Below are 56026 nucleotides of genomic sequence, written 5' to 3'. Positions count from 1 at the left end.
CCGACGACCTCGTCGCGCACCGGGTCGACCGGGCCGACGTAGTAGATCGTGCGGTTGGTGAAGTCCACCGGCAGCGGCTCGCCCTTGGCCAGCATGTCCTGGATGCGCTTGTGCGCGGCGTCGCGGCCGGTCAGCATCTTGCCGTTCAGCAGCAGCGTGTCGCCGGCCTTCCAGCTGGCGATCTCTTCCTTGCTCAGGGTGTCGAGGTTGACACGGCGGCTCTTCTTCGTGTCGGCGGTCCATGCCACCTGGGGCCACAGGTCCAGGCTGGGCGGATCCAGGTACACCGGGCCGGAGCCGTCCAGCACGAAATGCGCGTGGCGCGTGGCCGCGCAGTTGGGGATCATCGCCACCGGCTTGCCCGCCGCGTGCGTCGCGTACATCTTGATCTTGACGTCCAGCACCGTGGTCAGGCCGCCCAGGCCTTGCGCGCCGATGCCCAGGGCATTGACCTTCTCGTACAGCTCCAGGCGCAGCTCCTCGACCTTCGACAGCTTCTCGCCGCGGGCCGACTTGCCCTGCAGCTCGTACATGTCGATGTCCTCCATCAGCGACTCCTTGGCGAGCAGGGCAGCCTTCTCCATGGTGCCGCCGATGCCGATGCCCAGCATGCCGGGCGGGCACCAGCCCGCGCCCATGGTCGGCACGGTCTTGAGCACCCAGTCGACGATGGAGTCGCTCGGGTTGAGCATCACCAGCTTGCTCTTGTTCTCGCTGCCGCCGCCCTTGGCGGCCACGGCCACGTCCACCGTGTTGCCCGGTACCAGCTGCACGTTGACGACGGCCGGGGTGTTGTCCTTGGTGTTCTTGCGATCGAACTGCGGATCGGCGACCACCGAGGCGCGCAGGGTGTTGTCCGGGTGCAGGTAGCCGCGGCGCACGCCCTCGTTCACGGCGTCTTCCAGGCTGCCCGTGAAGCCTTCCAGCTTGCAGTCCATGCCGATCTTGAGGAAGACGTTGACGATGCCGGTGTCCTGGCAGATCGGGCGGTGGCCCGTCGCGCTCATCTTGCTGTTGGTCAGGATCTGCGCAATCGCGTCCTTGGCCGCCGGGCTCTGCTCGCGCTCGTAGGCGCGGGCCAGATGCGAGATGTAGTCGGCCGGGTGGTAGTAGCTGATGTACTGCAGTGCACCAGCGATGGATTCGATCAGGTCAGCGGCTTTGATGGTCGTGGGCATGGGCGATGGGACTGTGATGCGGGAAAACCCCCGCAATTATCCCATCCGCCTGCGGCCGACCTCAGACCCGCGGCATCCGCTGCTGCATGTGCCGAACTTCCAGTTGCAGGACGCGGTCCCAGGTGGTGGCACATTGCCGCAACTGCTGCGCCAGGAAGACGAGCTCGGGCCTGGTGCTGCCGGAGTAGGAAAGTTCATAGGCCGTGGCGGTCGCGTCCGAATTCGCCCATCGCACCAGCAGCTCGCAGTAGCTCATGCATTGGATTGGAACCGCTGCGGACGTGTAACTCTGTGACGGACGTCACGGGAGATCGAAAGCTGCTACCTTCGGCGGACAGGTCAATCCCGGAGGACACATGAAGACGCGGCAAGAACGCGACACTTTCGGTCCGATCGAGGTGCCGGCAGACCGCTTGTGGGGCGCCCAGACCCAGCGATCGCTGCAGAACTTCGATATTTCCGGCGAGCGGCAGCCGGCGGAAATCATCCGTGCCCTGGTTCAGGTCAAGCGCGCCTGCGCGGTCGTCAACCAGCGCCTGGGCCTGCTTGCGCCGGACAAGGCCACGGCGATCGTGGCTGCGGCCGACGAAGTGCTGGCGGGGCGGCACGGCGAGGAGTTCCCGCTGGTGGTCTGGCAGACCGGCTCCGGCACCCAGACCAACATGAACGTCAACGAGGTGCTGGCCAACCGTGCCAGCGAGCTGATGGGCGGTGCGCGCGGCGAAGGCCGCCTGGTGCATCCCAACGACGACGTGAACCGGAGCCAGTCGTCCAACGACGTGTTTCCCACGGCCATGCACCTGGCTGCGGTGGAGGCCATCGAACGCCGCCTGCTGCCTTCGCTGGCGACCTTGAAAGGCACGCTGGCGACGAAGGCCGGGGCGTTCCGGGACATCGTCAAGATCGGGCGCACGCACCTGCAGGACGCGACGCCGCTGACACTGGGCCAGGAGTTCTCCGGCTATGCGGCGCAACTGGAACAGGCCGAGCGGCACCTGCGGGACGCCTTGCCGCACCTGTGCGAGCTGGCCCTGGGCGGGACGGCGGTGGGCACGGGGCTGAACGCGCCGCCCGGCTTCGCGCAGGAGGTGGCTGCGGAACTGGCCCGCTTGACCGGCCTGCCGCTGGTCAGCGCCGCCAACAAGTTCGAGGTGATGGCGGCCGCCGATGCCCTGGTGCACGCGCACGGCGCGCTCAAGACCCTGGCCGCGGCCCTCATGAAGATCGCCAACGACATCCGCTGGATGGCCAGCGGCCCGCGCAGCGGCATCGGCGAGATCGCGATTCCCGAGAATGAGCCGGGCTCCTCGATCATGCCCGGCAAGGTGAACCCGACGCAGAGCGAGGCGCTGACCATGCTGTGCTGCCAGGTGTTCGGCAACGACGTCGCCATCAACCTCGGCGGCGCCTCCGGCAACTTCGAGCTGAATGTGTTCCGGCCGATGATCGCGCACAACTTTCAGCAAAGCGCGCGGCTGCTGGCCGACGGCATGCGCAGCTTCAACGAACACTGCGCGGTGGGCATAGCTCCGAACCGCGAGCGCATCGCCGAACTGGTGGAGCGCTCGCTGATGCTGGTGACGGCGCTCAACCCGCACATCGGTTACGACAAGGCCGCGCAGATCGCCAAGAAGGCGCACGGCGAAGGCAGCAGCCTGCGCGAGGCGGCCATCGCCACGGGCTTCGTCACCGCCGAACAGTTCGACGAGTGGGTGAGGCCCGAGCGAATGGTCTGACGTGAACAGGCCCTAGTGCCGTTGCGGAGCGGGGGTGCTCATGAGGCGGTCGGTGTAGGCGATCGCCATGGCCGACAGCAGGAAGGTGATGTGGATCGCGGTCTGCGCGATCAGCACCTTGTCGGAGTAGTTGTCGGCGTTGATGAAGGTCTTGAGCAGGTGGATCGACGAGATGCCGATGATGGCGGTGGCCAGCTTCACTTTGAGCACCGAGGCATTCACATGGCTCAGCCATTCGGGCTGGTCGGGGTGGGTCTCCAGCTTCATGCGGCTGACGAAGGTCTCGTAGCCGCCCACGATCACCATGATCAGCAGGTTGGAGATCATGACCACGTCGATCAGGGCCAGCACGACCAGCATGATGATGGTCTCGTTCAGCGCGCCGACGTTCGCCTGCTGCTTGTAGCCGATGCTGGTGACCAGCTGCTGCAACGCGTCCTGGCTGCCGAACGCCGCCTCCAGCAGGTGGACCAGTTCGACCCAGAAGTGGAAGACGTACACCGCCTGCGCAGCAATCAGCCCGAGGTAAAGCGGCAGCTGAAGCCAGCGGCTGGCGAATATCAGGCTGGGGAGGGGGCGCAGCGCGTTGGGCGGGATCTGGCCCGTGTTCGGGTTTTTCATGGAGGGAAAGGGGAAAGGGGAAAGGGGAAAGGCGGGTTTGTCCGGATGGGGTGGCATTGTAGGTTTGCCGTCAGCTTGGCCCGATGGGAGTAGATTTGGCAGACTGGCCGTGGCGGCAGCGTCAGTGGCATGTAAGTGGTCCGGCTGACAGTACGCCGCAATCCAACCATCCGCAGCGGAGACAAGTCGCATGAGCAACATCGAATCTGTCCTGGTCGAGAACCGCGTCTTTCCCCCGAGCGAGGCCACCGTCAAGGCGGCGCGCATCTCGGGCATGCCGGCGTACGAGGCGATGTGCCACGAAGCGGAACGCGACCTCGAAGGGTTCTGGGCGCGGCTGGCCAAGGACAACGTGGTCTGGACCAAGCCCTTCACGACAACGCTGAACGAGTCGAATGCCCCCTTCTACAAGTGGTTCGAGGATGGCGAGCTGAACGCCTCGGCCAACTGCCTGGACAAGCACGTTGGCACGCCCGTCGAGAACAAGACGGCCATCATCTTCGAGGCCGATGACGGCGCGGTGACGCGCGTCACGTACAAGGAGATGCTGGCCCGCGTCGGCCAGTTCGCCAACGCGCTCAAGGCCCAGGGCATCAAAAAGGGCGACCGCGTGATCATTTACATGCCCATGGGCGTCGAAGGCGTGGTGGCCATGCAGGCCTGCGCGCGCATCGGCGCCACCCACAGCGTGGTGTTCGGCGGTTTCTCGGCCAAGGCGCTGAACGAGCGCATCATCGACGCTGGCGCGGTGGCGGTGGTCACCGCCAACTACCAGATGCGCGGCGGCAAGGAGCTGCCGCTCAAGTCGATCGTCGACGAGGGCATCGGCATGGGCGGCTGCGACACGCTCAAGACGGTGCTGGTGTACATGCGCACGGCCACCGCCTGCAACATGGTGGCGGGCCGCGACAAAACCTTCGCGGAGGTGCTCGAGGGGCAGGGCAGCGACTGCCCGCCGGTCGCCGTCAACGCGGAGCATCCGCTGTTCGTGCTGTACACCTCGGGCTCCACCGGCAAGCCCAAGGGCGTGCAGCATTCCACCGGCGGCTACCTGCTGTGGGCCAAGCTCACGATGGACTGGACCTTCGACATCCGGCCGGACGACGTGTTCTGGTGCACGGCCGACATCGGCTGGATCACGGGCCACACCTACGTGGCCTACGGCCCGCTCGCCGCCGGCGCCACCCAGGTCATCTTCGAAGGCATCCCGACGTTTCCGCATGCCGGCCGCTTCTGGCAGATGATCGAGAAGCACAAGGCGACGGTGTTCTACACGGCGCCCACCGCGATCCGCTCGCTGATCAAGGCGGCCGAGACCGACGAGAAGGTGCATCCGAAGAACTGGGACCTGTCCTCGCTGCGCATCCTGGGCACGGTCGGCGAGCCGATCAACCCGGAAGCCTGGATGTGGTACTACCGGAACGTGGGTGGCGAGCGCTGCCCGGTCGTGGACACCTTCTGGCAGACCGAGACCGGCGGCCACATGATCACGCCGCTGCCCGGCGCCACGCCGCTGGTGCCGGGCTCCTGCACGCTGCCGCTGCCCGGCATCATGGCCGCCATCGTCGACGAGACCGGCAAGGACGTTCCCAACGGCGCCGGCGGCATGCTGGTGGTCAAGCGTCCCTGGCCCTCGATGATCCGCACCATCTGGGGCGACCCGGAGCGGTTCAAGAAGAGCTACTTCCCCGAGGAGATGGGCGGCAAGCTCTACCTGGCCGGCGACGGCGCGGTGCGCGATGCAAAGCGCGGCTACTTCCGCATCACCGGCCGCATCGACGACGTGCTCAACGTGTCGGGCCACCGCCTGGGCACCATGGAGATCGAGTCGGCGCTCGTCGCCAAGACCGACCTGGTCGCGGAAGCGGCCGTGGTTGGCCGCCCCGACGACCTGACCGGCGAGGCGATCTGCGCCTTCGTGGTCCTCAAGCGCGCGCGGCCCTCGGGCGAGGAAGCCAAGCAGATCGCCGCCGACCTGCGCAACTGGGTCGCCAAAGAGATCGGCCCCATCGCCAAGCCCAAGGACATCCGCTTCGGCGACAACCTGCCCAAGACCCGCAGCGGCAAGATCATGCGCCGCCTGCTGCGCTCCATCGCCAAGGGCGAGGCCATCACGCAGGACGTATCGACGCTGGAAAACCCCGCCATCCTCGAGCAGTTGGCGCAGACCAACTGACCGAGCTTGCTCCCTCCCCTTCCGGGGGAGGGCTGGGGTGGGCTCATCGTCACCTGGAAAACAGGCGATGGCAAAACAAAAGGCCCGCAGTTGCGGGCCTTTTTGCGTTCGGCGGTGAGCCGCTTACTTCTGCGACAGCACCCAAGCCGCCAGCTTCTTGGCTTCGGCGTCGTTGACCTGCGTGTTGGCGGGCATGGGGACCGGACCCCAGACGCCCGATCCGCCCTTCTGGATCTTGGCGGCCAGCTTGTCGCCCGCGGTCTTGTCGCTGGCGTACTTGGCGGCCACGTCCTTGAAAGAGGGCCCCACCAGCTTCTTGTCGACCGCATGGCAGGTCATGCAGTTCTTGGCGCTGGCCAGCGCCTGGTCTGCCATCGCCGGTGCGACAGCCGCCGCGGCAACGAGAGCGAGCAACACGCGTTTCACTTCGAGTTTCATTCCAGGGCTCCAGTCGAGTTTGAGGTACATTGAAACAATTCAACGTTATTGTAGTGATGGCCGTTGACGCCCCGCGCCGCGCGCCAATGGAGGAGAAGCATGTACCTGTTGGGTCTCGGAATCATCCTGCTGGCCATGAAGTACCTGGAGATCGGACCCGTGGCGGCCTGGGATTGGTGGTGGGTGCTGTCGCCCTTTGGCGCTGCCGCCGTCTGGTGGACCTGGGCTGACTGGTCGGGCTACACCAAGCGCAAGGCCGTCGAGGCCGAGAACAGGAAGAAGCAGGCGCGCATCGACAAGAGCAAGGAAGCCCTCGGCATCAAGCCCCGCCGCCGCTGAGGGTCAGTGCGGCCGCGGTCGCGGCCGGACTGATCGATATCAACAAATGGCTCAGTAGTTGTCCAGCACCGCGCCCTTGCTGGCACTGGAGGCGCTGAAGGCGAACTTGGCCTGCACACCGCGCGTGTAGCGCGGCGCCGGCGCCTTCCACCCGCTCTTGCGCTTCGCGATCTCCTCGTCCGGCACATTCAGCTGCAGCAGCAGCTGGTGCGCATCGATGGTGATGGAGTCGCCTTCCCTGATGAAGGCGATGGTCCCGCCGGCCGCCGCTTCCGGCGCGACGTGGCCGACCACCATGCCCCAGGTGCCGCCGGAGAAGCGCCCGTCCGTGATCAGGCCGACGCTTTCACCGAGGCCGGCGCCGATCAGCGCCCCGGTGGGCGCGAGCATCTCGGGCATGCCCGGACCGCCCTTGGGGCCGAGGTAGCGCAGCACCATCACGTCGCCCGCCTTGATCTTGCCGTCGAGGATCGCCTGCAGCGCCGACTGCTCGTCGTCGAACACGCGGGCCGGGCCGGTGATCACCGGGTTCTTCAGGCCGGTGATCTTGGCCACCGCGCCTTCGGGCGACAGGTTGCCCTTGAGGATCGCCAGGTGGCCTTCCTTGTACATGGGCTTGTCGATCGGGCGGATCACGTCCTGGTCGGCGCGCGGCTGGTCGGGCACGTCCTTCAGCGTCTCGGCGATGGTCTGGCCGGTGATCGTCAGGCAGTCGCCGTGCAGCAGGCCGGCATTGAGCAGGACCTTCATCACCTGCGGGATGCCGCCGGCGCGGTGCAGGTCCACCGCCAGGTAGCGGCCCGAGGGCTTGAGATCGCACAGCACGGGCGTGCGGCGGCGCACCCGCTCGAAGTCGTCGATGGTCCATTCCACTTCCGCGGCATGCGCGATCGCCAGGAAGTGCAGCACGGCGTTGGTCGAGCCGCCCGTGGCCATGATCACCGCCACCGCGTTCTCGATGGACTTGCGGGTGACGATGTCGCGCGGCTTGATGTCCTTCCTGATCGCTTCGATCAGCACCTTGGCCGATTCCTTGGCCGAGTTCTGCTTCTCGTCGTGCGGATTGGCCATGGTGGACGAGTAGGGCAGCGACATGCCCAGCGCCTCGAAGGCCGAGGACATGGTGTTGGCGGTGTACATGCCGCCGCAGGAACCAGTGCCGGGGATGGCGCGCGTCTCGATCTCGTGCAGGTCCGCGTCGCTGAGATTGCCGGCGGCATTCTGGCCCACGGCCTCGAACACGCTGACGATGTTGAGGTCCTGGCCCTTCCACTTGCCGGGCAGGATGGTGCCGCCGTAGACATAGATGGCCGGCACGTTGGCGCGCAGCATGCCCATCATGCCGCCCGGCATGTTCTTGTCGCAGCCGCCGACCACCACCACGCCGTCCATCCACTGGCCCTGCACGCAGGTCTCGATGCAGTCGGAGATCACCTCGCGGCTGACCAGCGAGTACTTCATGCCCTCGGTGCCCATGGCCATGCCGTCGGAGATGGTGGGCACGCCGAACACCTGCGCGTTGCCGCCGGCCTCCTCGATGCCGGCCACCGCCGCGTCGGCCAGCTTCTGCAGGCCGCTGTTGCAGGGCGTGATGGTGCTGTGGCCGTTGGCCACGCCCACCATGGGCTTCTTGAAGTCGCCCTCCTGGTAGCCCATGGCGTAGTACATGGAGCGGTTGGGCGCGCGCGACTTGCCCTCGGTGATGTTCTTGCTGCGGCGGTTGATCTGGATCGGTTTGCTGTCCATGGCTGTGCCTGTGCGGCGTGGGAGACGGAAGGCGCACAGTATGCGCCGGGGCGCTGATTGGTTCCAATCCATTTTGGCGTGTGGATTAATATGCGGCACATATGAGTCCGTACCCATGAGCGAAGCCGCCATCGAGCTGCGGGTCTGGCGCCAGTTCACGGTGCTGGCCGAGGAACTTCACTTCGGGCGCGCCGCCGCGCGCCTGCACATGACGCAGCCGCCGCTGACGCAGGCGATCGCCAACCTGGAGCAGCGGCTGGACGTGCGCCTGTTCGAGCGCAGCAAGCGCAGCGTGCGGCTGACCGCGGCGGGTGCGGCGCTGCTGCCGCAGGCGCGCGACCTGCTGGCGCGCGCGCAGTCGCTGCCGGCGCAAGCGCGCGCGGCGGCCCACGGCGAGGTCGGACGGCTGCGCCTGGCTTTCGTCTCCACCGTGGGCTTCGGGCTGCTGCCCGGGTGGGTGCGGGCCTTCCGCGCGCAGCATCCGCAGGTCGAATGCGAACTGATCGAAGCGACCGCCGACGTGCAGTCGCAGGCGCTGGAGCGCGGCGAGGTGGACGCCGGCTTCATGCTGCATTCGCCCGGCTTCGCGCCGGCCGGCTGGCAGCACCTGCGCGTCTCGCGCGAGCGGCTGGTGCTGGCGCTGCCCCAGCAGCACCGGCTGGCGCAGGCACGCGCGCTGGCGCTCGGCGCCGTGCTGGAGGAGCCCCTGGTCATGTTCCCGCGGCGCATCCTGCCCTCACTGCACGACGCGGTGTTTGGCCTGTACCACCGGCATGGCCGCATGCCTGAGGTCGTGCAGGAAGCGATCCAGATGCAGACCATCGTGAACCTGGTGTCGGCCGGCCTCGGGGTCGCCTGGGTGCCCGACAGCGTGCGCGAATTCCAGCGCTCGGGCGTGCTCTACCGTCCGCTGGGCGGGCTGCAGGCGCAGCAGGTGCCGCAATGCGAGACCAGCCTGGTCTGGACCGGCGTCGAGGTCGCGCCCACTCTGCAGCGCTTCATCGATTTCGCGCGCCGCCAGCTGCGCCCGGCCACGCGCGGTTGAGCTGGCTTTTCGAAGACGGGCGATCCAAGGCCCAGTTCGAGCCCCCGCGCCTGGGCCTTGCCGCAAAATAGGCTGCATGACATTGACGTTTCCGCATATCAACCCGGTGGCGATCCAGCTGGGGCCGGTGGCAATCCACTGGTACGGGCTGACCTACCTGGCCGCGTTTGCGCTGTTCATGCTGCTGGCCTTGCGCCGGCTGCATCACCAGCCTTATGCGTCGGTACAGGGGCCGGGCGCCTGGTCGCGCCGGGACGTGGAGGACATGCTGTTCCTGGGCGTGCTCGGGGTGGTGATCGGCGGGCGGCTGGGCTATTGCCTCTTCTACAAGCCCGTGTACTACGCGACGCACCCGCTGGAGATCTTCTTCGTGTGGCAGGGCGGCATGAGTTTCCATGGCGGCATGCTGGGCGTGATCGCATCGCAGTGGTGGTTCGCCCGCTCCCGCCACAAGCCCTTCTGGCAGGTGATGGACTTCGTGGCGCCCTGCGTGCCGCTGGGGCTGGCGGCCGGCCGCATCGGCAATTTCATCAACGGCGAACTATGGGGCCGCGCCGCCGATGCCGCGCTGCCCTGGGCCATGATCTTCCCGCAAAGCGGCACCATGGTCCCGCGCCATCCCTCCCAGATCTACCAGTTCCTGCTGGAAGGACTGCTGCTGTTCGTGCTGCTGTGGCTGTATGCGCGCAAGGAGCGGCGCGAGGCGCAGGTGTCCGCCGTCTTCCTCATCGGCTATGGCGTGCTGCGATTCGTGGCCGAGTACTTCCGCGAACCCGACGCCCACCTGCAGTGGCTGCAGCAGGCGAGCGGCCTGAGCATGGGCCAGTGGCTGTGCGTCCCGATGATCCTGGCGGGCATCCTGCTGTGGACCTGGGCCGCCGCGCGGCGGCCCCAGCCCCTGGCAGCGAGGCCATAGGCCGGGAAACCCATGAAGACCGGCGACTGGCTCACCCGCATGCCGCTGTTGCGCCAGGCCTTCGAACCACGCGCAGTGGCGGCGCTCGAGGGCGGCGGGGATGCCCGGGTCGAGCCAGAGGCGGCGAGGACGGAGCCCAAGGCGCAGGCGAAGGCCGAGCCGGGCCGCGGCGGTCGCCCCATCCCCGAGCGACTGAAGGCCACCTTGCGCCGGGAGCAGGAAGCGCTGTCGCCGCGCGCGCTGCGGCGCACGCTGGCCGAGCTGCGGGCCATCGCCGAGCCGCAGGTGAGCGAAGTCGAGGGCGGGCGCCGCGCACGCGAGTTCGCTGCCTGGTACGCCAAGGCCACGCCCGGGGAGCGGCGTGACTGCTGGCTGCTCATGAGCGAGCAGTTCGCGCCCGACGCAAAGAAGATCCGTGCCGCGCGCCAGCAGTACGAGGCCGCGCACGGCACGCAGGAGGAAGGCGAGGCCGAGATCCGTCTGCGCCGCGCGTTCGTTTCGGCGCGCACCCGCCTGATGCAGCGGTTTGCGGTGTTTCCCGAGGGCATGCGCTTCCTGGTCGACCTGCGCGCCGAGCTCCTGCCGCAGCTCGCGGGCGACCGCCGCTTGCTGGCCCTGGACGCCGAGCTCGAGCACCTGTTCTCCACCTGGTTCGACGTCGCTTTCCTGGAGCTGCGCCGCATCAGCTGGGACTCACCCGCCTCGCTGGTGGAAAAGCTGATCAAGTACGAGGCGGTGCACGACATCCGCGGCTGGGACGACGTCAAAAACCGCCTGGACAGCGACCGCCGCTGCTACGGCTTCTTCCATCCGCGCCTGGAAGGCGAGCCGCTGATCTTCGTCGAAGTGGCGCTGATGAACGAGATGGCCGCCAGCATCACCCCCCTGCTGGACGAGACGGCGGCGTCGGCCGATCCGCAACGGGCCAGCACGGCGATCTTCTATTCGATCAGCAGCACCCAGCCGGGCCTGCGCGGCGTGAGCTTCGGCGACTCGCTGATCAAGCGGGTGGTGGAAACGCTCAAGGCCGAGTTCCCGCGCCTGCGGACCTTCGCGACACTGTCGCCGATTCCCGGCCTGCGGGCCTGGCTGGCGAAGAACGGCGCGCAAATGCTGGACAAGCTCGAGCCCAAGCCCAAGGCGGAACTCGCCCGGGCGCTGGGCGGCGAGGCGGACGCACAGCGCCTTTTGGCCGCCTGGGAGAAGCCGCTGGTGCTCGATCCCAAGTCACCGGTCCGCCAGTTCCTGCTGCAATGCGCGGCGCACTACCTGGGCAAGGAGCTGCACGAGGGCCGGCCGCTGGACCCGGTGGCGCGCTTCCACCTCGGCAATGGCGCGCGCATCGAGCGGCTCAATATGGCGGGTGACCCGTCGACCAAGGGGCTGAAGCAGTCTTTCGGACTCATGGTGAACTATTTGTACGACGTCAAGCGGCTCGACCGGTACCGCGGCATGCTGGCGCAGGGACAAATCCCGATTTCTGGGGCCATCGAAGACCTGTATTTTTGAGGCGCGGCCCGACGAGAGGCCGGTCCCAAAAAAACCAAGGAGACAAAGATGAACCACCGCTTCACGCGGCGCGATGTCCTGCGCACGGCGGCTTCGGGCGCCCTGCTGGCCATGCCCTTCGCCCACGCCCAGTCCTCGGCCTGGCCCGCCAAGCCGGTCATGATGGTCGTGCCGTTCCCCGCCGGCGGGGGCACCGACGCCTTCGCGCGCCCGCTGGCCGCACAGTTCGCCAAGCAGACCGGCAAGCAGCTGGTCATCGACAACAAGGGCGGCGCGGGCGGCACCGTGGGCGCCTCGGTGGCCGCGCGCGCGGCACCGGACGGCTACAACGTCTTCATGGGCGCGGTGCACCACACGATCGCGCCGTCCATGTATCCCAAGCTCGACTACGACCTGGAGAAGGACTTCGTGCCGCTCACGCTGGTCGCCAGCGTGCCGCAGGTGGTGGTGATCAATCCCCGGCGCGTGGCCGCGAACGACTACAAGGGCTTCATCGAGCTCATGCGCCGCAACCCCGGCAAGTACAACTACGGCTCGGCCGGCAGCGGAACCTCGCATCACCTGGCGGGCGAGCTGTTCAAGCAGCAGACCAACACCTTCATCACGCACATCCCGTACCGGGGGGCGGGCCCGGCGCTGCAGGACCTGATCGCGGGCAATGTCGACATGATGTTCGACGGCCTGGGCTCTTCGGCCAATCACATCAAGGGCGGGCGCATCAAGGCGCTGATGGTGTCGGGCAGCAAGCGCAACCCGGCCTTTCCGGATGTGCCCTGTGCGGCGGACGTCGGATTGCCCGACTACACGGTGACCACCTGGTACGGCCTGTGGGCGCCCAAGGGCACGCCGGCGGACCTGCAGACGCACATCGTCGACGAAGTCCGCAAGGCGGTGCAGTCGGAGGAACTCAAGGCGGTCTGGGCCGGGCAGGGCGCGGAGTTCCCGAACCTGAGCCAGCAGCAGTTCGCCACCTTCATCCACGGCGAGATCCAGCGCTGGTCGGCGGTGGTGAAGGCCTCCGGTGCAAAACTGGACTAGTGGCTGAAGCGCGCGGGCCGGCGCGGCAAAATTCCGGTCATGACGAACGAAAACCTGTTCGCGGCCCTGCGCGCCGCCTTTCCCGAGGACCTGGACCAGCCTGCCATTGAAACCGACGGCGGCCTGGTCTATTCGTGGCGCGACATCGACCGCGGCACGGCCATGATGGCCAACCTGCTGCGCTCGCTGCGGCTGCCGGCCGGCTCGCGCATCGCCGTGCAGGTGGAGAAGTCGGTCGAAGCCGTGATGCTGTACCTGGCGACGCTGCGCGCAGGCTTCGTCTTCCTGCCGCTCAACACCGCCTACCAGAGCGGCGAGATCGAATACTTCATCGGCAACGCCGAGCCGGCGGTGGTCGTGTGCACCGGCAAGAACTTCGGCTGGGTGAGCAAGATCGCGTTCCGCGCCGGCACCCAGCATGTGTTGACGCTCAACGACGACCGCAGCGGCTCGCTGCTGGAGCGGGCGGTGCACCACCCGGACCAGCACGAGATCGAGGCGAGGGCGGCGGACGACCTGGCGGCGATCCTCTACACCAGCGGCACCACCGGGCGCAGCAAGGGCGCGATGCTCACGCACGGCAACCTGCTGTCCAACGCCCGGGTGCTCAAGGACTACTGGGGCTGGCGCCCTGGCGACGTGCTGGTCCACGCGCTGCCGATCTTCCATGTGCACGGGCTGTTCGTGGCCCTGCACGGCGCCTTGCTCAATGGCAGCAAGATGATCTGGCTCGGCAAGTTCGAACCGCGGACCGCGATCGCCGCCATGTCGCGCGCGACCGTGTTCATGGGCGTGCCCACGCTGTACGTGCGCATGCTGGCCGAGCCGGCGCTCACGCGCGAGGCGGTGCGCGGCATGCGCCTGTTCATCTCGGGTTCGGCGCCGCTGCTGATCGAGACCTTCAGCGAGTGGCAGGAGCGCACCGGCCACACCATCCTGGAGCGCTACGGCATGAGTGAAACCATCATGCTCACCTCCAACCCCTACGAGGCGGGTGATGGCGAGCGCCGGGGCGGCACCGTGGGCTTCCCGTTGCCGGGCGTCGGGGTGCGCGTGCGCGACGACCAGGGTCAGGCCGTGCCCGCCGGCGAGATCGGAGGCATCCAGGTCAAGGGGCCGAACGTGTTCAAGGGCTACTGGCGCATGCCGGAGAAGACCAGGGAAGAGTTCACCGGCGACGGCTGGTTCAAGACCGGTGACGTCGGCAAGATCGACGAGCGCGGCTACGTCACCATCGTCGGCCGCAGCAAGGACCTGATCATCAGCGGCGGCTACAACGTCTATCCCGCCGAGATCGAGGGCTACATCAACGAGATGTCCGGCGTGGCCGAAAGCGCCGTGGTGGGCGTGCCGCATCCGGATTTCGGCGAAGTGGGCGTGGCCGTCGTGATCCCCAAGCCGGGCGCGCAGCTCGATGGCGGCGAGATCATCGCCGCGCTCAAGGCGCAGCTGGCGAACTTCAAGATCCCCAAGCGCTGCTTCGTGGTCACCGAACTGCCGCGCAACACCATGGGCAAGGTGCAAAAGAACCTGCTGCGCGAAGCGCACCGGGGACTGTTCGCCTAGTCGTCGTCGATCCGGGCACAACTTGCCCGGGAGAACGGCGCGACATGCACCCCCGATCGCGCCAGCAGCTCGCCAAAGCCAGGCCCGGACAGGGCCTCGTATTCGAGCTGGCGCGCCGCCGCAATGGAATCACCGGCCGGCACCCCAAGCCCGGGATGGCACATGAGGACGTCGCCATCCTGGCTGGCGGCCAGCCAATCGCCAAGCAGGGCAAGATGGCGGGCTGCATCGCCCCGAAAATCGTAGACCCCGAGCAGATGCCCGTTCAGTTCAAATCCCGTGCTGGCCGCCAGCCGTGCCAGGGCGCGGCTTCCCAGGGCCTCGACCACCCGGGCCTTGCGCGCGGGGTCGCCCGCGGGCGGGCGCGTGGAGCGCAGCCAGGGTTGCTTCGCCGGATAACGCTTCCGGAGTGCTTGCAGCAACAGCTCGCGCACGACCGGGAACTGGTGCACGTGCTGGTGACCGTCCACATGGGCCGGGGGGCGGCCGAGGCCAGCTTCGAATGCATCGAGCTGAGCCTCGATTTCCGCGCGCAAGGCGGCGCGCGGGATCATGCGCAGGTAGCTGCGCGCGAGCCAGCCCGCAAGCGGTTGGCGCAAGCGGCGGTCGAAGGGGAATTCCGTCAGGTCCAGATGCAGCCCGGTTTCAAGCTCCCCCCCAGCGAGCTCGCGCAAGGCCGGCGCGCCGCTGCGCCAATGCGGCGCGCCCGTCATGCAACTGGTGCTGCTGACCCGGCCCTGGCGCGACAGCGCCAGGACCGCGGCATTGACGCCGGCATCCAGGCCGTAGTCGTCCGCACAGATGGTCAAGCGGCGCTGTGCAGCGGTCATTTCAAGCAAGGCCTTCCCGCGTGAGCAGGCTGGTGCGGCTGTCCTGGTTCGTCGCCGTCGGCTGCACGGCTGCGGCCCTGCATTTCGGCACCGTGGTGCAGTTGGTGGAGACGCTCGGATGGGTGCCGCTGCTGGCCAACGTGGCCGGCTGGCTGCTGGCCTTCGTGGTCTCCTTCCTGGGGCAATGGCTGCTGACTTTCCGCGGCCGTGGGGCCACCTGGATGCACGCCTTGCCGCGCTTCTTCGCCATCTCGCTGGCTGGCTTTCTGGCCAACGAATCGGCATACGCGCTGCTGCTTCGCTTCAGCGCGCTGAGGTATGACGTGCTGCTGGCCGGGGTGTTGGTGGGCGTGGCGGTCACGACTTATCTGCTGAGTTCGCGATGGGCATTCCGGGGCAGTCCGGCGGGCTGATGCCGGATCGCGCCGCCGAGACGCGCCACAGCCGCAGATCGCGCTGCCGCGCGACTTCTTCGGCGCCCTGCAGCAGCGGATAGTGCTGCTGCAGGCCCTCGCTGCCGACCACCCAGGTGACCGCGCCGCCGCATCCGCCAGCCTGCAGGTCCTGCGGCCGCAGCAGCAGCTGCCGGCCGAGCGCGGGCTGGAACCGGGCGGCATCGAACAGCTCCTTGCGCCAGTTGTCGCGCGTGCCGATTTCCTTGCTATCCCATGCATCGACCACCGCGGCTGGCGAATGCATGCTGGCGTAGAACGGCAGGTCGAAGTAATAGGCTTGCAGGAACATCACCCGGTCGACCGGCGCCAGTTCGCGCCGCAAGGCCAGGCCCAGTTCGCGCGTTGAATTGCGCGGGAGAGCCGTGGCGGCAATGACAGCGGCCAGGCAGGCCAGCACTGCCGCTGCCGCGCCCCCGCGCCACCAGAGCGCCGCGCGCGCCCAGCGGGCCGCGAGTAGCTCGAAGCCGTCGGCGGCCAGGAGCGCCGCCGGCGCCGCAGCGGGCAGGATGTACCCCACCAGCTTGGACTCCGGAAGGGAGAAGAAGGCGACGATCGCCAGCATCCAGATCCAGGCCAGCTGCCGCACTGCGCCTCGTTCCGGGTCGCGCCAGGCGCCGGCACGCGCGCCGACGAACATCCAGGCTGTCCAGGGCAAGGCGAACAGGATCAACACGACCGGGTAGAAGTACGCAGGCAGCCGGTTGTTGAAGCCGCCGGTGGCATAGCGGGCGAAATGCTGAACGACGAAGAAGTAGTGGCTGAACTCCGGGAACCGCTGCTGCACCAGCACGAACCAGGGCGCGACGACCAGCAGGAACAATGCGATGCCGGGCAGCCAGATCAGCGAGAGCAGGGGGCGCCATTGCCCGCGCAGCATCAACCAGCTCACCAGCACCAGTCCTGGCAGCACGATGCCGATCAGTCCCTTGGACAGCACCCCCAGGCCCATGAACAGGTAGCCGGCGGCGAGCGCCGCGTGCGAGCGCCGGCCATGCGGGCGCAGCAGGGCCGCATGGGCCAGCGCCGCGATGGCCGCGGTGATGCAGCCCGCCACCAGCATGTCCAGGTTCGCGAACTGGGCGCCGACGAAAAACAGCGGCTGCGTCGCCAGGGCCAGGAGCGCCAAGCGTCCGGCGCGCCGGGAAAACCAGCGGCTGGCAAACAGGTAGATCGAGCCCAGGCCCAGGAACGCACCCAGCAGCGGCGCCAGACGGGCGGCCCACTCATGCTGGCCGAACATGCCGAGCGAGGCTGCCGTGATCCAGAAGAACAGCGGCGGCTTGTGGAAGTAGGGCAGGCCGTCCAGCCGCGGCGTCAGCCAGTCGCCGCTGGTGAGCATCTGCCAGGCGACACCCACGTAGCGGCCCTCGTCGGGCAGTGCGAGCGGCCGCGCCCCGATCGTGGCCGTGAGCCACAGCGCTGCCAGGGCCAGCGGCGTCCAGAACGAACGCAGGAGCGCGCGCTTCACATCATGCATGCGCGCTACTTCGCCAGGCCGCGCCCCAGTTCCCGCTTGACGAGGTACAGGGGGCGGCCTTTCACTTCCTCGAAGATTCGCGCGATGTATTCGCCGATGATGCCCAGGAAGATCATCTGCACACCGAAAAAGAGCATCAGCACCACGACGATGGTGGTCCAGCCTGAAACCTGATGGCCATAGAGCATGTATTCGATCGTCAGGTCGGCGGCATAGGCGAAGGACGCCACGGCCAGGACGGTGCCTAGCGCGCCGACGACGCGCAGCGGCCAATTGGTGAATGCTGTCAATGCAGCCATCGACAGGCGCAGCAGCCGGCTCAGGTCGAAATGGCTGCGGCCACTGGCGCGCGGCTGCGGGAAGTAGGGCACGGCGACCGCGTCGAAGCCGATCCAGGCGTACAGGCCTTTCATGAATCTGTTGCGCTCGGGCAGTGCCAGCAGCGCGTCGACCGCCTTGCGATCGAGCAGGCGGAAGTCGCCCGCCCCCTCCGGCACCTTGACCCGCTCGAAGCGATTGAGCAGCTGGTAGAACAGGTGCGTGCCGATGCGCTTGAATGCGGGCTCGTCGGCGCGGCCGGTACGCATGGCATAGACCACGTCGGCGCCCTGCCGCCACTGGGCCACCATCTCCTCCAGCAGTGCCGGCGGATGCTGCAGGTCGGCATCCATCATCACCACCACATCGCCGGCGGAGGCCTCCAGGCCCGCAGTGAGCGCAGCCTCCTTGCCGAAATTACGGGACAGCTGGATGACGCGGAACCCGGGCAGCCGGGCCCACTCGGCCATCAGCCTCGGCGTGTCATCGGTGCTGCCGTCGTCGACCAGGATCACCTCCCAGGCTGGCGCCAACCGGGGCAGCAATTGACCCAGTTGCGACAACAGCAGGGGCAGGTTGCCTGCCTCATTCCGGCTGGGAATGACGCAGGACAAGGTGGTGGGACCGCTGCGATGACCGGTGTCGGTGTCTTCGCGCAGCTCAGACAGCGAAAAGCGTTCGCGGACTGCGTTCATCTGGATCTCGGTGCCACGTGATCGTGACGATCGACACGATCGAGGCGGGAGCACTATGGCGGTGTTCGGCTTAAGGCCAACTTAAGAACTCAAAACCGCGCTACGGCCGCGCAGCCTGCTAAAGAGGCGGGTCAGGCGGCCCGGCCGGTCAGCCGGTCCGTCAGCCAGGCCGACATCCAGCAGAGCCAACCGGTCCACAGGGTATGGCTCATGAAGTGAGCGCCGCGCAGCTGCTGTGAGAACCCAAACACCAAGCCCGCAGCCAGCGCCGCGAGGAGCCAGAGCCGGGCGATGCGCGGCTCATCATGTCGGAATGCGAAGTACCCGCCCAGGAAGGCGAAGCCCGAGGACGCATGGCCCGCGGGGAAGCAGTGGCCACCCCCACCGTCAGGTTTCAGCCATCCGGTCCAGTGGGAAAGGTGTCTCGCGACACCGCCGAACTCCCGCAGGTCCCAGGGACAGCTGGTGTGGCTGGTCGCCTTGAGCGCGGTGATCAGGCCCGCCCCGAGCACGACGCTCACGGCGAGCTGGAGGCGCCGCGCAAACGGTATCCGGGCCAACGGCCCCAATGGCCAGAAGACCATCAGGCACAGCGCAAGCTCGAACAGCCAGGCGGCATACTTGGCGCCGTCGTGCAGGACCGTGTCAAGAAGCCAGTTGTCCCGAAGCGGGAAGCCGCCCCCTCCGCCGGCGACCTGCGCCATGGCGACGTCGAGGCCGGAAAAGTCCCATGACAGGAGGACCGCGAACGCCGCGGCCGAGACCCAGGCCATTCGATAGGTGGACGCTTGCATGTCCACCCATGATGGACCGGCGACTTTAAGGCAAGCTTAAGAGCGGTACGAACGAGCGACGCCGGGATGACAATGTCCGGGTGTTCGTCCGGGCCCTGCGCGCAAGAGCGGGCCGGAATGCCTCGCGCGAGCCGGGCGAGGGGACTCACGCTTCGTCGAACTGACCCTGGGGGGCCGCGACGGCGCTTTCTGCGCTGAAAAAGTCGCGCGGCAGCGCTTTTTGTCGGCTGTGAGGCCGCTGTAACAGCGGCTGCTGACGAGCTTCATACAAACTTAACTCATCTTTTACAGGCGCGCCGTCGTCAGCGGCGTGCCGATTCGCGTTTTGGAAGAACCGGCGCGCAGACCGCCCGGAGTTCAATGAACAGAGGAGTTGAAGCCATGAAACGAAGCCTCCAGACCGCCCTTGCTGCCGCCGCCCTGGTCGCGGCCGGCCATGCCGCAGCGCAGATCACCTTCTACTCGCGTGAAGACTTTCGTGGTCGCTCGCTGACGACCCACGAGCGCATCTGGAACCTGGAGCGCGCCGACTTCGACGACCGCGCCTCGTCCATCGTGGTCGAGCGCGGCCAGTGGGAGGTGTGCGACCGTCCCCGTTTCGAGGGCCGTTGCGCCATCCTGAGCCGCGGCGGCTACCCCTCGCTGCGCGAGCTCGGCATGGACGACCGGGTGTCCTCGGTGCGCCCGGTGGAAGGCCGCCGCCAGCAGGTGGTCGTGGTGCCGGCACCGCAGCCCGTGGTCGTGGCGCCGCAGCCGGTGGCCGTGGCCCCCCAGCCGGTTGTGGTGGAGGAGCGCTGGCAACGGCGCGGCAACGAGACGGTGTATGAAGCACCGGTGACGTCCGCGCGCGCGGTGGTCGGCCCCCCCAACCAGCGCTGCTGGGTCGAGCGCCAGCAGGTGGCCGAGCCGGCCACGCCGGCGAACAACATCGGCGGCGCCGTGATCGGCGGCATCGTGGGCGGCATCCTGGGCCACCAGGTCGGCGGCGGGCACGGCAAGGACATCGCCACCGCAGGCGGCGCCATCGCCGGCGCGGTGATCGGCTCCAAGGTCGCCACCACGGACGGCAACGCCCCGCGCGTGGTCGGCCAGGACGTGCAGCGCTGCGAAACGGTGAACAACACCAAGCCCGAGTACTGGGACGTGAACTACCAGTTCCGCGGCGTCGAGCATCGCATGCAGATGACGACGCCGCCCGGGCGCGTGATCCTGGTCAACGCCCAGGGCGAGCCCCGCCTGTAAAGCGCCTGCCCGACAGGGTCGCCGCGCGGCCCTTTCGGGCCACTGCCGAGCAGCCGCGCGCCACACGGCGTGCGGCTCATGTGTGCAAAATAGGCCTCCGTACCCTGGCCAAGGAGGCGTGCCATGCACGATGCAGGCCTCGCGACCGCTGGCGCCATCGAGCCGCGCCCGGTGCGGCACGCCACCTTCCCGGGCAGGATCGTCATGGTCGGCTTCGGCTGTGTCGGACAGGGCGTGCTGCCTGTGCTGGAGCCCGCGCTGGGTGTCGCGCGCGGGCGCACCACCATCGTGACGCCGGGGGCCGAGTGTCCCCATGTCGCGGCGCGCCTGGGCGCAGAGTTGATCGTCACGGCACTGACCCCGGGCAATTTCGAGCAGGTGCTCTCGCCGCTGCTGCACGAAGGCGACTTCCTGCTCAACCTGTCGGTGCACGTCTCGAGCCTGGCGCTGATCGAGTTCTGCCGCCGCCGGGGGGCTCTCTACCTGGACACCTGCTGCGAGCCCTGGCTGGGTCGCTATGACAACCCGCGCCTGTCCGCTTCGGAGCGCTCCAACTACGCCCTGCGCGAAGAGGTGCTGGCCTGGTCGCGGGACCATCCGCGCGGACCAACGGCGCTACTGACCCAGGGCGCCAACCCGGGGTTGGTGTCGTCCTTCGTCAAACAGGCGCTGCTGCAGATGGCGTCGGACCTGGGCCTGGCGCTGCCGCGCCCGCAAGTCCCGCAAGACTGGCCGCGCCTGGCCCAGGCGCTGGATGTGAAGGTGATCCACATAGCGGAGCGCGACACGCAGACCACCTCGCGCCGCAAGCTCCGCGATGAATTCGTGAACACCTGGTCGGTGGACGGCTTCGTGGACGAAGGCCTGCAACCTTCGGAGCTAGGCTGGGGCACGCACGAGCGGCACTGGCCGGCCGATGCCGGGCGGCACGGCCACGGCTGCGGCGCCGCCATCTACCTCGAGCGCCCGGGCGTGGCCACGCGGGTGCGCAGCTGGACGCCGCTGGAGGGCAGCTACCACGGCTTCCTGGTCACGCACGCGGAGTCGATCTCCATCGCCGACTACTTCACCCTGCGCGAGGGCGGCCGCGTGGCCTACCGGCCCACGGTGAACTATGCCTACCATCCTTGCGACGACACCGTGCTGTCGCTGCACGAGCTCGCCGGCCGCAACGGGCAGCTGCAGCAGCGGCACCGCATCCTGCGCGACGAGATCGACAGCGGCACCGACGAACTGGGCGTGCTGCTGATGGGCAACGAGCGCGGCGTGTACTGGTACGGCTCGCGGCTGTCGATCGGCCGGGCGCGCGAGCTCGCACCGTACAACAGCGCCACCAGCCTGCAGGTGGTGGCCGGCGTGCTGGGCGGCATGGTGTGGGCGCTGCGTCACCCGCGATGCGGCGTGGTGGAACCTGAGGAACTGGACCACGACACCGTGCTGGAGGTGGCCGCTCCCTGGCTGGGGGAGCTGGCCGGCGTGTGGGGCGACTGGACCCCGCTGCGCGGACGCTCCGAGCTCTATCCCGAAGAGACCGACCCGGCGGATCCCTGGCAGTTCCTGAATTTCCGCGTGAAGTAGGCCAGGCGCAAATTCTCACCGGCCCAGAGCGACCTGCGATTTCCACGCGTCCAGCACGACGCGTTCCCGATCGGGTGCCAGCCCTGCGCGCAGCGACGCCTGCCGATCCGGGGGCAGGCTGTCGAACCACGCCAGCGTCTCGCGCACGGTGTCCGCCAGGGGGCGGAAGCGGAGTCCGGCGGCGAGCGCGCGCCGAGTGTCCGCCCGCATCATGCCGGCAGCTTCTCCGTCCGCGGGGACCCAGGTGGGGAGATCACTCCAGGGCGTCACCTTCTGTTCCGCCAGGAACCCGGCGGGCACCCAGGTGCATGTCGTGGCGCCTGGAACCGCAGCGCGAATTTCATCGAGCATCGCGCCAATCGTCAGCCCGTGGCCCGGCCCAGTCGCGTTGAACACGCCGGGGATGCGCTGCTCGGCGAGGCGAATGGTCCACTCGGCCAGGTCGCGCGCGTCGATCAGCTGCACGGGGTCGGCCGGCGTCCCGGGCGCGAGGATCTCGCCGCCGCGCCGCACGCGCAGGGGCCAGTAGGTGAAGCGGTCGGTGGCATCGCCGGGGCCGACGATCAGGCCGGGCCTGACGATGGAACTGGCCTGGGGGAATCGCTGCCGGATTTCGCGTTCGCATTGCGCCTTCAGCGGGCCGTACAGCTTCATTCCGGACGCACGAAGCGATTCCAGCGTCTCGGCGCACGGATCGGTCCCTTCATAGCGCGCCAACGGCGAGTCTTCGGAGACCGGCCGGCTCAGGTCGGCATAAACGGAGATCGTCGAGACGAAGATGTAGTGCGCGACCTGGTGCTCCATGAGTGTCGCCGCCTCACGCGCCCACGACGGCAAGGCAGTGGGGTTGTCGATGCAGACGTCCCACTCTCGACCGCGCAATGAATGCAGGTCGCCGGTCGACCGGTCTCCGTGCAGTTGTTCGACAGCGCGCAGGTCCTCCGGAAGCGAGGCACGGCCGCGGTTGAACAAGGTGACTTCGTGGCCGCGCTGCAGCGCGTAGCGGACTTGGTGGGGTCCGGTGAGACCGCTTCCGCCGAGGATGAGGATACGCATGGCGCAATCCTAATGCGGCATGCGCCGTCAGCCGCCGCACGGCAAGCTGTCGTGGTGCCTTCTACCCGGTGTGCTGCGACGTTCGCGCCGCCTGGTCGCAAGCTTCCTGCGCGCGCGCCGCATCCTGGATCGCCTGGTCACGCTTCTTCAGCGCGGCCAGGTCCAGCGCATACATGGCCACGAGAACGACCATGAACAGCCCGCCGGCGAGGTAGTAGCTCAAGGCCCCCATGTGGAATCTCAGAAGCAGCACCAGGAACGGGATTGGGATGAAGATGGCGCAATACCTGACGGTGGACGCGCGTTCATAGGCCAGCGTCGCTGCGTCCGCCTGGCGCTGCAGGTCGGTAGCGAGGCCTTGCAGCGCCTCGAGGTCCGTGACCTGCTCGTTCGGGCGGCTCATGATCGACGGCTATCGCGACGGGTGAAGCTTGCCGAAGAAGGCGTTCAGCTCATTGCCCGACGCTGCGTTGGCGAATTCGTCGAATCTGCCCTGCTCTGCGATCGAGCGCGCGGCCCGCAGGAACCCGCCCCAGGCCGCGCGCGCCAGGGCGCCGCCCACGCTGATGCGCCGCACGCCCATGGCCGCGACGTCCTGCAGCGTGAACTCGCTGGCCGACCCGATGAGCAGGTTGACCGGTTTGGGCGCGACGGCGGCGACGACGGCCTCGATCTGCTGCCGGGTCCGGATGCCGGGGGCATACAGGCAATCGGCGCCCGCGTCGGAATAGGCGCGCAGCCGGGCCAGGGTGTCCTCTAGATCGGTGCGGCCCCACAAGAAGTTCTCCGCGCGCCCGACCAGCAGCGTGTCGCCGCCGCAGTGGTCGATGGCGGCACGGGCAGCGCGAATGCGCTCGACCGCGGCCGCGATATCCCGGATCGGATCGGCGGCGTCGCCCGTCGAGTCCTCGATGGAGATGCCGGCGACGCCGGTGTCCACCGCCATGCGGACGCTTTCGGCGACACCCTGCGGGTCGGCCGCGAAACCGCTTTCGAAATCGGCGTTGACGGGCAGGTCGGTCGCCGCCGCCAGCGTCCGCAAGTGGTCGAGCACCATGGCACGCGACGCGCCGCCGTCGGCCCGGCCCTGCGACCAGGCGAATCCGGAACTGGTGGTCGCGAGGGCCTGGAAGCCGAGGCCTTCCAGCATCCGGGCGCTGCCCACGTCCCAGGGATTGGGAATGACGAAGCAGCCCTGCCGGTGCAGGGTGCGGAAGCGCGCGCGCTTGTCCTGGGTGGTGAGGGTCATGATGCCTCCGGTGGGGACCTCTGGCTGGCGAGCGTCAGAGCTGCGCGGCCAGCAGCACCGCCGCGTGCACCGCCTCGCGCTGCGCTCCGTCGTGGATCTGGTGCCTGCAGCTGGTGCCGTCGGCGACCACGATCGCGTCGGGCGCCTCGCGCACGGCCGGCAGCAGGCTCAGCTCGGCCATCTGCATGGAAAGCTCGTAGTGGCGCGCCTCGTAGCCGAAGCTGCCGGCCATGCCGCAACAGCTGCTCTCGATCAAGGCCGGTTCGACGCCGGGGATGAGCTTGAGGACGTCGATGACGGGACTGACGGCGGCAAAAGCCTTCTGGTGGCAGTGGCCGTGCAGCAGCACGCGCTGCGCCAGCGGCCGCAGACGGGCCTTGAGCCCATCGAGCGATCCCGCCTTCGCTTCGCGCGCCAGGAATTCCTCGAACAGCAGCGCCTGGTCGGCGATCTTGCGCGCCGCGTCGCCCAGGCCCATGGCCAGCATCTCGTCGCGCAGCGTGAACAGGCACGAGGGCTCCAGCCCGACGATGGCGATGCCCTTCTCGGCGAAGGGGGCGAGCGAGGCCACCAGCTCCGCGGCCTTGGCCCGGGCCTCGTCCACCATGCCGCTGGCCAGGAAGGTGCGGCCGCAGCACAGGTGCCTGCCGTCGTCCTTCAGCTTGGCGGCCACATGCACCGTGTAGTTGGCGGCCTGCAGCACCTTCAGCGCCGCGCGCGCGTTCGCCGACTCGAAGAAGCCATTGAAGGTGTCGACGAACAGCACCACCGGCCGGGCGGCCGCCAGCACCTCGTCGCGGGTGGCGGTGCGCGGCGCGTCGTTGAAGAAGTGCCGGCGTTGCCACCGCGGCAGGCTGCGCCGGGCGGACAGGCCCAGCATCTTCTCGCCCAGCTTCGCGAGCAGCGGGCTGCGGTTGCGCAGGTTCAGCAGGCCGGCGACCGCGCTCGCCCGGCGCGCATAGTCCGGCAGCCGGGCAACCAGCTTGTCCCGGAGGGTGTGGCCGTGCTTCTTCTTGTAGTGATGCAGGAACTCCACCTTCATGCGCGCCATGTCCACCCCGGTCGGGCAGTCGCGCTTGCAGCCCTTGCAGCTCACGCACAGGTCCAGCGCTTCCTGGACTTCCGGCCCGACCAGGCCCTCCGGGCCGAGCTGGCCGGACAGCGCCAGGCGCAGGGTGTTGGCGCGCCCGCGGGTGAGGTGACGCTCGTCGCGCGTCACGCGGTAGCTCGGGCACATGGTGCCGGCGTCGAACTTGCGGCAGTGTCCGTTGTTGTTGCACATCTCCACCGCCTTGGCGTAGCCGAGGGCGGGATCGCCGCCGGTGCCCGGTCGGGTGGTGCGCTCAGTGGCCGGGTCGTTCTGCACGTCCCAGGCGCTCCAGTCCAGCGCCGGCTTCAGCGGAATGACGCGGTAGCTGGGCGGAAAGCGCATGAGGCGGGTGTCGTCCATGCGCGGCGGATCGACCATGCGCCCGGGCGAGAGCAGCCCGATCGGGTCGAACAGCTTCTTGATTTCGCCGAAAGCCTCGCCGATCCTGGGTCCGAACTGCCAGGAAATCCACTCGCCGCGGCACAGGCCGTCGCCATGCTCGCCGCTGTAGGCGCCCTTGTACTTGCGCACCAGGGCCGAAGCCTCCTCGGCAATGGCCCGCATCTTGGCTGCGCCATCGGTGCGCATGTCCAGGATCGGCCGCACGTGCAGCGTGCCCACCGAGGCATGCGCATACCAGGTGCCGCGGGTGCCGTGCTTGCGGAACACCTGCGTGAGTCCGTCGGTGTACTCGGCCAGGTGTTCCAGCGGCACCGCGCAGTCCTCGATGAAGCTCACCGGCTTGCCGTCGCCCCTGAGGCTCATCATGATGTTGAGGCCGGCCTTGCGCACTTCCCACAGGCTCTTCTGCGGCGCGTCGTCTTCCATGCGCACGACCGAGCCCGGCAGGCCCAGGTCGCCCATCAGCTCGACCAGCTCGTCGAGCTTGCGCACCAGCGATGGCTTGTCCGGCCCCGAGAACTCGACCAGCAGCACCGCATCGGGCTGGCCGATCACGGCGCTGCGGATCACCGGCGCGAAGGCGGGATTGCGCAGCGACAGCTCGATCATGGTGCGGTCGACCAGCTCCACCGCCGTCAGCGTGCCGTCGCCGCCCAGCTTGACGATGTGCTGGGCCGAGTCCATCGCCTTGTAGAAGGTCGGGAAGTTCACCACGCCCAGCACCTTGGCCCGGGGCAGCTCGGACAGCCGCAGGGTGAGCGAGCGGGTCAGGGCGAGCGTGCCTTCGCTGCCCACCAGCAGGTGCGCGAGGTTCACCGAACCGTCCCCGGTGTAGGCAAGCGGGTTCTGGTTGCGGAAGATGTCGAGGTTGTAGCCGCCGACCCGTCGCAGCACCTTGGGCCAGCGCCGGTCAATCTCCGGCGCCAGGGTGGCGGCGAGTTCGCGCACCTGCAGGCCGATCTCGCGGGCCCGGCCTTCGCAGTCCTCCAGGCGCGTGAAGCGGTGCAGCGCGCCGTCCGAGGTCCAGGCCTGCGCGCCCAGGACGTTGTGCACCATGTTGCCGTAGGCGATGCTGCGGCTGCCGCAGGAGTTGTTGCCGGCCATGCCGCCCAGGGTGGCCTGCGCGCTGGTCGACACGTCCACCGGGAACCACAGGCCGTGCTGCTTCAGCGCCAGGTTGAGGTGGTCCAGCACGATGCCCGACTCGACTTCGGCGACGCGCGCTTCGGCGTCGACGGCCAGCACCCTGCGCATGTGCTTGGCGTGATCGATCACCAGGCCCGCGCCCACCGTCTGGCCGCACTGGCTGGTGCCGGCGCCGCGCGGGACGATGGGCACCTTCAGCTCGCGGCAGATGTCCAGGGCGGCCGCCACATCCTCGTGCGAGGCCGGGACGAAGACGCCGGTGGGCATCACCTGGTAGATCGAGGCGTCGGTGGCATAGCGGCCGCGGTCGGCGGCGGAGAACAGGACTTCGCCCTGCGTCTCCTGCGCCAGCCGCTGCGCCAGCCGTCCGGCGACTTCGTTGCTTGTGCGCGCCACGGCCTCGTAGGCGCCGCCGGCCGGGCGGCGGGCCGCATGAAGGGACAACGGTGCGTTCACGCGGCGCCTCCGGCCACGGCGGCCTGGCGCAACTGGGCGATCACGGCATCACGCTTGTTGTGCAGGTGGGTGAGCATCACGACGCGCATGGCCGCCGGATTGCGGGTCGTGAGGGCGTCGACCATCTTTTCATGTTCCATCACGGCGCGCTTCCATTTGGCGCCGTCCTGGTTGGAGCGGAAGCGCAGCGCCTGCAGCCGGGCGTTGACCTGGTTGTAGGTGGCGGTGAGCACCGGGTTCTTGGCGGCGGCGTTGATCGCGCTGTGGATCCGGGCATTCAGCCCGTAGTAGGTGGACAGGTCGCTGCGGGTGTAGGCCGCGAGCATCTCGAAGTGCAGCGCCTTGATCTCGGCAAGCTCGGCATCGGTGACGCGCTGCGCCGCCAGTTCTCCCGACAGCGCCTCCAGCCCGGCCATGACCTCGAAGGTGTAGAGCACGTCCGTTTCCGATAGCGACACGGCGATCGCGCCACGGTTGGGCAGCAACTCCACCAGGCCTTCAGCCGCGAGCATCTTGATCGCTTCGCGCAGCGGCGTGCGCGACACCAGCAGTTCCTCGCACAGCTCGCGCTCGTTCAGCTTGGCGCCGGGCGCGATGCCGCCCTCGACCAGCATCCGGCGCAGGCGCTGCGCGACCTGCTCATGGAGCGTGGCAGGCGGGAGGGGGACGACGCCGCTCATTCGTGTATTTTGTATGCAAAAAAGCTGATTTCAAAACTTGCGTCTAGAGCATACGCCAGCCCGGGTTTTCACTTTGTATGCAAAAATGAGCCATTCGCGGACGCCGCCCGAACCATGCTCACGCTCGACAACCACCCCACCGGACGCCACTTCCTGCAGATCCCCGGCCCGTCCCCCGTGCCGGACCGCATCCTGCGGGCGATGAGCCTGCCCACCATCGACCATCGCGGTCCCGAGTTCGCCGTGCTGGGCCGGCGCGTTCTCGAGGGCATCGCGCAGGTCTTCCAGACCCGGCATCCCGTGATCATCTATCCGGCGTCGGGCACCGGCGCCTGGGAAGCGGCGCTGGCCAACACCCTCAGCCCGGGCGATCACGTGCTGATGTACGAGACCGGCCACTTCGCCACCTTGTGGAACAGGATGGCGACGCGACTGGGCCTGAAGACCGAGTTCCTGGGGCTGCCCGGCATCGAAGGCTGGCGCCGCGGCGTGCAGGCGCACATGATCGAAGAGCGCCTGCGGGCCGACCGCGAGCACGCGATCAAGGCGGTGTGCGTGGTCCACAACGAAACCTCCACCGGCGTCACCAGTGACATCGCGGCGGTGCGACGGGCGATCGACGCCGCCGGCCATCCGGCACTGCTGATGGTCGACAGCATCTCGGGCCTGGCCTCGGCCGACTACCGCCACGACGAGTGGGGCGTGGACGTGACGGTCAGCGGATCGCAAAAGGGCCTCATGCTGCCGCCGGGCATCAGCTTCAATGCGGTCTCGCCCAGGGCCATCGAGGCCAGCAAGACGGCCAGGCTGCCGAAGTCCTTCTGGGCCTGGGACGAGATCATCGAGATGAACAAGGGCGGCTACTGGCCCTACACGCCCAACACCAACCTGCTGTACGGCCTGGCCGAATCCTGCGACATGCTGCTGTCGCCGCAGCACGGCGGCTTGCCGGCGGTGTTCGCGCGGCACCAGCGCTGGGCGGCGGGCGTGCGCGCCGCGGTGAACGCCTGGGGCCTGGACATCCAGTGCGCCGACCCGGCGGTGTATTCGCCGGTGCTGACCGGCGTGATGATGCCCGAGGGCGTGGATGCGGACGCCGTGCGGCGCGTGATCTACGAGCGTTTCGATTGCTCGCTGGGCACCGGCCTGGGCAAGGTCAAGGGCCGGATGTTCCGAATCGGCCACCTGGGCGACTGCAACGACCTCACCCTGGTGGCGGCCGTGGCGGGCTGCGAGATGGGACTGAAACTGTCCGGCGTCAAGCTCGCCGGGTCGGGCGTTCAGGCGGCGATGGACTATTTCGCCTCGAACGCGGTGCGATTGGCACAGCTACATTCCGGGTGAGGGCCCGGGTGCTCTGAGTTCTGCAATCCGGAAAAAGGAGGAAGCATGAAGAGACGTTCGATCATCGCCGCCGGCGCCGCCGCCCTGGCGCTTCCGTCCGTGAGGGCCCAGGGGATTCCCGCGGGGCCGATCCGGATCGTCGTGGGGTTCCCGCCCGGCGGCGGCACCGATGCGCTGGCGCGCATCCTCGCGCAAAAGCTGCAGACCATGTGGAACACCACCATCGTGGTGGAGAACAAGGCCGGCGCGGCCGGCGTCATCGCCGCAGACCTGGTGGCCAAGGCACCCGCGGATGGCAGCGTGCTGCTGATGGCGCACATCAATTCGCACGCCATCGCCCCGGGCCTGGTGCCCAAGCTGTCGTACAACGTCGAGCGCGACTTCTCGCCGATCGTGCGCGTGGGCGTCACGCCCAACCTGCTGATCGCCTGGCCGAATGTGAAGTCCAAGACCGTCAAGGACATCGTGGCCGAGGGCAAGGCCAATCCGGGCAAGCTGAGCTTCGGCTCGGCGGGCAACGGTTCGGCCCAGCACCTGGCGCTGGAGATGTTCAAGAACACCGCCAAGGTGGATCTGCTGCACGTGCCCTACCGCGGCTCCGGCCCGCTGCTGGCCGACCTGATGGGCGGCCAGATCCTGTACAGCTTCGACACCATGGCCGCCGCCACGCCGCATGTGAAAAGCGGCAAGGTGCTGGCGATCGCGCAGACCCGCATCAACCGCTCCAAGGCCTACCCGGATTTGCCCACGCTGCATGACCTGGGCTACCTCGGCTTCGATGCCAGCACCTGGTATGGGTTGGTCGGACCGGGCAAGATGCCTTCGCTTTATGTGCGGCGCATGAACGAGGACGTCAACAAGGTCCTCGAGATGCCCGACGTCAAGGAAAAGCTGGCCGCGGTCGGCGCCGAGGACGCCGGCGGCAGCCCGCTGGATTTCGAGCGCTTCATTGCCGCCGAAACCAAGAAATGGAGCCGGGTGATCAAGGACGCCAAGGTCAAGTACGAAGGCTAGACGCACAAGGGCCGCCGCGGCATCATCCGCCGCGGCCCTTGTCGCGAATGACCATGGCGATGCCGCCGAGGATGGCGATCGAGGACGCCACCAGCCTCAGCGTCAGGTTCTCGCCCAGCAGCACGATGCCGCCGAACGCGGCGATCACGGGGACGCTCAGTTGCACGGTGGCGGCGCTGGTGGCGCTGAGCGAGGGCAGCACCGAATACCAGATCACATAGCCGATGGCCGAAGTGATCGCGCCCGAGGCGAGGGCGTAGGCCACCCCGGCCGGGTCCAGCGTCAGGGCGCCGGCGGCGGCGATGCTCAGCGCGATGCTGAAGGGAACGGCCCGAAGGAAGTTGCCGGCGGTCACGCGGGTCGGATCACCCGCGCCCCGTCCGCGCAACGAGTAGATGCCCCAGGCCACGCCGCTGGCGAGCATCAGCAGGGAGCCCAGCAGCGGCGGCGCCGAGACGCCCGGCAGCACCAGCCAGACCAGGCCGGCGGCCGCCAGCGCCATGCCCGCCGCCTGCGCCATCCGCGGCGTCTTGCCGCTGCGCAGGTCGTGGAGCACCATGGTCACCTGCACCGCACCGAACAGCAGCAGCGCCCCGGTTCCGGCCGGCAGGCTGATGTAGGCGAACGAGAAGCAGGCCGCGTAGGCGAAGAGGGCCAGCCCCGACAGCCAGCGGCCGCCGCCGCTGCCGCTGGTGACGGGTCGCCACTGGGTCAGCAGCCACAGCATGGCCGCCCCCGACGCGAGGCGCACGGTCGTGAAGGTCGCCGCATCGATGGCGGTGTGGGCGAGTGCCAGCCGGCACAGCAGCGAATTGCCGGCGAAGGCCGCCATCGTCAGCGCCGTGAGCAGGATCAAGCGCGCGCGCGACATCTTTCGCGATCCTTCGCATGAGTTCGAGCTGCTTTATAGCAGCGAACCCGCGCGACCATGCCCGGCAGCGTTACGCCTTCCCGGGCTTGTTGCATAGGCCGAGCGCCGCCCGCGCTGAACTTCGCGGTCGAATGGTTCCACCCGATCCAGGCATCCGCATCGGTCGCGAGCCCATCAGCAAGCTCGACGGCCCCGGATGGAAGCAAGGATCGCGCTGCAGGAGGCGACATGATGGCAGGCAAGAGTTCCAGATCGCGGGGCGGCGCGCCCGGCAGCGATGACAAGGAGCGGGACGAATCGGTCGCGGGTGAGGAAGACCCTGGCGCGTCCCTCGACATCGCTGCGGCTGATGCCTCGTTGCCCACGCCCAGCGGCGCCGGCCCGTCGATGAGTCCCGGCGACGAGGCGCCGGCTGGCACCCCCGGCGCCGGCGAGGACCTCTGCCCCGACTGCGGCGGCACGGGCCGGCGCGATGGCAAGGCATGCCGCACCTGCGATGGCACCGGCCGGGTCATCGTAGCGATCGGCGGGGCTTAGCGGGGCTCTGCCAGCCCGAGCCGGCGCAGTTCGCGCTCGCCCTGCGGCGTGACGCGCACCACGCGACTGTGCTTGCTGCGCTCGATCCAGCGCTGGGCGCGGAAGTGCTCCGCCACCGCCGCCCCGAGCGCGCCGCCCAGGTGGTCCTGCCGCTCGGACCAGTCGAGGCAGCGGCAGGCGAACTGGCGCCGCCGCGCGCGCGCTGCTGCCAGGTCCACGCCCAGGGCCGCCAGGGCCTTCTCGCCGCGCGCCGTCACCTCCAGTTGCTTGGGGTCGCCGCCGTCGGCGAGCCAGCCCTTGCGCAGCCACAACGCCAGCAGCCCGGTGCCCAGGCTGCCGGCGAGATGGTCATAGCAAAAGCGTGCTGCGCGGATGGGCTCGTGCGCGGCCGGCGCCGGTGCCTTGCGGCGCGGCGCCACGCGCATCAGCGATTCGACCAGCTGGGCCACCTGCTCGGAAGCGAAGCGGAAGTACTTGTGCCGGCCCTGCGACGCGGCGACCAGCAGGCCGTCGTCCACCAGGCGTTTCAGGTGCGAGGTGGCGGTCGCCGGCTCCACGCCCGTTCCCAGCGCGAGCTCCTTGGCGGTGAGGGCGCGGCCTTCCATGAGCAGCGCCAGCATTCGGATGCGCCGCGCGTCACCGACGGTGGCGGCGATGCGCGCGAGGTCGGGTTCGGATTCCACGCTTTGATCGTACTCGAACTGTTGTTGCTGGACAAAGGCGCAGGGCTTGTCGAAACTAGGGCCTGTTAACGCGTTAACAGGCCCTAACTGCATGACGAACGCCGAGCCCCGCGACCCCATCAGCGCCGTGACGCACGAGCACCCTTACGCGTACTACGCCCGCCTGCGCCGCGAACGTCCGCTCGCCTTCGACGATGCGCTCGGCCTGTGGGTCGCGGCCGGCGCCGCCGCGGTGCGCGCGGCGCTGGCCCATCCGCAGCTGCGCGTGCGGCCCGCGGCCGAGCCCGTGCCGGCGGCGCTCGCGGGCACGCCGCTGGGCGAGGTCTTCGCCTTGCTGGTGCGGATGAACGACGGCGACTTCCATCAGCGGCACCGGCCGGCGGTCCAGGCGCAGGCGGCGAAGTGGGATCGGGCCGGCGTCACCGATGCGGCGAGCGCGGCGGTGCGCGAACTCGCGGGACGCGTTGCCGCCGATCGCTGGCTGGTCCAGGTGCCGGCGCAAGCGATGGCGCGCCTCCTCGGGGTGCCGCCCGGGCAGCGGGACATGACGGTGCAGGCGGTGCTGGATGTGGTCGCGGGCATCGCGCCCCAGGCCACGCCGCGCGCCATCGAGATCGGCAACTCGGCCGCCGACCAGCTGATGGCGCAGGGCGAGCGCCTCGGCCTCGACCGGCCCGGCGCGGCCAACCGCATCGCGCTGATGCAGCAGTCCGTCGATGCGACGGCCGCCCTGGCCGGCAACACCGCCAAGGCCGCGCTGGCGGCAGCCGCGCCGCCCCCGCAGCTCGGGGCGTGGCGCGAACTGGTGGCGCAAGTGCTGGTTGCGGACCCGCCGGTGCACAACACCCGGCGCTTCGCGGCGGCGGACCTCGTGCTCGATGGGCAGGCGATCCGCGCAGGGCAGGGCGTGCTGGTGCTGCTGGCCAGCGCCGTGCAGGAGGAAGCCTCGCCGGCGCTGGCATTCGGCAGCGCGGCCCATGCCTGCCCGGGTGCCGCCATCGCTGCCGAGATCGCGGCGGCGGCCTTGTGCGCCCTGCACGAGCAGGAGTTGCTGCGCCGCATGTTCGGCCGGCCCGCCGGCTATCGGCCGCTGCCCAACGCGCGCATTCCTGCCTTCGAATCCTGAACGTACGGGACGTCAGTGTCCTGTGGGGACGCTAGCCCGCGAGCCCCTTCCAGAGCATGTACGCCGCGAGCAGGTACAGGATGCTCGCGAACATCCGCTTGAGCTTGCCCACGGGCAGCGCATGCGAGGCACGGGCGCCCAGGGGCGCGGTGAACACGCTGACCAGGGCAATCATCGCCAGGCCCGGCAGCCAGATGTAGCCGAAGGAGGTGGGCGGCAGCCCGGCCACCGACTGGCCGGCGATCGCGAAGCCCACGACGTTGGCGACTGCGATCGGAAATCCCAGCGCGGCCGAGGTCGCCACCGCGTTGTGGATGGCCACGTTGCACCAGGCCATGAAGGGCACGCTGATGAAGCCGCCGCCGGCGCCCACCAGGCCCGACAGGAAACCGATCGAGCCGCCGACCGCGAACTGGCCCGCCGTGCTCGGCATCTGCCGGGTGGACCTGGGCTTGCGGTCGCGGAACATCTGGGTGGCCGAGAAGCCGACGAACAGGCCGAAGAAGGTCGCCAGCCAGGAACCCTTGAGCAGCGAGAACACGCCCAGGCTGCCGATCATGCTGCCGACCACGATGCCGGGCGCCAGCCGCCTGAAGATGTCCCAGCGCACATAGCCACGCCGGGCATGGGCGCGCACGCTGGACAAGGAGGTGAACATGATGGTCGCCATCGAGGTCGCGATCGCCATCTTCACCGCCAGGTCCGGCGCGACGCCGCGCCCCGACAGGATGGCCGTGAGGAAGGGCACCATGATCATCCCGCCGCCGATGCCCAGCAGGCCCGCCAGGAAGCCCGTGCAGACGCCGAGCAGGGCGAGTTCGATGACGAGTTGCGGCGCCAGCATGCGCTGATGTTTCCTATTGCGGAGCTTGCGCAGCGGGCGCAAAAAAAGTCACGGCGAAGGCGCAGGGCGCTTCGCCGTGACGGGTGTAGGTGTCTGTGGTGCTCACCGAGCCGCATCCTGAACCGGAGTTCAGGTGGGCGAGGTCAACTTGGCGTTGGGTTCATCTGACGCGAGATGATCACGCTCACCAAGCGATGTTCCAAGCCCGTGCTCTAAGAGCATTGGTTCAAGGAAATATAAAGCCCGGCAATACACCGCAGACGGAGGTCATTGTAGGTCGTCGCACGCCGCGTGGGGCCGATCGCCGTACGCCGGCAAGGATGAATGATTCCGGGAATTGACAGCGCTGCGGGAAGCCGAACTGTGTCGCGCGGCTCGCGTGCCGTTTCAAATCAGCCGGCCGTCGTCCCCGAGCGCGTTATCGAGCCGCTGCCGCAGGCCGTCGAGGCGGGGGTCGAATGCGTCTTCCGCGCTGGCCGACGGCACGGAGGCCGGGGCCAGCGCACGTTCGCTGAAGTCGAACGCCAGGTTGAGCGCTGCGAGCACCGCGATGCGGTCGCGCGCCTTGACCTTGGCCGCGTCGCGGATCCTGCACATCGCCGTGTCGACTTTTTCCACGGCTTCCAGCATTCGCTGCTCGCCCCCGTCGGGGCAGGCGAGCAGGTAGCTCTGGCCCATGATCTGGACCTCGAGTTGCTTCATCAGGCAGGACTCTTGATTTCGGGCAGGCGCTCGAGCAGCGCATCGACGCGCGCGCGGGCCGCGGACAGGCGTGACTTCAGGGAGTCGCGCTCGTGGGTGAGCACCTCCACCTGCTGCGTGAGCAACGCGTTGGTCCGCTGCAATTCTTCATAGCGCACCAGCAGGCGCTCCACGCGCTCGGCAATCTGCTCGATCTGGGCAGCACTCATGCGAGGGAATTGTAGGGTTTTGTGACAGATTTCAACGTAAAATGTCCACGTTGGTGCTCGCGGTGTGGTTCACATGCCGCAGTTCAACGGGAAGCAGGGCGCAAAGCGTGTCGAACGCGTTGCCAACCTGCGCTGCCCCCGCAACGGTAAGCGGTCGAGGGCTGCGTCCTTCATGGACCAGTCCTCCGTTTCATCCAAGACAAGCCACTGGGCGCGTGACGAACAAGCGCGCCTGGGAAGGCGATGAAATCGCTCCGCCAGCCCGGATACCGGCCAACAAGGTGGTGGTGCCGCTCGCGGCGCCGCCGTGTTGCCATGTCGCCGGCGGGGAAGCCGGTGGAGATGAAACTTGTCCAAACCTGCACTCCAGGCACTTCCGGTGTCTTTGTTCCTGGCCGCTTCGGTGGCCCTGCCCGCCGTCGCGCAACCCAGTGTCGCGCTCAAGCCCGTGGTCGTGACGGCCACGCGCTTTCCCGAACTGGCCGACTCGCTGCCGTTCGGCGTCAGCGTGATCACCGCCGATGAAATCCGGCGCTCCGGCGCCACCACCGTCAACGAGGCGCTGGTGCGCGTGCTCGGCGTCGTGGGCCGGCTCGACCTGCTGGGTGGCGGCGAATACCAGATCGACCTGCGCGGCTTCGGCGCCACGGCCGATGTCAACCAGGTCGTCATCGTCGACGGCGTGCGCCTGTCCGAAGCCGACCTGGGGGGCACGCGCCTGTCCGGCATCCCGATCGAATCCGTGGAGCGCATCGAGGTGCTGCGCGGCAGCGGCGCCGTGCTGTACGGCGAAGGCGCCACCGCCGGCGTGATCGTCGTCACCACCCGGTCCGGCGCCGGCAAGGAGCGCGCAGCTGGCGGCACCGCCTATGTGGGCGCCGGCACCTACGGCCTGCGCGACCTGCGCGCCACCGGCAATGTCGGCGGGCAGGGCTTCTCGCTCGACGTGTCGGGACAGAAGCGCGACACCGACGGCCATCGCGACAACTTCCAGTCCAGCATGGATGCCGCCTCGGCCACCGGGCAGTGGAGCAACGAATGGCTGCGCCTGGGCGCGCGCTATGTGCACGATGCGCTGGACACTGGCCTGCCGGGCGCGCTCACCGCCGCGCAGTACGAGGCCAACCCGCGGCAGAGCAACACGCCCAACGACCACGCGAGCACGCGCAACTCGCGCGGCAGCGTGTTCGGCGAAGCGCAACTCGGCTCCTGGCAGGTGGCCCTGGACGCCGGAAAGCGCGAGCGCACGCTGCGCAGCCTGAACAACGGCTTCGCCTTCGACTACGACATCGAAGCGGAGAACTACGCGCTGCGGGCACGGAACCAATCCGCGCTGGGCACGGCGAGCAATGTGCTGCTGGCGGGGTTCGATGGCCAGCGCTGGTCGCGCGACGTGCTCGGCCTGTTCGGATCGACCGCGCAGCAGCGCACGAGGGCCTTCTACCTGAAGGACGACCTGACGCTGGCGGCCGGCACCCGCCTGGCCCTGGGAGTGCGCAGCGAGCGCGCCGACAAGGAGGTCAGCACCACCCCGGGCGGCGTCGACGATCGCCAGGACGCCTGGGAACTGGGGGTGAGCCAGCCGCTCATGCGGGGCGTGACCGCCTACGGCCGGCTGGGGCGCTCCTTCCGATTTCCCAACGTCGATGAGTTCAGCTTCGCGTCGCCCGGCATTCTCGAGCCCCAGACCTCGCGCGACTACGAGATGGGGCTGCGCTGGAACCATGCCACGGGGCGCGTGGACGCGCGCCTGTACCGCAGCGACCTGACCAACGAGATCGGGTTCGACCCGAACGCGCCCGGGCCCTTCGGCTTTCCCGGCGCCAACACCAACTTCGACCCGACGCGCCGCCAGGGGCTCGAGCTGGACGCCACGCAGCAGGCCAGCGCCGCGCTGGCCCTGCGGGTGAATGCCGCGCTGCGGGAGGCCAAGTTCCGCTCCGGGCCCTATGCGGGCAAGGACATCCCGCTGGCACCGAGCCAGACCCTCGCGCTGCGTGCCGACTGGACGCCGTTGCCGGCGCATCGCCTCAGCGGCGGCATCATCTGGGTATCCTCACAGCATCCGGACTTCCAGAACGCCTGCACGATGCCGTCGTACACGACCATCGACGCCCGCTACAGCTACCTGTGGCGCTGGGCTGAGCTGTCGCTGTCCGTGAGCAATCTCGCCGATCGCAAGTTCTACACCCAGGCCTTCGCCTGCGACGCGGGCACCACGACCTCGATCTACCCGGAAGCCGGGCGCGCGTTTGTCGCGTCCCTGCGGGCTTCGTTCTAGGCACCATGCTGGCCATTCCGCGCGGACCCCAACGCATCGTCTGCCTCACCGAGGAAGCGACGGAATGGCTGTACCTGCTGGGCGAGGAGGGGCGCATCGCCGGCATCTCCGGCTACACGGTGCGGCCGCGCCGCGCCCGCCAGGAAAAGCCCAAGGTGAGCGCTTTCCTGTCGGCGAAGATCGACAAGATCCTCGAGTTGCGGCCGGACTGCGTGTTCGGTTTTTCCGACCTGCAGGCCGACATCGCGGCCGAGCTGGTGCGCAAGGGCGTGCAGGTCACCATCTTCAACCAGCGCAGCGTGGAGGAGATCTTCGCCATGCTGTACCAGGTGGCTGCCATGGTCGGCCGCGCGGGCGATGGGCTCGAGCTGCTGGAGGGCATGCGCGCGCGCCTGCTGGAAATCGAGGCCGCCGGCCGGGCGCTACCGCGCCGGCCGCGCGTGTTCTTCGAGGAGTGGGACCAGCCGCACATCAGCGCCATCCGCTGGGTCTCGCAGCTGGTGGGCATCGCCGGCGGTGACGACGTGTTCCCCGAGCTGGCGGTGCAGCCGATGGGGAAGGACCGCATCATTGCCGACGGCGCCGAGATCGTGCGCCGCAACCCCGACATCGTGATCGGGTCCTGGTGCGGCAAGAAGTTCCGCGCCGAGGCGGTGGCGGCGCGACCCGGCTGGCAGGCGGTGAACGCCGTGCAGGGCGGCCAGCTGTTCGAGATCAAATCCGCCGACATCCTGCAGCCCGGCCCGGCGGCGCTGACCGATGGCGTCGAGCAGTTGCATCGCATCATCCTGGACTGGAGTGCAGCCCATGGCTGAACTGCGCGTGGCCCGCAGCGAACTGATCCTCGGCGGCCAGAAGAGCGGCAAGACGGCGCGCGCCGAGGCGCTGGCGGCGGCGTGGCTGGACGCCGGGTCCGGCCATCGCGCGGTCTACATTGCTACCGCGCAGGCCTGGGATGAGGAAATGCGCGAACGCATTGCGCGCCACCGGCGCGACCGGGCGCAGCGCGTGCCGGCGATGGAGACGGTGGAGGAACCGACCGAGCTGGCCCGTGCCATCGGCGCTCACAGCCGCGCTGACACGCTGGTCGTCGTCGATTGCCTGACCCTGTGGCTGACCGCCCGCATGCTGCCGGCTGCCGGCGCCGCGCAACCGACGTTCAGCGACGACCCCGACACCGCGATCGCGCGCGCGGTCGCCGCCGCCGCCGGCCCGCTGGTGCTGGTGAGCAACGAGATCGGCCTGGGCGTGATCCCTCTCGGGCCGGAGAACCGCAGCTTCGTCGATGCGCTGGGCCGGCTGAACCAGCAGGCCGCGCGCGCCTGCGAACGCGTCACGCTGATGGCCGCGGGCCTGCCACTGCTGCTGAAGGGTCGGCCATGAGCCGCACGGCCGCTCCGAAGGCTCATAGCACCGCAGCCCGCAAGGGCGGAGGTTGTCTATGAGCCGCACGGCCGCTCCGAAGGCTCATAGCACCGCAGCCCGCAAGGGCGGAGGTTGTCCAATGAGGAAGACGCTCGCGCTGCTGGCCCTGCTGCTGGCGCTGCCCGTGGCCGCGCAGCTGCAGGTCACCGACGATCGCGGCGTGACGGTGAGCTTCGCGCGCTCGCCGCAGCGGGTGGTGAGCCTGTTGCCCTCGCTGACCGAGTCGGTGTGTGCCCTGGGCGAGTGCCGGCGGCTGGTCGGCGTCGACCGCTTCTCCAATTTTCCGGCGACGGTGCGCGACCTGCCGAAAGTCGGCGGCGGCATCGACCCCAACATCGAAGCGGTGGTGGCGCTGCGGCCCGAGGTGGTGCTGATCGCCACCTCGTCGCGCGGCGCGCAGCGCCTGGAGTCGCTGGGGGTGAAGGTGCTGGCGCTGGAGCCGCATACCTCCGCCGACGCGCGGCGCGTGCTGGAGCGGCTCGGCCAGTTACTGGAGGTGCCCGATGCGCAGCGCGTCTGGCGCGAGATCGATGCCGGCGTGGCGGCGGCCGCGCAGTCGCTGCCGCCTTCGGCGCGCAACCTGCGCGTGTACTACGAGGTGAGCCGCGGTCCCTATGCGGCCGGCCCGGCCTCCTTCCTGGGCGAATTACTGCAGCGCCTGGGCGCGCGCAACATCATCGACCCGGAGCTGGGGCCGTTTCCGCAGATCAACCCGGAGTTCGTCGTGCGCGCCGATCCCGACGTGATCATGGCCGGCGACAGCGAGGCGCAGGGACTGGCGCAGCGGCCCGGTTGGGCCGGCTTGCGTGCCCTGCGCAGCGGACGGGTGTGCCTGTTCAGCCCCGACGAGTCCGACGTGCTGCTGCGCCCGGGCCCGCGCATGCCCGAAGCGGCACGGCTGCTGGCGCGTTGCCTGGCGCATCCTTCCGGCATGAAGAGGCGCGGATGAGCGTCGTGATGCAAGCCGACCGCCGTGGACTGGGCCTGGGGCTGGCCATGCTGCTGGCGGCGGCCGTGCTGCTGGCGGTCGGCGTCAGCGTGGGCAGCACCGGCCTGGCCGGCTTGCTGGACGCGCGGCAGGACCCGGTGGCCTGGCAGATCGTGCGCGACATCCGCCTGCCGCGCACCCTGGGGGCCTGGGCGGCCGGGGCCCTGCTCGGCGTGGCGGGGGCGGTGGCGCAGGGGCTGTTCCGCAACCCGCTGGCCGATCCTTACCTGCTGGGCAGCGCCTCGGGTGCGGCGCTGGGCGTGGCGCTGGCGCTGGTGCTCACCGGCCTGTCGCCCTTCGCGACCGAGTGGGTGGTGCGCCTGGGGCTGACGGGCGCGGCCTTCGGCGGCGCGGTGGCCGGCGTGCTGCTCACGCTGGTGCTCGCCAGCGGCGTGGTGCACACGCTTCGCCTGCTGCTGTCGGGCGTGGTGGTCGGCGTGGTGCTGGGCGCCGCGCGCGACCTGGTGACGCTGGCCAACCCCGACATCCTGCAGGCCATGCAGTCCTTCATGCTGGGCAGCACCGGCTTCGTCGGCTGGAGCGCCTGTGCGGTGATGCTGGTATTGCTGTTGCCCATGCTCGCGGTGGCCTGGTCCCTGGGCCGCACGCTCGATGCGCTGGCGCTGGGCGAAGCCACGGCCGCCAGCCTCGGCTTGCCGCTGCCGGCGATGCGCGCGGCGCTGGTCGGTGTGATCGCACTGGCCACGGGCGCCTCCGTCGCCCAGACCGGCCTGATCGCCTTCGTAGGGCTGGCGGCGCCGCACCTGGTGCGTTCGCTGGCGCCGGTGCCGTACGGCCGCCTGGTGGTGCTCTCGGCGCTGGCGGGCGGGCTGCTGCTGATGGCCGCGGACGTGCTGGCGCGATGGCTGATCGCGCCGCAGGAGTTGCCCGTGGGCGTGCTCACGGGCGTGCTGGGCGGCAGCTACCTGCTGTGGCTGATGCACCGGCGCTCGCGCCAGGGACGTCTGTCATGAGCCGCACGGCCGCTCCGAAGGCTCATGGCACCGCAGCCCGCAAGGGCGGAGGTATCCAATGAGCGCGGCTCTGGCCCTGGAAGCGCGGGCGGTGGATGCGGGTCTGGGGGCCGGCCGCCACCGGCGCGAGGTGCTGCGCGCGGTTGACCTCGGGCTCGCCGCGGGCCGCTGGACCAGCATTGTCGGACCCAACGGCGCCGGCAAGTCCACGCTGTTGCGCGTGCTGGCCGGGCTGCTGCCGCACGGCGGCCAGGTGCTGCTGCAAGGACGCGCGCTCGACACGCTGGGCCCGCGCGAGCGCGCCCGCACGCTGTGCTGGCTGGGGCAGAACGAAGGCGTGGCCGACGACCTCACCGTCTACGACGTCGCCATGCTGGGCCGGCTGCCGCACCGCGCCTGGCTGGCGCCGCCGGGCGCGGCCGACCGCGCCGCGGTGGAGCAGGCGCTGCGCGCCACCCAGGCCTGGGACTGGCGTGAACGCCTGCTCGGCCGCCTGTCCGGCGGCGAGCGCCAGCGCGTGCTGCTGGCCCGCGCACTGGCGGTGCAGGCCGACGTGCTGCTGATGGACGAGCCGCTGGCCAACCTCGACCCGCCGCACCAGGCCGACTGGCTGGCGCTGGTGCGCGCGCTGGTGCGCGAGGGCCGCACGGTGGTCAGCGTGCTGCACGAGATTTCGCACGCGCTGCAGGCCGACGACATGGTGGTGATGGCCAACGGCCGCATCGTGCACCAGGGCGCCTGCGCCGATGCGGCGACGCACGGGGCGCTGGCGCAGGTGTTCGACCACCGCGTGCAGGTGCGGGCGCTGGAGGGCCAATGGCTGGCCCTGCCGGCGGACAACAAAGGGCAGCAGGGGAGGGCAGTCGAATGAAAGACAAGGCACGGTGCGTGATGGTGATGGGCACCACCAGCAGCGCGGGCAAGAGCTGGCTCGCCAGCGCACTCTGCCGCTGGTATGCGCGCCAGGGGCTGAAGGTGGCGCCGTTCAAGGCGCAGAACATGAGCAACAACGCGCGCGTGGTCCCCGGCGGCGAGATCGGCAGCGCCCAGTACTTCCAGGCATTGGCCGCGCGCGCGCAGCCCGACGCCCGCATGAACCCGCTGCTGCTCAAGCCCGAGCGCGACGACCACAGCCAGGTGGTGCTGTTCGGCCGTGTCGACGAGGAGCTGACCCGCAAGCCCTGGCGCGGCCGCAGCGCCAGCGTCTGGCCGGCGGTCGCCGGTGCGCTCGACGAACTGCGGGCGGACAACGACGTGGTCGTGATCGAGGGCGCCGGCTCGCCGGCCGAGATCAACCTGCAGGCCGACGACATCGTCAACCTGTGGGTGGCGCGCCATGCCGACGCGGCCTGCCTGCTGGTGTCCGACATCGACCGCGGCGGCGCCTTCGCGCATCTGTACGGCACCTGGGCGCTGTTGCCCGAGGCGGACCGCCGCCGCATCCGCGGCTTCGTGCTGAACAAATTCCGCGGCGACGCCCAGCTGCTGAAGCCGGCGCCGCAGATGCTGCAGGACCTCACCGGCGTGCCCACGGTCGCCACCCTGCCCATGTGGCGCGACCACGGCCTGCCGGAAGAGGACGGCTGGTACGGACACGCGTTCGCCCAGCCTGTGCACGGCGCGCCGCAGCGCACCGTCGCCATCGTCGCCTATCCGCGCATCAGCAACCTCGACGAATTCCAGCCGCTGGCCAACCTGCCGGGGGTGCAGCTGGTGTGGGCCCGCAGCCCCGCCGAGCTCGCCGGCGCCGACTGGATCGTGCTGCCCGGCTCCAAGCACACCAGCAGCGACCTGGCCTGGCTGCGGACGCAGGGCCTGGACCGCTCGATCGCCGCCCACGCGGGCGCCGGCCGGCCGGTGCTGGGCGTGTGCGGCGGGCTGCAGATGCTGGGCGAGGCGCTGGTCGATCCCCACGGCATCGACGGCAACGCGCCCGGGCTCGGCCTGCTGCCGCTGGTCACGCAGTTCGCGCCGGACAAGACGGTGCAGCGCACCTGGGCGCGCTTCGCGCCGCTGGCCGGTCCGTGGGCGGCGCTGTCGCACGTGGAAGTCGGCGGCTACGAGATCCACCACGGCCACACTGCGCAGCATCCGGGCATGGCCCCGGCCCGCGCAGTGCTGCCGCACGCGCTCGGCTGGCAGAACGACCGCGGCAATGTGCTGGGCCTGTACCTGCACGGCCTGTTCGAAGACCCGGCCGTGCTGCACGCCCTGTTCGGAGCCGCCGCGCCCACGCTGGACACCGTGTTCGACGGCCTGGCGGATTTCATCGACCGTCATTTCGAGCCCGGCGTGCTTCACGGGCTCATCGCTTCTCCCTGACATCCATGCATATCGACGACATCCACAACCCTGTGCTGGCCGCGCGGCTGCAGCATAGGATCGACCGCAAGACCAAACCCCTGGGCGCGCTCGGCCGGCTGGAGACACTGGCCTTGCAGCTCGGCCTGATCCTGGGCAGCGAAACGCCGCAGCTGCGCGAGGCGCAGGTGCTGGTTTGCGCCGGTGACCATGGCCTGGCCGCCCGCGGCGTGTCGGCCTATCCGAGCGACGTCACCTGGCAGATGGTGGAGAACTTCCTCGCCGGCGGCGCCGCCGTGAGCGTGCTGGCGCGCCAGCATGGGCTGGCGCTGACGGTGGTGGACTGCGGCGTGCGCCACGACTTCGCGCCGCGCCCCGGGCTGCTGTCGCGCAAACTCGGGCCCGGCACCGCCGACAGCGCGCAAGGCCCGGCGATGAGCGCGGCGCAATGCGAGCAGGCCATCGCCAACGGCCGCGCGATCGTCGCCCAGCTGCCCGGCAATGCCGTGCTGCTGGGCGAGATGGGCATCGGCAACACCTCGGCCGCCTCGCTGCTGCTGGCTGCGCTCACCGGCCATCCGCTGGCCGACTGCGTGGGCGCGGGCACCGGCCTGGACGAGGCCGGCATGGCGCGCAAGCGCGCCCTGCTGGCGCAGGTGCTGGAGCGGCATGCGGGCGCGCGCGCGCCGCTGGAGGCGCTGGCGGCTTTCGGCGGCTTCGAGATCGCGACGCTGGTGGGCGCGGTGCTGCAGGCCGCGGCTGAACGGCGCGTGATCGTGGTCGATGGGTTCATTTCCAGCGCCGCGGTGCTGGTGGCCACCCGGCTGGCGCCGCAGGTGACCCAGCGCTGCGTGTTCTCGCACCGCTCGGACGAATGCGGCCATGGCCTGATGCTGCGCCACCTGGGGCCGGACCCGCAGACGCCGGCGCGTGCCTTGCTCGACATGGGGCTGCGCCTGGGCGAAGGCTCGGGCGCGGTGCTGGCCTGGCCGCTGCTGCAATCGGCCTGCGCGATCCTGGCCGAGATGGCCAGCTTCGAATCGGCCGGCGTGTCCGACAAGGACAGCTGATGGGCCCCTTGCGGCACTGGCTGCTTGCCCTCCAGTTCTTCACCCGTGTGCCGGTCACCGGGCGCTTGGCGGCGTGGGTCGGCTACAGCCCGGCGATGCTGCGCGCCAGCGCCGCGCATTTCCCCGGGATCGGCGTGCTGGTGGGCCTGCTCGCCGCGGGTGTCGCCGCCGGCCTGCTGGCGCTGTTGCCGCGGGGCCCGTTCGCGCCGCTGGTGGCCGCGGTGCTGTCCACCATCGCCACCGTCCTGTTCACCGGCGCGCTGCACGAGGATGGGCTGGCCGACGTCGCCGATGGCCTGGGCGGCGCCTTCGAGCGCCAGCGCGCGCTGGAAATCATGAAGGACTCGCGCATCGGCAGCTACGGCGCGCTGGCGGTCGCCCTGGCGCTGGCCGCCAAGGTGTCGCTGCTGGCGCTGCTCGGTTCGGTGGACGTGCGCGTGCTGTGCGCCGGGCTGGTGCTGGCGCACGTGCTCTCGCGCGCCTGGCCCTTGCTGCTGATCCGCTGGCTGCCCTATGTCGGCGATGAGGGCGGCAGCAAATCCAAGCCCATGGCGGACGCGATCGGCACGGCCACACTGGTCGCGGCCTTCGCCTGGGTGGCCCTCGCCGGTGCCGCCGTGGCCGCGCTGCAAGGCCCGGCGTTCCTGATCGCGCCGGTGCTCGGTTCGGCGTTGGCGCTGGTCTGGATGGCGCGCCTGTTCGCGCGCCGCCTGCAAGGCTTTACCGGTGACTGCCTGGGCGCTGCCCAGCAGGCCTGCGAGATCGCCTGCTACCTGGGCATGGCGCTGGCCGCATGAAGCTCTGGCTGGTGCGTCACGCGCTGCCGGTCGTGGCCGAGGGCGTGTGCTACGGCGCCAGTGACGTGCCGGCCGATGACCAGGCCACGCGCGAGGCGGCGCAGCGGCTGGCGGCCGGCTTGCCGCCTGGACTGGCCGTGAGCAGCTCGCCGCTGGCACGCTGCCTCCAGTTGGCCGACGCGTTGCAGGGACTGCGTTCCGACCTCGCGTATCGCAGCGACGCACGCCTGTCGGAGATGAATTTCGGCGCCTGGGAGCAACAGCGCTGGGACGCCATCGCCCCGGCAGAGTTCGAGCGCTGGACCGCGGACTTCGCCCACCATGCCTGCGGCGGCGGCGAATCGGTGGCGCAGCTGATGGCGCGCGCGGCCGCGGCGCTGGCGGAGGCGCGCCATCGTGGTGCGGACTCGCTGTGGATCACGCACGCCGGCGTCATCCGCGCGGTTTCGCTGCTGGCCGCGGGCGTGACGTTGCCGCGCAACGCCGCCGACTGGCCGCGCGAGGGCCTGGGTTTCGGCCAGGCCGCCTGCATCCAGCTTGTCTGACATCATCTCAGGGAAAACGCCGTAATACCTGCGTGTTGTGCGCGGCGCATTGGCGGTCTATGCTTGGGCCACCTCGCGACGCGGAGAACGCCATGTACAAGCGAATTCTGTTGGCTTACGACGGTTCGGATGCCGGCCAGAAGGCCTTGCTGGATTGCCAGGAAATCGCGCAGTGGAGCCGCTCCGAGCTCTTCCTCATCGCGGTGATGCCTTCGGCCATGAGTTTCGTGGGCCTGGAAGGCGGGGTGTACGACATCGAACTCGAAGAGCGCGAAAAGCAGAAGCACCAGGCCATCCTCGACGATGGCGTGCGGCGGCTGTCCGGCATCGGCGCCTCGGCGCGCGGCGAAGTCGTGGTGGGCGAAGCGGTGGACGAGATCACCAAATACGCCCGCAAGGTCGATGCGAACCTGGTCGTCGTCGGCCACAAGCACCTGGACAGCTGGGCCGCGCGCTGGTGGCGCGGCTCCATCTCCGGTGCGCTGATCGAGCACGCGCCCTGCAGCGTGCTCGTTGTCATCACGCAGTAGAACAGCTTCACCTTACCTGCCATGCCCAAAGCCCCTGCCTCTGGCCGGGCGCCCGGCCGTTCCGTCGCGCAGGCTCAATACCGCCAGCGCGCGCCGCACTATGACGCCGAACTGCTGGTGTTCGAGCCGGTCCGCGCGCACGCCATCGCGCTGCTCGGGCTGCGGCCGGGCGAGCAGGTGCTGGATGTGGGCTGCGGCACGGGACTGAGCTTCGACGGCCTTCGCAGCCGGGTGGGTCCGCGCGGCCGGATCACCGGGATCGAGCAATGCCCCGAGATGCTGGCGCGGGCCGAGGCGCGCGTGGCGGCATGCCACTGGGGCAACGTGGAACTGGTGGAGGCCGCGGCGTCGGAGGCCGAGTTCCAGGGCCTGGCCGATGCGGCCCTGTTCCATTTCACGCACGACATCCTGCGCCACGAGCCCTCGCTGGACAACGTGCTGGCGCACCTCAAGCCGGGCGCGCGCGTCGTCGCCGTCGGCCTGCAATGGGCGCCGCCCTGGGCCTGGGCCGCCAACGGCTTCGTGATGGCGGCGGCCATGTATTCCGTCAGCCGCCTCGACGGCCTGGTGCGTCCCTGGGAACTGCTGGCCGCGCGGCTCGAGGATGTCGAGGTCGAAAGCACGGGCTTCGGCGCGATCTTCCTGCTGCGTGGGCTTCACGCGCCCCGAGCGCATTGACGCCCAGTGAGCGCCGGGTAAATCGAGGGTAAATCCTCAGTAAAGTTCCTGCCCGCGAGCAGGGCCTGATTACTTTCGCGTGCGCGACCGGCCGATTCGTGAGGCATCATCTTTGGCGAAAGCCAGCGCCATCACAAGGAAGCCCATGGATCCGACGCCCGAGACGCGCAGCGAAGCGCGCCCGTCCGAACAGCCCTCGCCGCCGGCGCGGCGAATCAGCCGGCGCGCCACGCTGATCGGCAGCGTGATCGCGCTGCTGGTGGTGGCGGGCCTGGCGTGGCTGGCCTGGGACCTCACGCGTCCCGGGGCACCGCAAGCGGCTGGCGGCGCGCGGCAGGGCGCGCCGGGCGCCAACGGCTTCGGCGGCCCGGGTGGCGCGCGCGTGCCGCCGACCACGGTCGGCGTCGCCACCGCCGAGCGCGCCGACATCCCGATCGTGGTCGAGGCCCTGGGCACGGTGGTGCCGCAGGCGATGGTGCGGGTGCGGCCGCAGGTCTCCGGCGTTCTGCAGCAGGTGCTGTTCAAGGAAGGACAGATGGTCAGGAAGGGCGAGGTGCTTGCCGTGATCGACCCGCGCCAGTTCGACATGGCGCTGCAGCAGGCCACCGGCCAGCGCATGAAGGACGAGGCGCAGCTGGCGGCGGCGCGCGTCACGCTGGAGCGCTATCGCACGCTGCTGCGGCAGGATTCCATCGCGCGCCAGGACGTGGACACGCAGGAGGCGCAGGTCAAGCAGCTGGAAGCCGCGCTGGTGGTGGACAAGGCCAACGAGGGCACGGCGCGCCTGAACCTGGAGTACACGCGCATCACCGCGCCCGTGGCCGGCCGCGCCGGCCTGCGCACGGTGGATGCCGGCAACCTGGTGACGCCCAGCGACGCCAACGGCGTGGCCCTGATCACCCAGCTGTCGCCGATCGACGTGGAGTTCGCGATCCCGCAGGACCTGGCGCCCGAGATCATGAACAGCGCCGGCAAGCCGATGGAAGCCAAGGCGCTGGACCGCACGCGCGCCAACGTGCTGGACACGGGCGCCTTCGCATCGCTGGACAACCAGGTCGACACCCAGACCGGCACCGTGCGCGCCAAGGCCCGCTTCGACAACCGCCGCGGCCAGCTCTTTCCCAGCCAGTTCGTCAACGTGCAGCTGAACGTGCGCACCATACGCGATGCGGTCGTGGTGCCGGTGGCCGCGGTGCGCCGCGGCAGCGGCGGCGATTTCGTGTTCGTGCTCAAGGAGGACCGCACGGTGGCGATCCGGCCGGTCAAGACCGGCCAGGCCACGGTGGACCGCATGCAGATCGCCAACGGCCTGCAGTTGGGCGAGCGGGTGATCACCGAAGGCGCCGACCGCCTGCGTGACGGCTCGCGCGTGATCCTGCCGGGCGATGCGCCGGCCACCGGCGCCCAGGGTTCCGGGCGGCGGCGCGCCGCTTCGGGCGCGGGCACGCCGCAAGCGCCGGCCTCGGCCCCGGGCGATTCGCAGACGCCGGCGGCCGCAGCGGCCGCACCCCAGGTGGCTGCGCGCGGCTCGGCGCCCGCTGCGGGCAAGTCTTCCCCGGCAGCGGCAGCGGCGGCGACGGCTGCGCCCAGCCAAGCCACCGCCACGGCGCAGGCCGCGCCGGCGGGCGACAAGCCCACCGCCGAACAGCGCCAACGCATGCTCGACGCGGTGAAGGACGACCCCGAGCAACTCGAGCGGCGCAAGCGCTTCCTCGACGCGATCGACCGCGGCGATCCGCAGGCGCTGGAGCGCTGGCGCTCGATGCAGCAGCGCCGGCGCGAAGGGGGCGGTCAATGAGCGCTGTTTTCGCTCCCTCCCCCTCCGGGGGAGGGCGGGGGTGGGGGCGCTCGCTCGCTCGCCCAATTGCGCAGCGCCCCCATCCCAGCCTTCCCCCGAAGGGGGAAGGAGCTTCTCTTTAGCCTTCCCATGAGCCCGTCCCGTCCCTTCATCCAGCGGCCGGTCGCCACCGCGCTGCTGATGCTGGCCATCGTGCTGGCCGGCCTGGTGGGCTTCCGCTTCCTGCCGCTGTCGGCGCTGCCGCAGGTCGACTACCCGACCATCCAGGTGCAGACGCTGTACCCGGGCGCCAGCCCCGAGGTGATGGCGCAGACCGTCACGGCGCCGCTGGAGCGCCAGTTCGGGCAGATGCCGGGGCTGGCGCGCATGAGTTCCACCAGCGCAGCCGGCGTCTCCATCGTGACGCTGCAGTTCAGCCTGGGCCTGGCGCTGGATGTGGCCGAACAGCAGGTGCAGGCGGCGATCAACGCCAGCGGCACGCTGCTGCCGGCCGACCTGCCGGCGCCGCCGGTCTATGCCAAGGTGAACCCGGCCGACGCACCGGTGCTGTCGGTGGCGTTGACCTCCGACACCCTGCCGCTGACCGAGGTGCAAAACATCGCCAACACGCGGCTGGCGCTGAAGATCAGCCAGGTCAACGGCGTCGGCCTGGTCACGCTTTCGGGCGGCCAGCGCCCGGCAGTGCGCATCCAGGTGGACACGCGCGCGCTGGCGTCCTACGGCCTGTCGCTGTCCGACGTGCGCACGGCCATCACCGGTTCCAACGCGAACGGGGCCAAGGGCAGCATTGACGGCCCGACGCGCGCCTACACCATCAATGCCAACGACCAGCTGATGACCGCGGCCGACTACCAGAGCCTGGTGGTGGCCTACCGCAACGGCGCGCCGGTGCGCGTGTCCGACATCGCGCGCGCGGTGGAAAGCGCCGAGAACGTGCAGCTGGGCGCCTGGGCCGTGGTCGGCGGCCAGCTCAAGCCGGCGGTGATCCTGAACGTGCAGCGGCAACCGGGCGCCAACGTGATCGCCACCGTCGATGCGATCAAGCAGCGCCTGCCCGAGTTGACGGCGGGCCTGCCGGCCGCGGTCCATGCGGAGGTGCTGAGCGACCGCACGACCGGTATCCGCGCTTCGGTCCATCACGTGCAGCTGGAACTGGCGCTGGCCGTGGTGCTGGTGGTGCTGGTGATCTTCGCCTTCCTGCACAGCCCGCGCGCCACGGTGATCGCCAGCCTCGCGGTGCCCATTTCGCTGGTGGGCACCTGCGGCGCCATGTACCTGCTCGGCTACAGCCTGAACAACCTGTCGCTGATGGCGCTGACCATCGCCACCGGCTTCGTGGTGGACGATGCCATCGTCATGATCGAGAACATCTCCCGGCACATCGAGGAGGGCAAGCCACCGCTGCAGGCGGCCTACCAGGGCGCGAGCGAGATCGGCTTCACCATCATCTCGCTGACGGTGTCACTGATCGCGGTGCTGATCCCGCTGCTGTTCATGGGGGACGTGGTGGGCCGGCTGTTCCGCGAGTTCGCGATGACCCTGGCGATCACCATCCTGATCTCCGCGGTGGTGTCGCTGACGCTGGTGCCCATGATGTCGGGCCGCTGGCTGGTCGCCCACCCGGGCGGCGAGACGGGTTGGGGCGGGCGCCTGCAGCGCCGCTTCGACCAGCTGATCGCCAGCTACGACCGCTGGCTCGGCTGGGTGCTGGACCGGCAACCCCTGACCTTGCTGGTGGCGCTGGCAACGCTGGTGCTCACGGTGCTCCTCTACGTCTTCATGCCCAAGGGCCTGTTCCCCACGCAGGACACCGGCCAGTTGCAGGCGCGCGTGCAGGCGGCGCAGTCGGTGTCGTATCCCGCGATGGCGGCGCTGCAGCAGGAAGTGGCGCGCGCGATCATGGAAGACCCCGACGTCGAATCGCACTCGAGCTTCGTCGGCGTGGACGCGGCCAACAACACCATGCTGCACACCGGCCGCATGCTGATCAACCTGCGCCGCGGCCACGGCGATCAGGACCTGCTGATGCAGCGCCTGCGCGATCGCGCCCACGCCGTGCCGGGCGCCACGCTCTACCTGCAGCCGACGCAGGACCTGACCATCGATGCGGAAACCGGCCCCACGCAGTACCGCTTCGCGCTGGAGGGCGCCGACAATGCGGTGGTCTCCGACTGGGCGGCCCGCCTGGTGCAGCAGCTTCAGTCGGTGCACCAGGTGCGCAACGTGAGCACCGACGCCGGCGCGACCGGTGCGGCGGTGTATGTGGAGATCGACCGCGACACGGCGGCGCGCCTGAACATCACCGCCTCGGCGATCGACGACGCCCTCTACAGCGCCTTCGGCCAGCGCATCGTCTCCACCATCTTCACCCAGACCAACCAGTACCGGGTGATCCTGGAGGCACGGCCGGACAGCTCGGCCTCGCCGGCCTCGCTGGGCATGGTGCAGCTCAAGACCGCCTCGGGCGACACCACGCCGCTGTCGGCCATCGCGCGGATCGTGGAGCGGCGCGCGCCGCTGCAGATCACCCACGTGGCGCAATACCCGGCGACGACCGTGAATTTCGACGCTGCGCCGGGGGTTGCCCTGGGCACCGCGGTGGATGCGATCCGCCAGGCGGCGCGCGACATCCAGCTGCCGCCCGGGGTGAGCATGACCTTCATCGGCGCCTCCGGCGCCTACGAGGCCTCGCTGGCCAACGAGCTCTGGCTGATCCTGGCGGCGGTGGTGTGCGTGTACATCGTGCTGGGCGTGCTGTACGAGAGCTACATCCACCCGCTCACCATCCTGTCCACGCTGCCCTCGGCGGGCGTGGGCGCGCTGCTGGCGCTGCTGCTGGCCGGCCACGATCTGGGCGTGATCGGCATCATCGGCATCATCCTGCTGATCGGCATCGTCAAGAAGAACGCGATCATGATGATCGACTTCGCGATCGAGGCCGAACGCAAGGAAGGCAAGGCGCCGCGCGACGCCATCCGGCAGGCGGCGCTGCTGCGCTTCCGGCCGATCCTGATGACCACGTTGGCCGCGCTCGGCGCCGCCGTGCCGTTGATGTTCGGCTGGGGCGATGGCGCCGAGCTGCGCCGTCCGCTGGGCCTGGCGATCTTCGGCGGGCTGATCGTCAGCCAGATGCTGACGCTGTTCACGACGCCGGTGATCTATCTGTGGTTCGACCGGCTGGGACGCCGGTGGGGCACGAAGGGCCCCCACCCCAACCCTCCCCCGGAAGGGGAGGGAACAAGCGGAACTCCCTCCCCCGCCGGGGGAGGGCAGGGGTGGGGGCGCTCCGCCAGCGCAGAGTAGATGAACCTCTCCAAGCCCTTCATCGAACGCCCGGTCGCCACGGTACTGCTCACCGTGTGGCTGGCGCTGGCGGGCATTGGCGCGTTCTTCGTGCTGGCGGTGGCGCCGCTGCCGCAGGTGGACTACCCGGTGATCTCGGTCAGCGCCAACCTGCCGGGCGCCTCGCCGGAGACCATGGCCACCAGCGTGGCGACGCCGCTGGAGCGCCGGCTGGGCGTCATCGCCGGCGTCAACGAGATCACCTCCAGCAGCAACGTGGGCAACACGCGCGTCACGCTGCAGTTCGACCTGAACCGGCAGATCGACTCGGCCGCGCGCGAGGTGCAGGCGGCCATCAACGCCGCGCGTGCCGACCTGCCGGCCAACCTGCGCAGCAACCCGACCTACCGCAAGGCCAATCCCTCGGCTGCGCCGGTGGTGATCCTGGCGCTGACGTCGCCGACGCGCTCGCCCGGCCAGATCTACGACGCGGTGTCCAACGTCGTGCAGCAGCGCATCTCGCAGGTGCAGGGCGTGGGCGACGTGGAGCTCGGCGGCGGATCGCTGCCGGCGGTGCGGGTGGACATGCTGCCCATGGCGCTCAGCCGCTGGGGCGTCAGCTCGGAGGACGTGCGCGCGGCGCTGCAGGCGAACAACGCCAACCGGCCCAAGGGGATCATCGAAGGCGACGGCCGCGCACTGCAGATCTACACCACCACGCGCACCAGCGACAAGGGCCGGGCCACGGCCGCCGACTACCGCGGGCTGGTGGTCGCCTGGCGCAACGGCGCGGCGATCCGCCTGTCGGACGTGGCGCAGGTTACGGACGGCGTGGAGAACATCAACACCCTGGGCCTGTTCAGCGGCCAGCCGGCGGTGGTCGTGCTGGTCACGCTGCAGCCGGGCGCCAACGCGATCCAGACCGTGGACAAGGTGAGGGAACTGCTGCCCGAGCTGTCGGACCAACTGCCCAGCGACATCAAGCTGCAGGTCGCCACCGACCGCACGCGCTCCATCCGCGCCTCGCTGCACGAAGTGGAACTGACGCTGCTGATCGCCATCGCCCTGGTGGTGCTGGTGGTCAGCGCCTTCCTGCGCAGCGCGCGGGCCACCTTCATCCCGGCGATCGCCACCGTGGTGTCGCTGCTGGGGACCTTCGGCGTGATGTGGCTGCTGGGCTTCTCGCTCAACAACCTGAGCCTGATGGCGCTGACGGTGGCCACCGGTTTCGTGGTCGACGACGCCATCGTGGTGCTGGAGAACACCAGCCGGCACATCGAGGCCGGCATGGACCGCTTCAAGGCGGCGCTGCTGGGCGCGCGCGAGGTCGGCTTCACGGTGCTGTCGATCAGCCTGTCGCTGGTGGCGGTGTTCATCCCGCTGCTGTTCATGGGCGGCCAGGTGGGCCGGCTGTTCCGCGAATTCGCCGTGACCCTGTCGGCCGCGGTGATGATCTCGCTGCTGATCTCGCTCACCACCACACCCATGATGTGCGCCTGGCTGCTGCACCCGCGTGCGCACGACCGGCCGGCGGGACGCATCTCGCGGTTCTTCGAGCGGCTGTTCGTGGCCGTGCAACGCGGCTATGCGCACAGCCTGGACTGGGCGCTGTCGGCGCAGTGGCTGGTGCTGGCGGTGCTGGCGCTGGTGATCGGGCTGAACGTCTACCTGTTCGTGATGATCCCCAAGGGCTTCTTCCCGCAGCAGGACACGGCGCAGATCCAGGGCGGCCTGCGCGCCGACCAGAGCATCTCGTTCCAGGCCATGCAGGAGAAGCTGCGGCAGCTGGTGAACATCATCCAGAGCGATCCCGCGGTGGAGAACGTGGTCGGCTTCACCGGCGGCGGGCGCGCCGGCGGCGGCTTCGTGTCGATCAACCTCAAGCCCGCGTCGCAGCGCGACGTGCGCGGGCAGGCGGTGATCGCGCGCCTGCGCCCGCAGCTGGCCCAGGTGACGGGCGTGACCCTGTTCCTCAACCCAGTGCAGGACCTGCGCATGGGCGGGCGCCAGAGCAACAGCACCTACCAGTACACGCTCAAGAGCGACAACGTGGCCGACCTCAAGCGCTGGGCGGCTCGCCTGGCCGAGGCCATGAAGGCCCAGCCGGCGCTGGTGGACGTCGACACCGACCAACAGGAGAACGGCGTCGAGGTCTACGTCGATGTGGACAAGGACTCGGCCGCGCGCCTGGGCATCAACCTGCGCGACGTGGACAACGCGCTGTACAACGCATTCGGCCAGCGCCAGGTGGCGACCATCTACGACGAGCTGAACCAGTACCGCGTGGTGCTGGGGGTCGCGCAGCAGTACATGCGCAGCCCGCTGTCGCTGGGCGACATCTATGTGCCCGCACGCGGCACTGCGGGCAGCATCACCGTTCCGGTGAACTCGACTGCGGCCACCACCGCCACGAGCACCGTCTCCGGCACGCCGATCAACCCCGGCCTGCGCGACCAGGCCACCGGCCGGCCGGTGAGCGCCACTGCCGCGACCATGGTGCCGCTGTCGGCCATCGCGCGCCTGGCCGAGCGGCCTGCCGCCGGCGCCGTCAACCACCAGGACGCGGAACTCGCGACGACCATCTCGTACAACCTGGCCGAAGGCTACACCCTGTCGGACGCCCAGGCGGCCGTGCGCGAGGCGGAGGCACAGATCGCGGTGCCGAACAACGTGCGCGGCAGCTTCCAGGGCACGGCGCGCGCCGCCCAGGATTCGCAGCAGAAGCAGCCGATGCTGATCCTGGCGGCCATCGTGGTGATCTACATCCTGCTGGGCATCCTCTACGAGAGCCTGGTGCATCCGGTGACGGTGCTGTCCACCCTGCCTTCGGCGGGCGTGGGCGCGGTGCTGGCGCTGCTGATCTTCAAGATGGAGTTGTCCATCATCGCGCTGATCGGCCTGTTCCTGTTGATCGGCATCGTCAAGAAGAACGCGATCCTGATCATCGACTTCGCGCTGGAAGCCGAGCGCTCGCGTGGCCTGTCGCCGCTGGCGGCGGTGCGCGAGGCCTGCCTGCTGCGCTTCCGCCCGATCCTGATGACCACGCTGGCGGCGGCGCTGGGCGCCTTGCCGCTGGCCGTCGGCTTCGGCGAAGGCGCCGAGCTGCGGCGGCCGCTGGGCATCGCCATCATCGGCGGCCTCATCGCCAGCCAGGTGATCACGCTGCTGACCACGCCGGTGGTGTACCTGCTGCTGGACAAGCTGCGCCGGCGCAGCCCGCAGGAGCGGGAACTGGCGCGCCACACCGAACAGCCCGTCACGACATGAAGAACGACAAATGCATCCTCGCTTCGCTGGCCTTGGCCGCGGTCCTTGCCGGCTGCGCGGTGGGACCGGACTACCAGCGGCCCGAAGTCCAGACGCCGGTGGCTTTCAAGGAAGGGCAGGGCTACTGGGTCAAGGCGGCGCCGGCCGACACGCTGGAGCGCGGGCCCTGGTGGCAGCTGTTCGAAGACCCGGTGCTGAACGACCTGGCCTCGCGGGTCGATGTGGACAACCAGAACGTGGCCATCGCGGTCGCCCGCTACGAGCAGGCGCGGGCGTTGCTGGCCGTGCAGCGCGCCTCGCTGTTCCCGACCGTCAACCTCACGGGCAGCGCCGCGCGCGCGGGCGGGCAGGGCAGCACGCGCCGCGGCAGCAGCTACCAGTTCGGCATCGGCGCGGCCTGGGAGCCCGACGTCTGGGGGCGCCTGCGGCGCAGCGTCGAGGGCGCGCAGGCGGGCGAGCAGGCCGGGGCGGCCGACCTGCAGGCGGCGAAGCTGGCGACGCAGGGCGAACTCGCCGCCAGCTACTTCAACCTGCGCCAGCTCGACATCGCGCGCTCGCTGCAGGCCAGCACCATCGCCAGCTTCCAGCGCTCGCTGGGCATCACGTCGAACCGCTATGACGCCGGCATCGCCGCGCGCACCGACGTGCTGCAGGCGCAAACCGTGCTGGCCAATGCCCAGGCCGAGCTGCTCCTGCTCGACCGCCAGCGCGCCGTTTTGGAGCACGCGATCGCGGTGCTGGTGGGGCGCCCGCCCGCCGGCTTCGACCTCGCCCCGCGCGAAGCCGGCGCGTTGGTGGTGCCCGAGGTCCCCCTGGCCCTGCCTTCCACGCTGCTGCAGCGCCGGCCCGACATCGCCGCGGCCGAGCGCCGCGTCGCGCAGGCCAATGCGCAGATCGGTGTCGCCGAGGCCGGCTACTACCCGAGCCTGACCCTGACGGGCAGCGCCGGCGGGGCGGCGGCGAGCATCACCAGTCTCTTCGATG

Annotated in this window: 49 protein-coding genes, 1 pseudogene and 1 riboswitch (2 of these 51 only partly in view); of the genes and pseudogenes, 31 read left to right on the top strand and 19 right to left on the bottom strand. The window is 69.5% G+C overall.

Annotated elements, in window-relative coordinates; all coding sequences use genetic code 11:
- On the bottom strand, nt 1–1178 hold the 5' portion of the coding sequence (locus UC35_RS01360; RefSeq protein ID WP_061495396.1) for a fumarate hydratase. 376 nt of this gene lie to the left of the window's left edge; 1178 of the gene's 1554 nt are visible here — the first part of the coding sequence; the start codon lies at nt 1176–1178; its stop codon lies off the left edge, out of view.
- 61 nt (nt 1179–1239) lie between these two features.
- Nucleotides 1240–1434, bottom strand: a complete 195-nt coding sequence (locus tag UC35_RS01355) for a hypothetical protein (protein ID WP_061495392.1) — start codon at nt 1432–1434, stop codon at nt 1240–1242.
- Between the two features lie 100 nt (nt 1435–1534).
- Between UC35_RS01355 and fumC the strand changes: the two genes are divergently transcribed.
- Nucleotides 1535–2914, top strand: a complete 1380-nt coding sequence (fumC, locus tag UC35_RS01350) for a class II fumarate hydratase (RefSeq protein ID WP_061495389.1) — start codon at nt 1535–1537, stop codon at nt 2912–2914.
- Between the two features lie 12 nt (nt 2915–2926).
- Here the strand turns inward: fumC and UC35_RS01345 are convergent, their stop codons facing one another.
- Entirely contained in the window at nt 2927–3535 is a 609-nt protein-coding gene (locus UC35_RS01345) for a TIGR00645 family protein (protein ID WP_061495386.1), read from the bottom strand.
- A 190-nt stretch (nt 3536–3725) separates the two neighbouring features.
- Between UC35_RS01345 and acs the strand changes: the two genes are divergently transcribed.
- Entirely contained in the window at nt 3726–5711 is a 1986-nt protein-coding gene (gene acs, locus UC35_RS01340) for an acetate--CoA ligase (RefSeq protein WP_061495383.1), read from the top strand.
- 123 nt (nt 5712–5834) lie between these two features.
- Here the strand turns inward: acs and UC35_RS01335 are convergent, their stop codons facing one another.
- Nucleotides 5835–6149 (bottom strand): c-type cytochrome, encoded by a 315-nt coding sequence (locus tag UC35_RS01335; protein WP_415752689.1) that lies wholly within the window; start codon nt 6147–6149, stop codon nt 5835–5837.
- 99 nt (nt 6150–6248) lie between these two features.
- Between UC35_RS01335 and UC35_RS01330 the strand changes: the two genes are divergently transcribed.
- Complete coding sequence (locus UC35_RS01330; protein ID WP_061495381.1) at nt 6249–6488, top strand: TIGR04438 family Trp-rich protein; 240 nt, start codon at nt 6249–6251, stop codon at nt 6486–6488.
- A 51-nt stretch (nt 6489–6539) separates the two neighbouring features.
- Here the strand turns inward: UC35_RS01330 and ilvD are convergent, their stop codons facing one another.
- Nucleotides 6540–8234, bottom strand: coding sequence for a dihydroxy-acid dehydratase (gene ilvD, locus UC35_RS01325; RefSeq protein WP_061495378.1), 1695 nt, complete (start codon nt 8232–8234; stop codon nt 6540–6542).
- A gap of 115 nt (nt 8235–8349) precedes the next feature.
- On the opposite strand from ilvD, the gene UC35_RS01320 reads away from it, so the two are divergent.
- The 5 genes from UC35_RS01320 (at nt 8350) to UC35_RS01300 (ending at nt 14308) form a co-directional block, all read left to right on the top strand.
- Nucleotides 8350–9279: a LysR family transcriptional regulator gene (locus UC35_RS01320; protein ID WP_061495376.1), complete on the top strand. Its 930-nt coding sequence runs from the start codon at nt 8350–8352 to the stop codon at nt 9277–9279.
- A gap of 76 nt (nt 9280–9355) precedes the next feature.
- Complete coding sequence (gene lgt, locus UC35_RS01315) at nt 9356–10195, top strand: prolipoprotein diacylglyceryl transferase (protein WP_061495373.1); 840 nt, start codon at nt 9356–9358, stop codon at nt 10193–10195.
- A gap of 12 nt (nt 10196–10207) precedes the next feature.
- Nucleotides 10208–11704 (top strand): malonyl-CoA decarboxylase, encoded by a 1497-nt coding sequence (locus tag UC35_RS01310; protein WP_061495371.1) that lies wholly within the window; start codon nt 10208–10210, stop codon nt 11702–11704.
- A 48-nt stretch (nt 11705–11752) separates the two neighbouring features.
- Nucleotides 11753–12742: a Bug family tripartite tricarboxylate transporter substrate binding protein gene (locus UC35_RS01305; protein ID WP_061495368.1), complete on the top strand. Its 990-nt coding sequence runs from the start codon at nt 11753–11755 to the stop codon at nt 12740–12742.
- A gap of 39 nt (nt 12743–12781) precedes the next feature.
- A complete protein-coding gene (locus UC35_RS01300) occupies nt 12782–14308 on the top strand; it encodes a malonate--CoA ligase (protein WP_061495365.1) in 1527 nt (508 codons plus the stop codon).
- Here the strand turns inward: UC35_RS01300 and UC35_RS01295 are convergent.
- The gene (locus UC35_RS01295; RefSeq protein WP_061495363.1) at nt 14305–15138 is read right to left on the bottom strand and encodes a ChbG/HpnK family deacetylase; all 834 of its coding nucleotides are present in this window, start codon (nt 15136–15138) and stop codon (nt 14305–14307) included. The two genes, UC35_RS01300 and UC35_RS01295, sit on opposite strands and share 4 nt — an antisense overlap.
- A gap of 20 nt (nt 15139–15158) precedes the next feature.
- Between UC35_RS01295 and UC35_RS01290 the strand changes: the two genes are divergently transcribed.
- Nucleotides 15159–15551 carry a GtrA family protein gene (locus UC35_RS01290; protein WP_145979304.1) on the top strand — a complete coding sequence of 131 codons (393 nt, stop codon included), beginning with the start codon at nt 15159–15161 and terminating at the stop codon, nt 15549–15551.
- On the opposite strand, the gene UC35_RS01285 is transcribed toward UC35_RS01290, so the two are convergent.
- The 3 genes from UC35_RS01285 to UC35_RS01275 form a co-directional block, all read right to left on the bottom strand.
- Nucleotides 15496–17070 (bottom strand): ArnT family glycosyltransferase, encoded by a 1575-nt coding sequence (locus UC35_RS01285; RefSeq protein WP_061495355.1) that lies wholly within the window; start codon nt 17068–17070, stop codon nt 15496–15498. The genes UC35_RS01290 and UC35_RS01285 overlap by 56 nt on opposite strands.
- Before the next feature lie 5 nt (nt 17071–17075).
- Nucleotides 17076–18083: a glycosyltransferase gene (locus tag UC35_RS01280; RefSeq protein ID WP_082792524.1), complete on the bottom strand. Its 1008-nt coding sequence runs from the start codon at nt 18081–18083 to the stop codon at nt 17076–17078.
- Nucleotides 18084–18214: 131 nt separating this feature from the next.
- Nucleotides 18215–18877, bottom strand: a complete 663-nt coding sequence (locus UC35_RS01275) for a phosphatase PAP2 family protein (RefSeq protein ID WP_082792522.1) — start codon at nt 18875–18877, stop codon at nt 18215–18217.
- Between the two features lie 381 nt (nt 18878–19258).
- Between UC35_RS01275 and UC35_RS01270 the strand changes: the two genes are divergently transcribed.
- Both UC35_RS01270 and UC35_RS01265 read left to right on the top strand, forming a co-directional pair.
- A complete protein-coding gene (locus UC35_RS01270; protein WP_061495348.1) occupies nt 19259–20119 on the top strand; it encodes a beta/gamma crystallin-related protein in 861 nt (286 codons plus the stop codon).
- A gap of 123 nt (nt 20120–20242) precedes the next feature.
- A complete protein-coding gene (locus tag UC35_RS01265; protein WP_082792520.1) occupies nt 20243–21697 on the top strand; it encodes a homospermidine synthase in 1455 nt (484 codons plus the stop codon).
- Between the two features lie 15 nt (nt 21698–21712).
- On the opposite strand, the gene UC35_RS01260 is transcribed toward UC35_RS01265, so the two are convergent.
- From UC35_RS01260 to UC35_RS01240, 5 genes are all read right to left on the bottom strand, one after another.
- Nucleotides 21713–22753: a hypothetical protein gene (locus UC35_RS01260; RefSeq protein ID WP_061495345.1), complete on the bottom strand. Its 1041-nt coding sequence runs from the start codon at nt 22751–22753 to the stop codon at nt 21713–21715.
- A 61-nt stretch (nt 22754–22814) separates the two neighbouring features.
- Entirely contained in the window at nt 22815–23156 is a 342-nt protein-coding gene (locus UC35_RS01255) for a hypothetical protein (protein ID WP_061495342.1), read from the bottom strand.
- Nucleotides 23157–23165: 9 nt separating this feature from the next.
- Complete coding sequence (locus tag UC35_RS01250) at nt 23166–24002, bottom strand: isocitrate lyase/PEP mutase family protein (protein WP_061495339.1); 837 nt, start codon at nt 24000–24002, stop codon at nt 23166–23168.
- A 34-nt stretch (nt 24003–24036) separates the two neighbouring features.
- A complete protein-coding gene (locus tag UC35_RS01245; protein WP_061503620.1) occupies nt 24037–27036 on the bottom strand; it encodes an FAD-binding oxidoreductase in 3000 nt (999 codons plus the stop codon).
- A gap of 56 nt (nt 27037–27092) precedes the next feature.
- On the bottom strand, nt 27093–27776 hold the full coding sequence (locus UC35_RS01240; RefSeq protein WP_061495336.1) for a GntR family transcriptional regulator: 684 nt from the start codon (nt 27774–27776) through the stop codon (nt 27093–27095).
- A gap of 114 nt (nt 27777–27890) precedes the next feature.
- On the opposite strand from UC35_RS01240, the gene UC35_RS01235 reads away from it, so the two are divergent.
- Complete coding sequence (locus tag UC35_RS01235; protein WP_061495333.1) at nt 27891–29120, top strand: pyridoxal-phosphate-dependent aminotransferase family protein; 1230 nt, start codon at nt 27891–27893, stop codon at nt 29118–29120.
- Between the two features lie 45 nt (nt 29121–29165).
- Nucleotides 29166–30134: a Bug family tripartite tricarboxylate transporter substrate binding protein gene (locus UC35_RS01230; protein WP_061495330.1), complete on the top strand. Its 969-nt coding sequence runs from the start codon at nt 29166–29168 to the stop codon at nt 30132–30134.
- 22 nt (nt 30135–30156) lie between these two features.
- Here the strand turns inward: UC35_RS01230 and UC35_RS01225 are convergent, their stop codons facing one another.
- Nucleotides 30157–31005, bottom strand: a complete 849-nt coding sequence (locus UC35_RS01225; protein WP_061495328.1) for a DMT family transporter — start codon at nt 31003–31005, stop codon at nt 30157–30159.
- Between the two features lie 228 nt (nt 31006–31233).
- Here UC35_RS01225 and UC35_RS01220 point away from each other — a divergent pair, with 228 nt between their 5' ends.
- Nucleotides 31234–31542: a hypothetical protein gene (locus tag UC35_RS01220; protein ID WP_061495325.1), complete on the top strand. Its 309-nt coding sequence runs from the start codon at nt 31234–31236 to the stop codon at nt 31540–31542.
- Here UC35_RS01220 and UC35_RS01215 read toward each other — a convergent pair.
- Entirely contained in the window at nt 31539–32225 is a 687-nt protein-coding gene (locus tag UC35_RS01215) for an ArsR/SmtB family transcription factor (protein WP_061495323.1), read from the bottom strand. The two genes, UC35_RS01220 and UC35_RS01215, sit on opposite strands and share 4 nt — an antisense overlap.
- A 91-nt stretch (nt 32226–32316) precedes the next feature.
- Between UC35_RS01215 and UC35_RS01210 the strand changes: the two genes are divergently transcribed.
- Nucleotides 32317–33351 carry a hypothetical protein gene (locus tag UC35_RS01210; protein WP_061495320.1) on the top strand — a complete coding sequence of 345 codons (1035 nt, stop codon included), beginning with the start codon at nt 32317–32319 and terminating at the stop codon, nt 33349–33351.
- A 31-nt stretch (nt 33352–33382) separates the two neighbouring features.
- Here UC35_RS01210 and UC35_RS01205 read toward each other — a convergent pair whose 3' ends face one another.
- The 3 genes from UC35_RS01205 to UC35_RS01195 all read right to left on the bottom strand — a co-directional run bounded on the left by UC35_RS01205 (nt 33383) and on the right by UC35_RS01195 (nt 35106).
- On the bottom strand, nt 33383–34195 hold the full coding sequence (locus UC35_RS01205) for a sulfite exporter TauE/SafE family protein (RefSeq protein ID WP_061495317.1): 813 nt from the start codon (nt 34193–34195) through the stop codon (nt 33383–33385).
- Between the two features lie 387 nt (nt 34196–34582).
- The gene (locus tag UC35_RS01200; protein WP_061495314.1) at nt 34583–34897 is read right to left on the bottom strand and encodes a cell division protein ZapA; all 315 of its coding nucleotides are present in this window, start codon (nt 34895–34897) and stop codon (nt 34583–34585) included.
- A complete protein-coding gene (locus UC35_RS01195) occupies nt 34897–35106 on the bottom strand; it encodes a hypothetical protein (RefSeq protein ID WP_061495310.1) in 210 nt (69 codons plus the stop codon). Before UC35_RS01195 ends, UC35_RS01200 begins: the two co-directional genes overlap by 1 nt.
- A 34-nt stretch (nt 35107–35140) precedes the next feature.
- A riboswitch (cobalamin riboswitch) is annotated at nt 35141–35399 on the top strand.
- 56 nt (nt 35400–35455) lie between these two features.
- Here UC35_RS01195 and UC35_RS01190 point away from each other — a divergent pair.
- From UC35_RS01190 to UC35_RS01115, 16 genes and pseudogenes are all read left to right on the top strand, one after another.
- Complete coding sequence (locus UC35_RS01190) at nt 35456–37387, top strand: TonB-dependent receptor (protein WP_061495308.1); 1932 nt, start codon at nt 35456–35458, stop codon at nt 37385–37387.
- 5 nt (nt 37388–37392) lie between these two features.
- Complete coding sequence (locus UC35_RS01185) at nt 37393–38202, top strand: ABC transporter substrate-binding protein (RefSeq protein WP_061495305.1); 810 nt, start codon at nt 37393–37395, stop codon at nt 38200–38202.
- Complete coding sequence (locus UC35_RS01180; protein WP_082792504.1) at nt 38195–38770, top strand: bifunctional adenosylcobinamide kinase/adenosylcobinamide-phosphate guanylyltransferase; 576 nt, start codon at nt 38195–38197, stop codon at nt 38768–38770. The genes UC35_RS01185 and UC35_RS01180 overlap by 8 nt, the downstream gene beginning before the upstream one ends.
- 121 nt (nt 38771–38891) lie before the next feature.
- On the top strand, nt 38892–39761 hold the full coding sequence (locus tag UC35_RS01175) for an ABC transporter substrate-binding protein (RefSeq protein WP_061495298.1): 870 nt from the start codon (nt 38892–38894) through the stop codon (nt 39759–39761).
- A gap of 8 nt (nt 39762–39769) precedes the next feature.
- The gene (locus tag UC35_RS01170) at nt 39770–40774 is read left to right on the top strand and encodes a FecCD family ABC transporter permease (protein WP_227820426.1); all 1005 of its coding nucleotides are present in this window, start codon (nt 39770–39772) and stop codon (nt 40772–40774) included.
- Between the two features lie 139 nt (nt 40775–40913).
- A pseudogene (locus tag UC35_RS01165) lies at nt 40914–41645 on the top strand (ABC transporter ATP-binding protein); the annotation flags it as partial.
- Nucleotides 41642–43096 (top strand): cobyric acid synthase, encoded by a 1455-nt coding sequence (locus tag UC35_RS01160; RefSeq protein ID WP_061495295.1) that lies wholly within the window; start codon nt 41642–41644, stop codon nt 43094–43096. The pseudogene UC35_RS01165 and the gene UC35_RS01160, both read left to right, overlap by 4 nt.
- Nucleotides 43097–43101: 5 nt before the next feature.
- On the top strand, nt 43102–44145 hold the full coding sequence (cobT, locus tag UC35_RS01155; protein ID WP_061495294.1) for a nicotinate-nucleotide--dimethylbenzimidazole phosphoribosyltransferase: 1044 nt from the start codon (nt 43102–43104) through the stop codon (nt 44143–44145).
- Nucleotides 44145–44942, top strand: a complete 798-nt coding sequence (locus UC35_RS01150) for an adenosylcobinamide-GDP ribazoletransferase (RefSeq protein WP_061495291.1) — start codon at nt 44145–44147, stop codon at nt 44940–44942. The genes cobT and UC35_RS01150 overlap by 1 nt, the downstream gene beginning before the upstream one ends.
- Nucleotides 44939–45487, top strand: coding sequence for a histidine phosphatase family protein (locus tag UC35_RS01145; RefSeq protein ID WP_061495288.1), 549 nt, complete (start codon nt 44939–44941; stop codon nt 45485–45487). The genes UC35_RS01150 and UC35_RS01145 overlap by 4 nt, the downstream gene beginning before the upstream one ends.
- Before the next feature lie 92 nt (nt 45488–45579).
- The gene (locus UC35_RS01140) at nt 45580–46017 is read left to right on the top strand and encodes a universal stress protein (protein WP_061495285.1); all 438 of its coding nucleotides are present in this window, start codon (nt 45580–45582) and stop codon (nt 46015–46017) included.
- Between the two features lie 21 nt (nt 46018–46038).
- Nucleotides 46039–46695, top strand: coding sequence for a class I SAM-dependent methyltransferase (locus UC35_RS01135; RefSeq protein ID WP_061495283.1), 657 nt, complete (start codon nt 46039–46041; stop codon nt 46693–46695).
- Nucleotides 46696–46840: 145 nt separating this feature from the next.
- Nucleotides 46841–48493, top strand: a complete 1653-nt coding sequence (locus UC35_RS01130; protein ID WP_061495280.1) for an efflux RND transporter periplasmic adaptor subunit — start codon at nt 46841–46843, stop codon at nt 48491–48493.
- A gap of 129 nt (nt 48494–48622) precedes the next feature.
- Nucleotides 48623–51796, top strand: coding sequence for an efflux RND transporter permease subunit (locus tag UC35_RS01125; RefSeq protein WP_082792502.1), 3174 nt, complete (start codon nt 48623–48625; stop codon nt 51794–51796).
- Nucleotides 51797–55042, top strand: a complete 3246-nt coding sequence (locus tag UC35_RS01120; protein WP_061495277.1) for an efflux RND transporter permease subunit — start codon at nt 51797–51799, stop codon at nt 55040–55042. It begins immediately after the preceding gene.
- On the top strand, nt 55039–56026 hold the 5' portion of the coding sequence (locus UC35_RS01115) for an efflux transporter outer membrane subunit (protein WP_061495274.1). Its footprint extends 407 nt past the window's final position; the window shows 988 of its 1395 coding nt (coding positions 1–988); the start codon lies at nt 55039–55041; its stop codon lies beyond the right edge, outside the window. The genes UC35_RS01120 and UC35_RS01115 overlap by 4 nt, the downstream gene beginning before the upstream one ends.

It is taken from the genome of Ramlibacter tataouinensis, assembly GCF_001580455.1.
Lineage (GTDB): Bacteria > Pseudomonadota > Gammaproteobacteria > Burkholderiales > Burkholderiaceae_C > Ramlibacter > Ramlibacter tataouinensis_B.
This window is presented reverse-complemented; position numbering and strand designations above follow the sequence as displayed.

What these genes read in the sequence shown, in the direction of transcription:
- UC35_RS01355 (WP_061495392.1), bottom strand. Translation starts at nt 1,434, where the DNA reads ATGAGCTACTGCGAGCTGCTGGTGCGATGGGCGAATTCGGACGCGACC.
- fumC (WP_061495389.1), top strand. Translation starts at nt 1,535, where the DNA reads ATGAAGACGCGGCAAGAACGCGACACTTTCGGTCCGATCGAGGTGCCG.
- UC35_RS01345 (WP_061495386.1), bottom strand. Translation starts at nt 3,535, where the DNA reads ATGAAAAACCCGAACACGGGCCAGATCCCGCCCAACGCGCTGCGCCCC.
- acs (WP_061495383.1), top strand. Translation starts at nt 3,726, where the DNA reads ATGAGCAACATCGAATCTGTCCTGGTCGAGAACCGCGTCTTTCCCCCG.
- UC35_RS01335 (WP_415752689.1), bottom strand. Translation starts at nt 6,149, where the DNA reads ATGAAACTCGAAGTGAAACGCGTGTTGCTCGCTCTCGTTGCCGCGGCG.
- UC35_RS01330 (WP_061495381.1), top strand. Translation starts at nt 6,249, where the DNA reads ATGTACCTGTTGGGTCTCGGAATCATCCTGCTGGCCATGAAGTACCTG.
- ilvD (WP_061495378.1), bottom strand. Translation starts at nt 8,234, where the DNA reads ATGGACAGCAAACCGATCCAGATCAACCGCCGCAGCAAGAACATCACC.
- UC35_RS01320 (WP_061495376.1), top strand. Translation starts at nt 8,350, where the DNA reads ATGAGCGAAGCCGCCATCGAGCTGCGGGTCTGGCGCCAGTTCACGGTG.
- lgt (WP_061495373.1), top strand. Translation starts at nt 9,356, where the DNA reads ATGACATTGACGTTTCCGCATATCAACCCGGTGGCGATCCAGCTGGGG.
- UC35_RS01310 (WP_061495371.1), top strand. Translation starts at nt 10,208, where the DNA reads ATGAAGACCGGCGACTGGCTCACCCGCATGCCGCTGTTGCGCCAGGCC.
- UC35_RS01305 (WP_061495368.1), top strand. Translation starts at nt 11,753, where the DNA reads ATGAACCACCGCTTCACGCGGCGCGATGTCCTGCGCACGGCGGCTTCG.
- UC35_RS01300 (WP_061495365.1), top strand. Translation starts at nt 12,782, where the DNA reads ATGACGAACGAAAACCTGTTCGCGGCCCTGCGCGCCGCCTTTCCCGAG.
- UC35_RS01295 (WP_061495363.1), bottom strand. Translation starts at nt 15,138, where the DNA reads ATGACCGCTGCACAGCGCCGCTTGACCATCTGTGCGGACGACTACGGC.
- UC35_RS01285 (WP_061495355.1), bottom strand. Translation starts at nt 17,070, where the DNA reads ATGCATGATGTGAAGCGCGCGCTCCTGCGTTCGTTCTGGACGCCGCTG.
- UC35_RS01280 (WP_082792524.1), bottom strand. Translation starts at nt 18,083, where the DNA reads ATGAACGCAGTCCGCGAACGCTTTTCGCTGTCTGAGCTGCGCGAAGAC.
- UC35_RS01275 (WP_082792522.1), bottom strand. Translation starts at nt 18,877, where the DNA reads ATGCAAGCGTCCACCTATCGAATGGCCTGGGTCTCGGCCGCGGCGTTC.
- UC35_RS01270 (WP_061495348.1), top strand. Translation starts at nt 19,259, where the DNA reads ATGAAACGAAGCCTCCAGACCGCCCTTGCTGCCGCCGCCCTGGTCGCG.
- UC35_RS01265 (WP_082792520.1), top strand. Translation starts at nt 20,243, where the DNA reads ATGCACGATGCAGGCCTCGCGACCGCTGGCGCCATCGAGCCGCGCCCG.
- UC35_RS01260 (WP_061495345.1), bottom strand. Translation starts at nt 22,753, where the DNA reads ATGCGTATCCTCATCCTCGGCGGAAGCGGTCTCACCGGACCCCACCAA.
- UC35_RS01255 (WP_061495342.1), bottom strand. Translation starts at nt 23,156, where the DNA reads ATGAGCCGCCCGAACGAGCAGGTCACGGACCTCGAGGCGCTGCAAGGC.
- UC35_RS01250 (WP_061495339.1), bottom strand. Translation starts at nt 24,002, where the DNA reads ATGACCCTCACCACCCAGGACAAGCGCGCGCGCTTCCGCACCCTGCAC.
- UC35_RS01240 (WP_061495336.1), bottom strand. Translation starts at nt 27,776, where the DNA reads ATGAGCGGCGTCGTCCCCCTCCCGCCTGCCACGCTCCATGAGCAGGTC.
- UC35_RS01235 (WP_061495333.1), top strand. Translation starts at nt 27,891, where the DNA reads ATGCTCACGCTCGACAACCACCCCACCGGACGCCACTTCCTGCAGATC.
- UC35_RS01230 (WP_061495330.1), top strand. Translation starts at nt 29,166, where the DNA reads ATGAAGAGACGTTCGATCATCGCCGCCGGCGCCGCCGCCCTGGCGCTT.
- UC35_RS01225 (WP_061495328.1), bottom strand. Translation starts at nt 31,005, where the DNA reads ATGTCGCGCGCGCGCTTGATCCTGCTCACGGCGCTGACGATGGCGGCC.
- UC35_RS01220 (WP_061495325.1), top strand. Translation starts at nt 31,234, where the DNA reads ATGATGGCAGGCAAGAGTTCCAGATCGCGGGGCGGCGCGCCCGGCAGC.
- UC35_RS01210 (WP_061495320.1), top strand. Translation starts at nt 32,317, where the DNA reads ATGACGAACGCCGAGCCCCGCGACCCCATCAGCGCCGTGACGCACGAG.
- UC35_RS01205 (WP_061495317.1), bottom strand. Translation starts at nt 34,195, where the DNA reads ATGCTGGCGCCGCAACTCGTCATCGAACTCGCCCTGCTCGGCGTCTGC.
- UC35_RS01200 (WP_061495314.1), bottom strand. Translation starts at nt 34,897, where the DNA reads ATGAAGCAACTCGAGGTCCAGATCATGGGCCAGAGCTACCTGCTCGCC.
- UC35_RS01195 (WP_061495310.1), bottom strand. Translation starts at nt 35,106, where the DNA reads ATGAGTGCTGCCCAGATCGAGCAGATTGCCGAGCGCGTGGAGCGCCTG.
- UC35_RS01185 (WP_061495305.1), top strand. Translation starts at nt 37,393, where the DNA reads ATGCTGGCCATTCCGCGCGGACCCCAACGCATCGTCTGCCTCACCGAG.
- UC35_RS01180 (WP_082792504.1), top strand. Translation starts at nt 38,195, where the DNA reads ATGGCTGAACTGCGCGTGGCCCGCAGCGAACTGATCCTCGGCGGCCAG.
- UC35_RS01175 (WP_061495298.1), top strand. Translation starts at nt 38,892, where the DNA reads ATGAGGAAGACGCTCGCGCTGCTGGCCCTGCTGCTGGCGCTGCCCGTG.
- UC35_RS01170 (WP_227820426.1), top strand. Translation starts at nt 39,770, where the DNA reads ATGCAAGCCGACCGCCGTGGACTGGGCCTGGGGCTGGCCATGCTGCTG.
- UC35_RS01160 (WP_061495295.1), top strand. Translation starts at nt 41,642, where the DNA reads ATGAAAGACAAGGCACGGTGCGTGATGGTGATGGGCACCACCAGCAGC.
- cobT (WP_061495294.1), top strand. Translation starts at nt 43,102, where the DNA reads ATGCATATCGACGACATCCACAACCCTGTGCTGGCCGCGCGGCTGCAG.
- UC35_RS01150 (WP_061495291.1), top strand. Translation starts at nt 44,145, where the DNA reads ATGGGCCCCTTGCGGCACTGGCTGCTTGCCCTCCAGTTCTTCACCCGT.
- UC35_RS01145 (WP_061495288.1), top strand. Translation starts at nt 44,939, where the DNA reads ATGAAGCTCTGGCTGGTGCGTCACGCGCTGCCGGTCGTGGCCGAGGGC.
- UC35_RS01140 (WP_061495285.1), top strand. Translation starts at nt 45,580, where the DNA reads ATGTACAAGCGAATTCTGTTGGCTTACGACGGTTCGGATGCCGGCCAG.
- UC35_RS01135 (WP_061495283.1), top strand. Translation starts at nt 46,039, where the DNA reads ATGCCCAAAGCCCCTGCCTCTGGCCGGGCGCCCGGCCGTTCCGTCGCG.
- UC35_RS01130 (WP_061495280.1), top strand. Translation starts at nt 46,841, where the DNA reads ATGGATCCGACGCCCGAGACGCGCAGCGAAGCGCGCCCGTCCGAACAG.
- UC35_RS01125 (WP_082792502.1), top strand. Translation starts at nt 48,623, where the DNA reads ATGAGCCCGTCCCGTCCCTTCATCCAGCGGCCGGTCGCCACCGCGCTG.
- UC35_RS01120 (WP_061495277.1), top strand. Translation starts at nt 51,797, where the DNA reads ATGAACCTCTCCAAGCCCTTCATCGAACGCCCGGTCGCCACGGTACTG.